Source organism: Ponticaulis profundi (assembly GCF_042659465.1).
GTDB lineage: Bacteria > Pseudomonadota > Alphaproteobacteria > Caulobacterales > Hyphomonadaceae > Ponticaulis > Ponticaulis profundi.
Genome location: NZ_JBHSSW010000009.1, coordinates 163,801 through 219,191, shown reverse-complemented (window position 1 = coordinate 219,191; position 55,391 = coordinate 163,801). Strand labels below are relative to the sequence as shown.

General features: G+C 56.1%; 57 protein-coding genes (1 of these 57 running past the window's edge). 27 read left to right on the top strand and 30 right to left on the bottom strand.

The window, feature by feature from the left end:
- The 5 genes in view from ACFQDM_RS08565 to ACFQDM_RS08545 are tightly spaced (at most 54 nt apart) and all read right to left on the bottom strand, a layout consistent with a single transcriptional unit that may run on beyond the window.
- A protein-coding gene (locus tag ACFQDM_RS08565) for an NUDIX hydrolase (protein ID WP_377378070.1) crosses the window boundary here: on the bottom strand, nt 1-100 show its start. 413 nt of this gene lie to the left of the window's left edge; the window shows 100 of its 513 coding nt (coding positions 1-100); its start codon is at nt 98-100; its stop codon lies beyond the left edge, outside the window.
- Complete coding sequence (locus ACFQDM_RS08560) at nt 97-393, bottom strand: hypothetical protein (protein WP_377378068.1); 297 nt, start codon at nt 391-393, stop codon at nt 97-99. Before ACFQDM_RS08560 ends, ACFQDM_RS08565 begins: the two co-directional genes overlap by 4 nt.
- A 54-nt stretch (nt 394-447) precedes the next feature.
- A complete protein-coding gene (locus ACFQDM_RS08555) occupies nt 448-1,356 on the bottom strand; it encodes a tyrosine recombinase (protein WP_377378065.1) in 909 nt (302 codons plus the stop codon).
- A gap of 15 nt (nt 1,357-1,371) precedes the next feature.
- Entirely contained in the window at nt 1,372-3,045 is a 1,674-nt protein-coding gene (locus tag ACFQDM_RS08550) for a hypothetical protein (RefSeq protein ID WP_377378062.1), read from the bottom strand.
- Nucleotides 3,038-3,172 (bottom strand): hypothetical protein, encoded by a 135-nt coding sequence (locus tag ACFQDM_RS08545; protein WP_377378059.1) that lies wholly within the window; start codon nt 3,170-3,172, stop codon nt 3,038-3,040. Before ACFQDM_RS08545 ends, ACFQDM_RS08550 begins: the two co-directional genes overlap by 8 nt.
- A 97-nt stretch (nt 3,173-3,269) precedes the next feature.
- On the opposite strand from ACFQDM_RS08545, the gene ACFQDM_RS08540 reads away from it, so the two are divergent.
- The 4 genes from ACFQDM_RS08540 (at nt 3,270) to ACFQDM_RS08525 (ending at nt 6,858) form a co-directional block, all read left to right on the top strand.
- Entirely contained in the window at nt 3,270-3,833 is a 564-nt protein-coding gene (locus ACFQDM_RS08540; protein WP_377378058.1) for a shikimate kinase, read from the top strand.
- Nucleotides 3,826-4,947 (top strand): 3-dehydroquinate synthase, encoded by a 1,122-nt coding sequence (gene aroB / locus ACFQDM_RS08535; RefSeq protein ID WP_377378057.1) that lies wholly within the window; start codon nt 3,826-3,828, stop codon nt 4,945-4,947. The genes ACFQDM_RS08540 and aroB overlap by 8 nt, the downstream gene beginning before the upstream one ends.
- On the top strand, nt 4,944-6,206 hold the full coding sequence (locus ACFQDM_RS08530) for an HlyC/CorC family transporter (RefSeq protein WP_377378055.1): 1,263 nt from the start codon (nt 4,944-4,946) through the stop codon (nt 6,204-6,206). The genes aroB and ACFQDM_RS08530 overlap by 4 nt, the downstream gene beginning before the upstream one ends.
- 97 nt (nt 6,207-6,303) lie before the next feature.
- Complete coding sequence (locus tag ACFQDM_RS08525; RefSeq protein ID WP_377378053.1) at nt 6,304-6,858, top strand: DUF2726 domain-containing protein; 555 nt, start codon at nt 6,304-6,306, stop codon at nt 6,856-6,858.
- A 66-nt stretch (nt 6,859-6,924) separates the two neighbouring features.
- Here the strand turns inward: ACFQDM_RS08525 and ACFQDM_RS08520 are convergent, their stop codons facing one another.
- The gene (locus ACFQDM_RS08520) at nt 6,925-9,252 is read right to left on the bottom strand and encodes a TonB-dependent receptor (RefSeq protein WP_377378378.1); all 2,328 of its coding nucleotides are present in this window, start codon (nt 9,250-9,252) and stop codon (nt 6,925-6,927) included.
- Nucleotides 9,253-9,733: 481 nt separating this feature from the next.
- Nucleotides 9,734-10,618 (bottom strand): DUF3108 domain-containing protein, encoded by an 885-nt coding sequence (locus ACFQDM_RS08515; protein WP_377378050.1) that lies wholly within the window; start codon nt 10,616-10,618, stop codon nt 9,734-9,736.
- A gap of 223 nt (nt 10,619-10,841) precedes the next feature.
- On the opposite strand from ACFQDM_RS08515, the gene rpmB reads away from it, so the two are divergent.
- Nucleotides 10,842-11,135, top strand: a complete 294-nt coding sequence (rpmB, locus tag ACFQDM_RS08510) for a 50S ribosomal protein L28 (protein ID WP_377378048.1) — start codon at nt 10,842-10,844, stop codon at nt 11,133-11,135.
- Between the two features lie 89 nt (nt 11,136-11,224).
- Complete coding sequence (locus tag ACFQDM_RS08505) at nt 11,225-12,928, top strand: amidohydrolase (RefSeq protein ID WP_377378046.1); 1,704 nt, start codon at nt 11,225-11,227, stop codon at nt 12,926-12,928.
- 5 nt (nt 12,929-12,933) lie between these two features.
- Here the strand turns inward: ACFQDM_RS08505 and ACFQDM_RS08500 are convergent, their stop codons facing one another.
- Together ACFQDM_RS08500 and cobT are read right to left on the bottom strand one after the other, a co-directional pair.
- Complete coding sequence (locus ACFQDM_RS08500) at nt 12,934-14,013, bottom strand: esterase-like activity of phytase family protein (protein ID WP_377378044.1); 1,080 nt, start codon at nt 14,011-14,013, stop codon at nt 12,934-12,936.
- The gene (gene cobT, locus ACFQDM_RS08495) at nt 14,000-15,964 is read right to left on the bottom strand and encodes a cobaltochelatase subunit CobT (protein ID WP_377378041.1); all 1,965 of its coding nucleotides are present in this window, start codon (nt 15,962-15,964) and stop codon (nt 14,000-14,002) included. Before cobT ends, ACFQDM_RS08500 begins: the two co-directional genes overlap by 14 nt.
- 109 nt (nt 15,965-16,073) lie before the next feature.
- Between cobT and ACFQDM_RS08490 the strand changes: the two genes are divergently transcribed.
- Nucleotides 16,074-17,210, top strand: a complete 1,137-nt coding sequence (locus ACFQDM_RS08490; RefSeq protein ID WP_377378040.1) for an acyltransferase family protein — start codon at nt 16,074-16,076, stop codon at nt 17,208-17,210.
- 69 nt (nt 17,211-17,279) lie between these two features.
- On the opposite strand, the gene cobS is transcribed toward ACFQDM_RS08490, so the two are convergent.
- Nucleotides 17,280-18,263, bottom strand: coding sequence for a cobaltochelatase subunit CobS (gene cobS, locus ACFQDM_RS08485; protein WP_377378037.1), 984 nt, complete (start codon nt 18,261-18,263; stop codon nt 17,280-17,282).
- A gap of 118 nt (nt 18,264-18,381) precedes the next feature.
- Nucleotides 18,382-19,011, bottom strand: coding sequence for a J domain-containing protein (locus tag ACFQDM_RS08480; RefSeq protein ID WP_377378035.1), 630 nt, complete (start codon nt 19,009-19,011; stop codon nt 18,382-18,384).
- 21 nt (nt 19,012-19,032) lie between these two features.
- On the opposite strand from ACFQDM_RS08480, the gene ACFQDM_RS08475 reads away from it, so the two are divergent.
- The 3 genes from ACFQDM_RS08475 (at nt 19,033) to ACFQDM_RS08465 (ending at nt 20,552) form a co-directional block, all read left to right on the top strand.
- Nucleotides 19,033-19,314 carry a BolA family protein gene (locus ACFQDM_RS08475; protein ID WP_377378032.1) on the top strand — a complete coding sequence of 94 codons (282 nt, stop codon included), beginning with the start codon at nt 19,033-19,035 and terminating at the stop codon, nt 19,312-19,314.
- 105 nt (nt 19,315-19,419) lie between these two features.
- Nucleotides 19,420-19,863: a MarR family winged helix-turn-helix transcriptional regulator gene (locus ACFQDM_RS08470; RefSeq protein ID WP_377378029.1), complete on the top strand. Its 444-nt coding sequence runs from the start codon at nt 19,420-19,422 to the stop codon at nt 19,861-19,863.
- On the top strand, nt 19,860-20,552 hold the full coding sequence (locus ACFQDM_RS08465; protein ID WP_377378026.1) for a GNAT family N-acetyltransferase: 693 nt from the start codon (nt 19,860-19,862) through the stop codon (nt 20,550-20,552). Before ACFQDM_RS08470 ends, ACFQDM_RS08465 begins: the two co-directional genes overlap by 4 nt.
- A 148-nt stretch (nt 20,553-20,700) precedes the next feature.
- Here ACFQDM_RS08465 and ACFQDM_RS08460 read toward each other — a convergent pair whose 3' ends face one another.
- Nucleotides 20,701-21,435, bottom strand: a complete 735-nt coding sequence (locus ACFQDM_RS08460; RefSeq protein ID WP_377378023.1) for a VWA domain-containing protein — start codon at nt 21,433-21,435, stop codon at nt 20,701-20,703.
- Between the two features lie 143 nt (nt 21,436-21,578).
- On the opposite strand from ACFQDM_RS08460, the gene ACFQDM_RS08455 reads away from it, so the two are divergent.
- The 6 genes from ACFQDM_RS08455 to mnmC all read left to right on the top strand — a co-directional run bounded on the left by ACFQDM_RS08455 (nt 21,579) and on the right by mnmC (nt 27,499).
- Nucleotides 21,579-22,835 (top strand): argininosuccinate synthase, encoded by a 1,257-nt coding sequence (locus ACFQDM_RS08455; RefSeq protein WP_377378020.1) that lies wholly within the window; start codon nt 21,579-21,581, stop codon nt 22,833-22,835.
- A 152-nt stretch (nt 22,836-22,987) separates the two neighbouring features.
- Nucleotides 22,988-23,521 (top strand): inorganic diphosphatase, encoded by a 534-nt coding sequence (ppa, locus tag ACFQDM_RS08450; protein WP_377378017.1) that lies wholly within the window; start codon nt 22,988-22,990, stop codon nt 23,519-23,521.
- Nucleotides 23,522-23,622: 101 nt separating this feature from the next.
- Nucleotides 23,623-24,138: a hypothetical protein gene (locus tag ACFQDM_RS08445; RefSeq protein ID WP_377378014.1), complete on the top strand. Its 516-nt coding sequence runs from the start codon at nt 23,623-23,625 to the stop codon at nt 24,136-24,138.
- A 92-nt stretch (nt 24,139-24,230) separates the two neighbouring features.
- Nucleotides 24,231-24,887: a LysE family translocator gene (locus tag ACFQDM_RS08440; RefSeq protein WP_377378011.1), complete on the top strand. Its 657-nt coding sequence runs from the start codon at nt 24,231-24,233 to the stop codon at nt 24,885-24,887.
- A gap of 86 nt (nt 24,888-24,973) precedes the next feature.
- Nucleotides 24,974-25,579 carry a TetR/AcrR family transcriptional regulator gene (locus ACFQDM_RS08435; protein WP_377378009.1) on the top strand — a complete coding sequence of 202 codons (606 nt, stop codon included), beginning with the start codon at nt 24,974-24,976 and terminating at the stop codon, nt 25,577-25,579.
- 39 nt (nt 25,580-25,618) lie between these two features.
- Entirely contained in the window at nt 25,619-27,499 is a 1,881-nt protein-coding gene (gene mnmC / locus ACFQDM_RS08430) for a bifunctional tRNA (5-methylaminomethyl-2-thiouridine)(34)-methyltransferase MnmD/FAD-dependent 5-carboxymethylaminomethyl-2-thiouridine(34) oxidoreductase MnmC (protein WP_377378007.1), read from the top strand.
- Between the two features lie 9 nt (nt 27,500-27,508).
- Here mnmC and ACFQDM_RS08425 read toward each other — a convergent pair whose 3' ends face one another.
- From ACFQDM_RS08425 to ACFQDM_RS08400, 6 genes are read right to left on the bottom strand one after another with little or no spacing between them, the layout of a single operon-like run.
- Nucleotides 27,509-27,748 (bottom strand): hypothetical protein, encoded by a 240-nt coding sequence (locus ACFQDM_RS08425; protein ID WP_377378004.1) that lies wholly within the window; start codon nt 27,746-27,748, stop codon nt 27,509-27,511.
- Between the two features lie 38 nt (nt 27,749-27,786).
- On the bottom strand, nt 27,787-28,266 hold the full coding sequence (pspC, locus tag ACFQDM_RS08420; RefSeq protein ID WP_377378002.1) for an envelope stress response membrane protein PspC: 480 nt from the start codon (nt 28,264-28,266) through the stop codon (nt 27,787-27,789).
- Nucleotides 28,266-28,526, bottom strand: coding sequence for an envelope stress response membrane protein PspB (gene pspB / locus ACFQDM_RS08415; protein WP_377377999.1), 261 nt, complete (start codon nt 28,524-28,526; stop codon nt 28,266-28,268). The genes pspC and pspB overlap by 1 nt, the downstream gene beginning before the upstream one ends.
- The gene (locus ACFQDM_RS08410; RefSeq protein ID WP_377377997.1) at nt 28,519-28,653 is read right to left on the bottom strand and encodes a hypothetical protein; all 135 of its coding nucleotides are present in this window, start codon (nt 28,651-28,653) and stop codon (nt 28,519-28,521) included. Before ACFQDM_RS08410 ends, pspB begins: the two co-directional genes overlap by 8 nt.
- A gap of 7 nt (nt 28,654-28,660) precedes the next feature.
- The gene (gene pspA, locus ACFQDM_RS08405) at nt 28,661-29,359 is read right to left on the bottom strand and encodes a phage shock protein PspA (RefSeq protein ID WP_377377995.1); all 699 of its coding nucleotides are present in this window, start codon (nt 29,357-29,359) and stop codon (nt 28,661-28,663) included.
- Nucleotides 29,360-29,383: 24 nt separating this feature from the next.
- On the bottom strand, nt 29,384-29,524 hold the full coding sequence (locus ACFQDM_RS08400; RefSeq protein ID WP_377377993.1) for a hypothetical protein: 141 nt from the start codon (nt 29,522-29,524) through the stop codon (nt 29,384-29,386).
- A gap of 200 nt (nt 29,525-29,724) precedes the next feature.
- Here ACFQDM_RS08400 and pspF point away from each other — a divergent pair, with 200 nt between their 5' ends.
- A complete protein-coding gene (pspF, locus tag ACFQDM_RS08395; RefSeq protein WP_377377991.1) occupies nt 29,725-30,813 on the top strand; it encodes a phage shock protein operon transcriptional activator in 1,089 nt (362 codons plus the stop codon).
- Nucleotides 30,814-30,908: 95 nt separating this feature from the next.
- The gene (locus tag ACFQDM_RS08390; protein WP_377377988.1) at nt 30,909-31,685 is read left to right on the top strand and encodes a WecB/TagA/CpsF family glycosyltransferase; all 777 of its coding nucleotides are present in this window, start codon (nt 30,909-30,911) and stop codon (nt 31,683-31,685) included.
- A gap of 49 nt (nt 31,686-31,734) precedes the next feature.
- On the opposite strand, the gene ACFQDM_RS08385 is transcribed toward ACFQDM_RS08390, so the two are convergent.
- The 3 genes from ACFQDM_RS08385 to hrpB all read right to left on the bottom strand — a co-directional run bounded on the left by ACFQDM_RS08385 (nt 31,735) and on the right by hrpB (nt 35,774).
- A complete protein-coding gene (locus ACFQDM_RS08385) occupies nt 31,735-32,067 on the bottom strand; it encodes a DUF2853 family protein (RefSeq protein ID WP_377377985.1) in 333 nt (110 codons plus the stop codon).
- A 158-nt stretch (nt 32,068-32,225) separates the two neighbouring features.
- A complete protein-coding gene (locus ACFQDM_RS08380; protein WP_377377982.1) occupies nt 32,226-33,272 on the bottom strand; it encodes an aldo/keto reductase in 1,047 nt (348 codons plus the stop codon).
- Between the two features lie 39 nt (nt 33,273-33,311).
- Complete coding sequence (gene hrpB, locus ACFQDM_RS08375) at nt 33,312-35,774, bottom strand: ATP-dependent helicase HrpB (RefSeq protein WP_377377979.1); 2,463 nt, start codon at nt 35,772-35,774, stop codon at nt 33,312-33,314.
- 141 nt (nt 35,775-35,915) lie between these two features.
- Here hrpB and ACFQDM_RS08370 point away from each other — a divergent pair, with 141 nt between their 5' ends.
- A complete protein-coding gene (locus ACFQDM_RS08370; RefSeq protein WP_377377976.1) occupies nt 35,916-37,220 on the top strand; it encodes a dicarboxylate/amino acid:cation symporter in 1,305 nt (434 codons plus the stop codon).
- Nucleotides 37,221-37,274: 54 nt separating this feature from the next.
- Nucleotides 37,275-37,583 carry a hypothetical protein gene (locus ACFQDM_RS08365; protein ID WP_377377973.1) on the top strand — a complete coding sequence of 103 codons (309 nt, stop codon included), beginning with the start codon at nt 37,275-37,277 and terminating at the stop codon, nt 37,581-37,583.
- Nucleotides 37,584-37,586: 3 nt separating this feature from the next.
- Here the strand turns inward: ACFQDM_RS08365 and ACFQDM_RS08360 are convergent, their stop codons facing one another.
- Nucleotides 37,587-38,486, bottom strand: coding sequence for a hydrogen peroxide-inducible genes activator (locus ACFQDM_RS08360; RefSeq protein WP_377377970.1), 900 nt, complete (start codon nt 38,484-38,486; stop codon nt 37,587-37,589).
- 341 nt (nt 38,487-38,827) lie between these two features.
- On the opposite strand from ACFQDM_RS08360, the gene ahpC reads away from it, so the two are divergent.
- From ahpC to ACFQDM_RS08345, 3 genes are all read left to right on the top strand, one after another.
- Nucleotides 38,828-39,391: an alkyl hydroperoxide reductase subunit C gene (ahpC, locus tag ACFQDM_RS08355; RefSeq protein ID WP_377377967.1), complete on the top strand. Its 564-nt coding sequence runs from the start codon at nt 38,828-38,830 to the stop codon at nt 39,389-39,391.
- A 153-nt stretch (nt 39,392-39,544) separates the two neighbouring features.
- The gene (gene ahpF / locus ACFQDM_RS08350; protein ID WP_377377964.1) at nt 39,545-41,140 is read left to right on the top strand and encodes an alkyl hydroperoxide reductase subunit F; all 1,596 of its coding nucleotides are present in this window, start codon (nt 39,545-39,547) and stop codon (nt 41,138-41,140) included.
- A gap of 530 nt (nt 41,141-41,670) precedes the next feature.
- The gene (locus tag ACFQDM_RS08345; protein ID WP_377377962.1) at nt 41,671-43,092 is read left to right on the top strand and encodes a hypothetical protein; all 1,422 of its coding nucleotides are present in this window, start codon (nt 41,671-41,673) and stop codon (nt 43,090-43,092) included.
- A 78-nt stretch (nt 43,093-43,170) separates the two neighbouring features.
- Here ACFQDM_RS08345 and ACFQDM_RS08340 read toward each other — a convergent pair whose 3' ends face one another.
- Nucleotides 43,171-43,455 carry a hypothetical protein gene (locus tag ACFQDM_RS08340; RefSeq protein WP_377377959.1) on the bottom strand — a complete coding sequence of 95 codons (285 nt, stop codon included), beginning with the start codon at nt 43,453-43,455 and terminating at the stop codon, nt 43,171-43,173.
- On the opposite strand from ACFQDM_RS08340, the gene ACFQDM_RS08335 reads away from it, so the two are divergent.
- Nucleotides 43,454-44,377, top strand: coding sequence for a DMT family transporter (locus tag ACFQDM_RS08335; RefSeq protein ID WP_377377956.1), 924 nt, complete (start codon nt 43,454-43,456; stop codon nt 44,375-44,377). The two genes, ACFQDM_RS08340 and ACFQDM_RS08335, sit on opposite strands and share 2 nt — an antisense overlap.
- Here the strand turns inward: ACFQDM_RS08335 and ACFQDM_RS08330 are convergent.
- Nucleotides 44,374-44,799: a hypothetical protein gene (locus tag ACFQDM_RS08330; protein ID WP_377377952.1), complete on the bottom strand. Its 426-nt coding sequence runs from the start codon at nt 44,797-44,799 to the stop codon at nt 44,374-44,376. The two genes, ACFQDM_RS08335 and ACFQDM_RS08330, sit on opposite strands and share 4 nt — an antisense overlap.
- Before the next feature lie 150 nt (nt 44,800-44,949).
- On the opposite strand from ACFQDM_RS08330, the gene ACFQDM_RS08325 reads away from it, so the two are divergent.
- Together ACFQDM_RS08325 and ACFQDM_RS08320 are read left to right on the top strand one after the other, a co-directional pair.
- The gene (locus ACFQDM_RS08325) at nt 44,950-45,981 is read left to right on the top strand and encodes an SDR family oxidoreductase (protein ID WP_377377949.1); all 1,032 of its coding nucleotides are present in this window, start codon (nt 44,950-44,952) and stop codon (nt 45,979-45,981) included.
- Nucleotides 45,982-46,056: 75 nt separating this feature from the next.
- The gene (locus ACFQDM_RS08320) at nt 46,057-46,854 is read left to right on the top strand and encodes a DUF2189 domain-containing protein (protein WP_377377946.1); all 798 of its coding nucleotides are present in this window, start codon (nt 46,057-46,059) and stop codon (nt 46,852-46,854) included.
- On the opposite strand, the gene ACFQDM_RS08315 is transcribed toward ACFQDM_RS08320, so the two are convergent.
- On the bottom strand, nt 46,851-47,258 hold the full coding sequence (locus tag ACFQDM_RS08315) for a YkvA family protein (protein ID WP_377377943.1): 408 nt from the start codon (nt 47,256-47,258) through the stop codon (nt 46,851-46,853). The two genes, ACFQDM_RS08320 and ACFQDM_RS08315, sit on opposite strands and share 4 nt — an antisense overlap.
- Before the next feature lie 60 nt (nt 47,259-47,318).
- Here ACFQDM_RS08315 and ACFQDM_RS08310 point away from each other — a divergent pair, with 60 nt between their 5' ends.
- Nucleotides 47,319-48,098, top strand: a complete 780-nt coding sequence (locus ACFQDM_RS08310; protein WP_377377940.1) for an SDR family NAD(P)-dependent oxidoreductase — start codon at nt 47,319-47,321, stop codon at nt 48,096-48,098.
- 58 nt (nt 48,099-48,156) lie between these two features.
- Here the strand turns inward: ACFQDM_RS08310 and ACFQDM_RS08305 are convergent, their stop codons facing one another.
- The 5 genes from ACFQDM_RS08305 to ACFQDM_RS08285 form a co-directional block, all read right to left on the bottom strand.
- Nucleotides 48,157-49,365 (bottom strand): TadE/TadG family type IV pilus assembly protein, encoded by a 1,209-nt coding sequence (locus ACFQDM_RS08305; protein ID WP_377377937.1) that lies wholly within the window; start codon nt 49,363-49,365, stop codon nt 48,157-48,159.
- Nucleotides 49,366-49,565: 200 nt separating this feature from the next.
- Nucleotides 49,566-50,099, bottom strand: a complete 534-nt coding sequence (locus ACFQDM_RS08300) for a CC0125/CC1285 family lipoprotein (RefSeq protein WP_377377934.1) — start codon at nt 50,097-50,099, stop codon at nt 49,566-49,568.
- A gap of 128 nt (nt 50,100-50,227) precedes the next feature.
- Entirely contained in the window at nt 50,228-51,016 is a 789-nt protein-coding gene (locus tag ACFQDM_RS08295; RefSeq protein ID WP_377377931.1) for a hypothetical protein, read from the bottom strand.
- 100 nt (nt 51,017-51,116) lie between these two features.
- Complete coding sequence (locus ACFQDM_RS08290) at nt 51,117-52,541, bottom strand: aldehyde dehydrogenase family protein (RefSeq protein WP_377377928.1); 1,425 nt, start codon at nt 52,539-52,541, stop codon at nt 51,117-51,119.
- A gap of 183 nt (nt 52,542-52,724) precedes the next feature.
- A complete protein-coding gene (locus tag ACFQDM_RS08285) occupies nt 52,725-55,361 on the bottom strand; it encodes a TonB-dependent receptor (protein ID WP_377377925.1) in 2,637 nt (878 codons plus the stop codon).
- Nucleotides 55,362-55,391: the final 30 nt, after the last annotated feature.

The following is a 55,391-nucleotide window of genomic DNA, read 5'->3' as shown; positions in this document are numbered from 1 at the left end:
TGGCGACGTTTTCGTCATGCATATGGACGAGCAGCAGCCGTCCCTGCGGATCAAAGGGCAAAAGACGCGCGGTCGGACGCGGTTTTATAGCCGGTGTCAAAAAAGCTTTTCCTGTTCCTCGACGACTTCATCAAAGGCGCGCATGGCAACCAGCCCGCCGCCAATCATCAACAGGGATGTGCCAAGCGATTTCATCATGTTCTCTGGCATGAAGAGCTTGGCCACACCATCACGGGCCTGTCGCACCTTGCGGCGACTGCCTTTATCGGCGTGCGGTGTGTCGGCTTTTGGCAGATCCAGCGGTGTTGGCTTCCATTGGCGCAGCAGCAGGCCCGTTCCGACAAGCGCGGCAGCGGCCAACAGGGGTGAATTCTGACCAGGTGTGTTTTTCATCTTCGAAGCCTCCTGTCTGACTTAAGTCTTCGACAGGCATCGAAGTTCCGAACCTTACCCCTGTGCAAGCGGGTGTGCGGCAGCAAGAAGATCGGCCAGATCATCTGTCAGGAGGTGGGTATAGATCTGCGTGGTGGAAATATCGGCATGGCCAAGCAGCATCTGGACGGTGCGAAGATCGGCCCCGCCCTGCAGCATATGGGTCGCGAAGGCATGGCGCAGGCTGTGCGGTGAGATCGCCGTCGGGTCGAGGCCTGCGGCGATGGCGCGCTGGTCGAGCACATTCTGTAAGGTCCGCCGACTGAGATGCCCGTCCTTGCCGCCGGATGGAAACACAAAGGCATCAGCAACGGCCCGGTTCCGCTTTGGCAGCGAAGCCTCACGGACGGCGAGATAGGCATCCAGCGCATGATTGGCATGACGCCCAACCGGGCAAAGCCTTTCCTTATTGCCCTTGCCGATGACGCGAATGAACCCGTCCCTGCGGGTTTTCAGCGCCGACATGGGCAGGGCGCAAATCTCGCTGGCACGCAGCCCGGCGCTGTAGATCAGCTCCAGAAGGCAGAGATCACGCCGGTCCCGCATGCTTTCGCCCTCACAGGCGGCAAGGAGGGTGGTCATGTCTTCGCGAGAGTGCACATCCGGCACGTTACGGCGCAGCGTCGGTGTCACCAGATCACTGGCCGGATTGGTGGTGCGCAGGCCTTCCTCCACCTCGAAACGGTAGAACTGACGAAGGGCGGACAGACGCCGCGCAATCGTGGACGCCGCCATGCCCTGTTTCGAGAGTGATTGCTGATAGCCGGTCAGATCGGCACCAGAGGCCGAAACCAGCCCCGATGGCAGGCTGGCGACAGCATCGTCCAGGTCGCGGCGATAAGCCTGCAGCGTATTGTTAGCCGCGCCGCGCTCGACCGCGAGCATGTCGAGAAAGGCCCCAATCCGCTGACTGTCTTCGCTCATCGCCAAACACCTGTGTCAGCTTTTCGGACGTTGAAAGCCAACCCCTTCAATCGCGAGCGCGCGTGCTGACCCTTCAAAGCCTTCGGCGCGAAGCGTGCGGACCAGAAGCCCCAGATCAAACATATTGAGCTGGGTCGGGTCTTCACCGGCCGCAGCGGCCACGCGGAAGACGCCTTCGCCCAGCGCATCGCTGGTCAGAGCCGTTTCCGTCAGCAATTGCGTCTGCAGGTCGATGCGTTCGCCCGTGTTCAGCACTTTGGCATTGGTGGATGCCAGAAACTCACGCGCATCCGGTGCGATGGAACTGCCCATGACCGAGAACATGTAGAGCATGCGTGCGGCCTTGGCGCGTGTGTCATCGCTGGCATTGCGGGCCAGACGCGAAGACACGACGCGGACCGATTCTGCTGACTCATCAATGCCCGCCAGAATGCGCACGCCATCAATCCAGGCCAGCGCGTATTCGTCTGGCTGCGGGCCGCCTTCGAACACGGTGCCGCTGGTGAAGCGCTGCGAAAGATCGGTATCGCCGGTTGCGATGGCCGCGAGGGCAAAGACCTCACCATATTCGACGATCAGGTTCTGATTGCGAATGTTCTGAAGTTCCGGCATCAGCGCGCCGGCAGTGGCGAGATAGGCTTTCAGGTCCGGCTCTGTAGCTGTCAGCGCGGCGGCGAAGGCTTCGGCGCGGGCGCGTTCATTCATCGTCCGGTCGCGCGTGGCCATCAGGGCGGCATCCAGCGGATTGATCGGCTCAGGGCGCTCAATCTCTTCCGGTTCCGGTGCAGGTTCGCCCTCCAGCGGTGGCGGAGGCGGTTCCGGCATGGCTGGCATGTCGGAGAAATAGGCGTTTCGATAGGTATCGTAGGAGATCACATCTGCGCGCGCGGCGATGTCTGCGGCCACGATGCGAAACCCGCGGGAAATATCCGAGCGCTTGATCAGCTCTGCGGCCACCATTGGCGTCAGGCTGGCATAGCCATCTTCCTTGGCAATGGGCAGATTGCCCGCAATGGACAGGGCGAGTTTCAGGCCTGTGCTGAAATCGGCTGTCGGTTTCCTGCCTTTGAAATTCTCATCGACGGCGCCGACGGCTGCGATCAGCCATGGGTCTTCGGCGCCTTCATTGCGCGCAAATTCCAGCGCCAGTTCGGCAGATCCAAGTTCACCCGACAGCGCAAAACACACCGCGCGGGCATTCAGGAGATAGCCGGTGACCTCTGTGCTTGCGCGCACACGTGAACAGGCCGAGGCGAGATTTCCGCGCGCCAGATCCATGTCGATTTCAAGCTCTACCTGGCTCGGGACGCCTGGCTGGCCGGAAATCTGCCGTACGAAATGATTATAGGCGTCCAGATCGCCCAGCTCACGCACAAGTGAAAGGCGCAGCCCCAGCAAAGAGGCGGCATTCTCGACATCCGGGCGACGTGCAGGCGACAGGAGCGCCCGGCGGACCAGATCGCGCATGGCTGGCGAAAGCGCATGAACATCGGTGGTGACAAAAAGCGTCTCAAGCTGGGTCGCTGAGGAATTGTCCCAGAGGCCCTGCGGCAGGGCTTCCAGCTCGCGCGTCGACAGCGCGCCAACACCCCAGGGGTCGATCTCTCCAAGGCTGGTGCTGCGCAGACCCTGCGCATGTGCACTGATCGCCAGAAGCGAGACGCCCGCAATGGCTAGCGTTCTAATCATCCAGATCAACCTCGAATTCGAGTTGGGTGGATGAAGGTGGGTTTTTCTCTGCCTCACCGGCCAGCCAGAAGATGCCGCCGACCGCCAATACGATCAGAATACCCACGATAATGAGAAATAGTCTCATCGTTTACCTTTCGCCTCGTTCGAACAATTGCCCGATGATTCCTTTATGTATAAGCCTGTTCTTTGTGGAGGCGCAAAGGCAGATGCGCGTTGGAAATGTGACAATAGAAACAGAAACTTCAGCGGGACCGCTCGCAAACGGCAAAACAATCGCACTTGTCGGCCTGATGGGCGCTGGCAAATCATCTGTCGGTCGACGTCTGGCCGACACACTCAAGCTTCCTTTTCACGATAGCGATGACGAAATCGAAAAGGCAGCCGGTCTGTCCGTATCCGACATATTCTCTCTGCATGGCGAAGAGGAATTCCGCCGTGTCGAGCAGCGCGTCATTGAGCGTCTGATCACCGGCAAACAGCAGGTACTGGCCACAGGTGGCGGCGCTTTCATGAATGATCAGACGCGCGCCCTGCTGAAAGAGCATGCTGTCACCATCTGGCTGAGCGCCGATCTTGAAACGCTCTGGCGACGCGTCAGCCGCCGCGATGGCCGCCCTTTGCTGAAGACCGAAAACCCGAAAGATCGGCTGCGCAATCTTCTGGAAACGCGCAAGGCAACCTATGCCACGGCCGATATTGTCGTTGAAAGCCGCGACGGACCGCATATGAATGCCGTGCGTGACATTATTTCTGCCCTGAAGGAAAAGTTTCCCTCCAATGACTGAAGACATTGTCCGGGTCGATCTCGGCAAACGCAGCTATGACATCGTGATTGGCAGCGCGCTGATCGACACGTTCGGCGAGCGTATCAAAGACGCTCTGCCAAAGCCGACTTCGCGCGCCTTTATTCTCAGCGATGACGCGGTCTGGGGCATTCATGGCGAACGCGCCCTGAAAAGCCTGGACGCGAGCGGCATTCCAGCCATCGTGAAGACCGTTCCGTCCGGTGAGGCGTCCAAATCCTTCGCCAATCTGGAAACCGTTCTGGAGCATTTCATTGCCGAGGAAGCCGAGCGCAATGATCTGCTGATTGCTTTTGGCGGCGGCGTTGTCGGTGACCTGTCTGGCCTTGTGGCCGGTCTGATGAAGCGCGGCATGCCGTTTGTGCAGGTGCCAACCACCCTGCTCTCTCAGGTCGATTCCTCTGTCGGCGGCAAAACGGCCATCAATTCACGACATGGCAAAAACCTGATCGGCCTGTTCAATCAGCCGGTTCTGGTGCTGGCTGATATCGACATGCTGTCGACGCTGCCACCGCGCGAATGGCGCGCTGGCTATGCCGAAGTGATCAAATACGGCCTGATCGATCGCCCGGATTTCTTTGATCATCTGGAAACAGCAACGGACGCCATTCTGGCCGGTGACAAGGCCGAGCTGGCAAAGGCTGTCAAAATCTCCTGTGAATCCAAGGCTGCCGTGGTCGCCGCAGATGAAACCGAACAGGGCAAACGCGCCCTGTTGAATCTCGGCCATACCTTCGGACACGCGATTGAACGTGCACGCGGCTTTGATGGCCGGGTCCTGCATGGTGAAGCGGTCGCGACCGGTATGGCCATGGCCTATCGCTATTCCAGGCAATTGGGGATCTGCCCCGGCCAGGATGTTGTGCGGGTCGAGCGCCTGCTGGCAAAATCCGGTCTCGCACCGACGCTGGCGGCTCTGAACACCGGTGATTTTGATGCAAATGAGCTTCTGAGCCATATGTATCAGGACAAGAAGGTTGAATCCGGCGCGCTCACCCTCATTCTAGCAAAAGGCATTGGTAATTCCTTTGTGCAAAAAGGGGTCGATCCTGAGCCCTTACGCGCATTTTTGGAGGTTGAAACGAAACTCGCATGACCACCCTGTGGCCATTCTTTGCAGTCATTGTGCTGCTCGCCTTTTCCGGTTTCTTTTCCGGATCGGAAACCGCCCTGACTGCAGCCTCCCGCGCGCGTATGCACGCAATGGAGAAAGACGGCGATAAACGCGCCGCGCGGGTGAACCGCCTGCTGGCCGATCAGGAGAGCCTGATCGGAGCCATTCTCCTCGGCAACAACCTCGTCAATATTCTCGCATCTGCGCTGGCAACGGCCATGTTCCTCAGCTGGTTCGGCGATGCGGGCGTGCCGATTGCGACCGCCGTGATGACGGTGCTCGTGCTCGTCTTTGCCGAAGTCATGCCGAAAACCTATGCGATTTCGAACTCTGACAATGTGGCCATGGCCGTGTCGCAGCCGATCACCTGGCTGGTGAAAACCTTCGCCTGGATCGTCAACATCATCCAGTTCATCGTGAAGATCACGCTGCGCATTTTCGGCATTCGCGCCGATCAGGGGCTTGTCTCTGCCGAAGAGGAAATTCGCGGCGCGATTGACCTGCACCACTCTGAAGGCGGCGTGGCCGAGCATGACCGTCACATGCTGGTGGGTGCGCTCGACCTGAAGGATCTGACCGTTGCGGACCTGATGATCCACCGCAAGAACATCAACATGATCGATGCGGACCAGCCGGCCCGCGACATTGTGATGACCGCGCTGTCCAGCCCGCATACGCGGCTGCCGCTTTATCGCGGGTCTCAGGACGAGATCATTGGCATTCTGCACGCCAAGGATTTGCTGCGCGCCATTGCGCCGCTGCGCGGCGATCTCAACAAGCTGGATCTCGACAGCATCATCCGTGAACCGTGGTTCGTGCCGGAAACGCTGACCGTACAGGAGCAGCTGAACGCCTTTCTGAAAAAGCGCAATCACTTCGCGCTTGTGGTGGATGAATATGGCGCGCTGGAAGGTCTGATCACACTGGAAGACATTCTGGAAGAGATTGTCGGCGATATCCGCGATGAGCATGACGTCGCTGTTCAGGGTGTGCGCCCGCAACCGGACGGCTCTGTGAATGTCGATGGTGTGGTCACCATTCGCGATCTCAACCGCGCGCTTGGCTGGAATCTGCCAGACGAGGAAGCCGTCACGATTGCAGGCCTCGTCATCCATGAGGCGCAGACCATCCCGGAACCGGGTCAGCGCTTTTCCTTCCATGGATATCGCTTTGATGTGCTGCGCAAATCCCGCAACCAGATCACCGCCCTCCGCGTGAAGCAGGATGAAGGGGTTTCGTGAGCCTCGAAATGCCCGTCATCGTTGAAATTTAATCTGCTCCCGAAGGACTTACCTCACACGTTTCTGGCAGCGTGTGGCAAACCTTCGGAGCAGTGACATGGCGAATGCCTTTTCAGATATTTTGGGATTCGCGATTGCTTTCGGCGTGCTGGCTTTGGCGTTGTCGTCGATTGGCCCGCTCTTCTTCGGAAAAGCCCGCAAAAAAATACGAAAACAACCGACGCTTCACGCTTACCGATCGCGGTCCACCATTTTGAGTGAAGCTGAACGTCTGGCTTTTCGACAACTCTATCGCGCTCTGCGTGGCCGGGCATATCTTTGTCCGAAAGTGCGGATCGCCGATATTCTGGATGTCGAGCGAACCGGCGACTTTAAAAAAGATAACCCCGGCTTTCTCCGGATCGCACAGAAGCACGTCGACTTCCTGGTGACAGACTTTGACGGCCAAATCCTGTTCGCGATTGAGCTGGATGACAGCTCTCATAATCGCGCGAAGACCATCAAACGTGATGAACTCGTCAATCACGCCTTCACCACGGCACGCGTCGATCTGATCCGTGTACAGCCTGGCAAGTTGAGCGAGAGCAGAGCTCTTCGAAAGAAACTTTCTGAGCTGCCCGTTCCAGACCGGGAAAGACAATCAGCCGCTTGAACAGCAGCAGACAAAAAAAGCCCCGGCAGAACCGGGGCTTTTCTTATGGGTGAAGCGCTCTGACGCCTAGAAGCGGGCGGTCAGTGTCATCTGGAAGGTGCGCGGGCTGAGCGGACGGAAATAAGCCGAGCCGGCATACACAAACGCGGTTGGCACTTCCTCATCGAACACATTGTCGAGGTTGAAGCGCAGGCTGAGGTTTTCCGGAATGCCAAAGTCATTCGGGCCGCCCAGATCGAGATAGGCGCTGAAGACGGTATAATCTTCCATCTCATAGCTTTCCGTATAATCGGCATAGCGCGTGCCGGTGTATTTCGCCGAAAGATTGGCAACCGCCCATTCGGTCGGCTCGACCGTGACACCGCCTGTGAACAGCCATTCCGGGCTATCGGCCAGTACGGAGCCTGCCGATCCACCCGGGAAGTCATCCTTCGACTCGGTGTGGTTATAGGTCAGATTGCCATCGAAATAGACCATGTCGTTGAAGAGATCAGGCTGATAAACACCCGACAATTCAAAGCCATAAGCCTCAGTTTCACCCGCATTGATGTAATAGGCTTCCGGCTGACCAGTGGCCGGGTTGATCACGCTGCCAGAAACCAGACGATTATCGAATGTGGTGTAGAACAGCGCCGCCGAGCCATAAAAGCCCGCCCGGTTTGTCCGCATACCAATCTCGAAATTGTCTGACTCCTCACCTTCCGGCGCTGGAAGCGGGTCTGTCTCTGCATCTGTTGATGCGATGGAGAAGATGTCATCGGTGCCACGCGGCAGAGCATAGTTCTGCGAATAGGACGCGAAGATCTGATCGGCATCATTCAGATCATAGACCGCGCCAACCATTGGCAGGAAGTTTTTCGAATACTCCTCACCCACATTCTGTGGCCCGAAGCCTGGCAGATAGGTCCCATCCTCAGCCACGCGATAATAGTCGTTATAATCGCGATAGCCTTCGAGCGAGTAATCGACGCTCAGGCTTTTCACACCGATCTCGACATTCAGACGATCTTCCAGAAGGCTGATCGTATCCTTGATGTAGAACTGCATGGACTCGCGGTAGGACGTGTAATCGCGGCGGTAATACGCCGTCTCATCCCAGATCACGTCGCCATCGGCAGAGCCGTTCGTCTTGTTCAGACGGGCCTGCGTGCGGTTATAGTCCTCGTCTTCATACCAGCCGCCAAATTCGATGAGATGGTTGGCGACCTCCCATTCAAAGCCTGCGACCAGACCGGTACGCGTGCCGCCGACTTCAGAGAGGCCATACTGAACCCCGCGCGGCCAGACGACATCCAGACCGACAGCGGCCTGACCGAGATAACGACCGAGCGTGTTGCTATAGCTATCCGGGGAGACACCAAAGCCATCCTTGTCTTCCTGATAGGCCGTTGCCTTGAACATCAGGCCGTCAACGATATCGGTCTCGAAATTCAGGGAATAGAGGGTGTCATCGCGGATGTTGATGCGGTCTTCATAATACTGGGTACAGGTGCCGCCGGTATAGAGCGGCGTGAAGTCATCATCATCGGCAACGCCATCGCCATTATAGTCATAAACGCCCGGCAGAGGCGCGACACAGCCGGTTTCCGGAATGATCGGCGAATAGCCGTAATAATAGTCGTCTTCGAAGACACTTTCCGGGCCTGATGGCGAGTCATAGTCGAAGAAGTCATTATGGACATAGCCGAACTTGATGAAGGTATCCTCGTCAAACTCGTACTTGATTTTGCCCTCAATATGCTCGCGGTCGATACTGCCCGGACCACGCCACAGATCGCTGTCCGTCTTGGAGCGGCTGATATAGGCCGAGAAGCCATTCCAGTTGCCCGACTCCAGCTTGATGAAGCTACGCTCCAGATTGTCATCGCCCATAGTGTAGGAGATCATGCCGCCCGGATCTTCTTCCGGATCGACCGAATTATAGGAGACGATCGGACCCAGCGAGGCATAGCTCGGCAGGGAGACATCGCCTGCGCCCGGAGAGGCGACAACCGAGCCAAGGTTTTCATTGTCCACATAACGGAAGATCGGAGACCCGCCGAAAGCATCCGAACGGCCCATCGGCACGCCATCCAGCACGAAGCCGATCTGCTGCAGGTTGAAGGCGCGAACCGTGACCGAGTTACCGAACTCATAAAGACCCAGCGCACCATCGGTCTGGACGTTGAAGCCAGGCAGCGATTCCAGCATTTTCAGACCCGAAATGCCGCCCGGTGCAGAGAGCAGCTCCTCACGCGTCACCGCCACGGTGTTCGATGCCTCATTGAGGCCAATGGCTTCGTCTGTCTGAGACACGCGGCGTCCTTCTACGAACACGCGCTCGAGGGTGGCTTCTTCGTCTGTGGAGGTTGTCTCCTGCGCCTGGCCCACCAAAGGCAAAGACGCCGCCAGCATCAAAGCCGCGACACTGGATGACCGACCCAGTAATGATTGTAATCGCATACAGAATTCCCCTCTTCAAACATCGAATGTCTGATCAGGGTTTCGAAGGATTGGCTGTGCGGCAATATTTGCGGAAGTTTTTGCGTATTCACGTGAGAAAAACGGGAAACATGCGAATTGATGCTCGAATTTTGTTCCGTTCCCGGCGTATTCGCCAGTCTCACACATTCGTGATTTCTTTTACGGTGACTATTTGAGGGTGAACACCGTCAAAAATTGTCCAAATCGCACTGTCATCTGTTGTTGAGAACTATTTTCAATACGTTTTCTAATATGTACTTAAATTTTCCTGTCACATGCTGTGGTTTTAAACTTGTGAATTACGGCGCTGGAAAAAGTCGAGACCAATAAATAATCATCGAATTCTACCGGAAATAAATAACCCGCGCATATCTCTATGCACGGGTTACTTGCAATCATTCAGACGGTCCGCCTAGCCAGCCGAAGAGGCTGTCTCATTGGACGCCGACTGCGGCACATCTTCCAGACGGATTTTCTTGGTCGACAATGTAATCTTGCCAACATCCTTGGTGTCGACGACGAATTTCACCATTGGACGGAAGCCTTCCATCGGCTCGCCGAAATAGATCTTCATCGGACCTTCAATGCCGGACAGGTTACCGCCCTTATCGCCCTTTTTATAACCGGCGACGCGGGTCAGATCGACATGGCATTCAACCGCCTTGCCCTTATACCCTTTGGTTTTGACATTCGTCTCACCGATATAACGGAAATCCAGGCGGGTGAGCTGGCGACCATCAAAGGTCTGGATCGCCTGGCCGCACGGATTGTCAGCCGGTTGCGGCTGGAAGGCCGCATTCATCAGCGCCGTGATCGGATCGAGCGCCTGAAGCTTTTGCTCAGGTGTCGCCGGAGGGAAACCAAGATTACCGAATGCCGGTGTCGCGACCATATCCACATCATCAGAACGATACGTCATCTCAACGCGGCGGTTCTTCTTCCCGTCATTGTTCTGACTGATGTAATTATAGGTCTGCAGACCGTTATCCGTGATGTAACCGCTTGCGGCGATCCGCATGTCATAATCGACAAACAGATCTGCAATGCCCGTCGTCTTGACGAGTGTGTTCATCCTGTAAGTGGAATCGTCCATCAGGATTTCGAAATCCGCCTTACCCGTGACCGGGATGAACAGCAGATAGGCCACCGCCTCGACTTCATAGACAAGTCGCTTGGCCGTGCCGTCTTTGACATCCTGAAGAATTGGATTTTCAGAAGCTGTCGCTCCCGATACCGCTGTGCTCAGCCCAAGCGCCGCAATTGCGAGGCCTGCTGATAATTTACGTTTCATACCCATCTGGACCTCTAACTATAAGTGCCCGCCCGATTACCAACGCTAACAAGACCAGACTGTTTCCAGGATGAACAGCCCCATCATAATTTGGTCTTGAAGAAATCCCCGTTTGGTCGGAATCTGGCAGTCATGTGAGATTCTGCAACGAATCACGCTTGACCTTTCCCGGCTAAAGACGTATCAGCCGCCCTTCGAGTTTTAAGAATATCCTGAAAGAGGCGCTGCCATGTCGCGCGAATGTGAACTTTCTGGCAAGTCCCCGATGGTTGGTCACCGGGTGAGCCACTCAAATATCAAGTCTAAGCGCCGGTTCCTTCCGAACCTGGTGAACGTCACGCTGCATTCTGAAGTTCTGTCTCGCAGCTTCAAAATGCGTATCGCGGCCAGCACGCTGCGCACCGTCGACAAGCACGGTGGTCTTGACGGCTATCTTCAGAAAACGAAGAAAACAGCCCTCACAGACGGCGCGCTCAAAATTCTGAGCGATATCGAGAAGAAACAGGCTGAAGCAGCAGCATAGTCTTCCGAAAAACCGGTTTTCGAGAAAAGCGCCTTGATGGCGCTTTTTTTGTGCGCAAGGTATGACCCAACTGGTCTGGGGAGAACCTTATGCGTATCGCTGCTCTTTTAAGTCTTTCACTGCTCACCCTTGTCGGCTGTAACCGCGAAGTGCCCATACGGGCTGACGTGATCTATACCGGCGGCACCATCTATACCGGCGCAGAGGAAGGCCAGACCGTTGAAGCCGTCGCAGTTGGCGATGGCGTGATCGTCTTCACCGGCGATATGGAAACCGCCATCAAGACCACAAAGGACGGCGCACGCATCGTCAATATTGGCGACGCCGTGATGTTTCCCGGCTTTACCGACTCCCACGTCCATCTGAGCGGTGTCGGCCAGCGCGAACTGACGCTCAATCTTGATCAGGTTGCCTCGATTGAAGAACTGAAATCCGTTCTTGCCAGCTATCATGACGAAAACCCCGACCTGACGCAGATTTACGGCCGCGGCTGGATCGAAACCCACTGGCCGGAGGGACGCTTTCCGACCGCAGCCGATATTGATGAAGTCGTTCCGGACATTCCGGTGTTTCTGGTGCGCTCTGATGGCCATGCCGCGCTTGCCAATAGTGCAGCGCTCGAGGCTGCAGGTGTGACGACCGAAACCGAAGACCCGGATGGCGGCGCGATCCTGAAAACAGAAGACGGCGCGCCGAACGGCATGCTGATCGACAATGCCATTGGTCTGGTCAGCGGCCTTTATGCCGAACCCACCACGGAAGATGTGAAACGCGCGCTGGAAGTCGGATATGACGTCTATGCATCACGCGGCTGGACCGGCGTGCACAATGTGTCAGTCGGTCAGCAACAGCTGGACGCGCTCGCGCAGCTTGCGCTTTCAGGAGACATTCCACTGCGCACCTATAACGCCGTGAATGCCGATCTGATTGATGCCGCCATTGATCGCAGTCCGTCCGGCAAACGCCTGACGACACGCGGTGTGAAAATCTTCATGGACGGCGCACTCGGCTCGCGCGGCGCGCTGCTGTTTGATCCTTATAATGACGCACCAGATACCAGAGGCCTTATCCTTGCCGACAAGGACGAGACCCTCGCCCTTTACGAGAAGGCACTGGATGGCAGCGTGCAGATTGCCATTCACGCGATTGGCGACCGCGCCAACAAGCTTGCGCTCGACTGGATGGGAGAAGCCTTTGAAACCTATCAGGCTGAGCATCCACCGGAAGAAACTGACGGCGAGGAGGACGAGCATGTCTTCGATCCGCGCTGGCGCATCGAGCACTCACAAATGGTGCGCCCGGAAGAGCAGTCGCGCTTTGCCGACCTCGCCATTATTGCCAGCATGCAGCCATCGCACGCGATTGGTGACCTGCATTTTGCCCCGGCCCGTGTGGGCCTGAACCGGCTCGGCCGCGCCTATGCCTGGAAAAGTCTGATGGATCAGGGCGTGATCATTGCCGGCGGCTCCGATGCACCGGTTGAAGTGGGCGATCCGATCATTGAGTTTTATGCGGCGAGCGTCCGAAAGGATCTGAAAGGCTTTTCCGCCGAAGGCTGGCACCCGGAAGAAGCGTTATCGCGTTTTGAGGCGCTGCAGCTTTTCACACAGAATGCCGCCTATGCCTCTTTCCAGGAAGATGATCTCGGCACCATCGAAATCGGCAAAAAGGCTGACTTCTCGATCTTTGACCGCGATCTCATGACCATTCCGGATGAGGAAATCCTTCTGACCAAGCCGGTCATGACCATTGTCGGCGGCGATGTTGTCTGGCCGCCGAAAGCGCCCGAATAATAGGATCAGTCCCGATCGTGCTGATACTCATAGACCGCCAGCAGCGTGCGCTGGCGGTTGGAGAAATTATCATCTGAAATCACGAAGATCCGATCGGTTTGCGCCGAGACGGGCTGCACCGCAATGCCTTCGAAATTGTCCACGGTGACGTCCGTGCCAAAGAGCGTCAGGCGTCTGACCGGGCCGATCTCGCCATTGGCATCGACAGGGCTGACCTGAAGCGCAATGCGATTGCCCCGAATGGGATCATAAGAGCGGAAAAGACTGTAAAGATGGCCAGCTTCTGCCTCGTCTGAGATATAATCGAGGCCGGTAAGCAGCATGATCTCCGGTGCGCGAACGCCCTGATCAAAACGAACGCTCCCATCGGGACCGGAGACGCCAATCATGCCGTCTGCACCGTTTCGGGTTTCAATGCCCAAAATCAAACGGTCCGTTCCAAAAGAGGCGAGCCCCTCTATGCCATTGTTTTCCTTGATCGAGCGATCCGGCAGAAAGTCGGTTGGTTCAAAGGCGAGATAAGGAATGCCGCGCGCCATCGCGCCGCACGCTTCAATATCATAGGCCAGAACACGGTGTGTGCGCTCAAAACTGATGAACAGGGTCTCGCCATTCCAGGCAACACCTTCTGCATCCGTCAGGCGTTTGCCATCGAGCGGCTGGCCGTCTTCGTCTTTCAGGAAAGTTGCATAGGCCGTTGTGCCTGGCTGACCATCGTCCCCCACAATATCAATCCAGACGAGCGCGCCCTGATCAGACACGGCAACCAGCGTGTCATCATCGAGAAAATCGAGCCCTGACAAGCCGCCGACCCGGACATCCTTTGAGGTCAGTTCGAACAGGCCAACGGGCTTTAAAGGCTGAAAATAATCGGCCGGGTCCGGCGTGCCCCAGGACACGGGCGACACGCCAAGATCAATCCGTTCCGGCAGCACATAAGGCACATCCGTCGGACAGGAGTCTTCCAGATAGCTGGACCGGTCTGCCGTCGTTTCGGCGGGTTCCGGCGGCGGTTCATTCGATGCACAGGCAGACAGGCCAAGACCTGCAAACAGGAGGGCAAAAGCTGGCCTAGCGAACGGCACGCGCAATATCCTGAATGCTGGTGCGGCGCACATCCCGTCCGCGCTCAACAATCTTGCCAGCCTTACCCGGCAGCGGCTTTCGAGGTCCCGTCGGCGAAGCGGCAGATTCCTTGCTGTCTGCGTCCTCGTCGAACAGGGATGCCAGTTGTTCCGTCATGGCGCCGCCAAGCTGCTCTGCATCCACAATGGTGACGGCGCGCTTGTAATAGCGGGTCACATCATGGCCGATGCCGATGGCGATGAGTTCGACATCCGATTTGGTTTCGACATACTCAATCACTTCGCGCAGATGCCGCTCGAGATAATTGCCTGTGTTAACCGAAAGCGTTGAGTCATCCACCGGCGCACCATCGGAAATCACCATCATGATGCGGCGCTGTTCAGGCCGCCCCTGCAGACGGTCATGCGCCCACATGAGCGCTTCGCCATCAATGTTTTCCTTGAGCAGGCCTTCGCGCATCATCAGGCCCAGATTTCGACGGGCCCGGCGCCACGGCATGTCCGCAGATTTGTAGATGATATGGCGCAGATCATTGAGACGACCGGGTGCTGGCGGTTTTCCGGCGCCAACCCAGTCCTCACGGGAGAGGCCGCCCTTCCACGCACGCGTGGTGAAGCCGAGAATCTCACATTTCACACCGCAGCGTTCCAGCGTCCGCGCGAGAATATCCGCGCAAAGCGCCGCAACCATGATCGGACGTCCGCGCATGGAGCCTGAATTGTCCATCAGCAGCGTCACAACGGTATCGCGGAAATTGGAATCATCTTCCTGTTTGAACGACAGAGGCGATGTCGGGTCTGTGATCACACGGGTCAGGCGGGCAGTATCGAGCACGCCTTCTTCCAGATCAAAGGTCCAGGACCGGTTCTGCTGTGCCATCAGGCGGCGCTGCAACTTGTTTGCGAGGCGCGAAACTGCGCCCTGAAGGCCCGACAATTGCTGATCCAGATAGGACCGCAGACGTGTCAGTTCTTCGGAGTCACACAACATTTCCGCATTGACGATCTCGTCATGCTTGGTGGTGAAGACCTTGTAGCGCTTTTCGTCATCCTCAGCGCCGGTGAAGTTCGGACGCAGAGGCTTGGAGCCATCATCGACCTCTTCGGTCTCTTCGCCGGCTTCCATTTCAGCGTCTGTTTCAACCGTGACATTGGCTTCGGAATCATCGTCGGTATCCATGTCGGAGGCATCAATCTCCTCCATGGACGAGCCCATGCTCTCTTCGCCGGTCTGACCGTCATCCTCGCCCTGTTCGGCGCTGGAGTTTTCTTCTTCGAGGCTGTCTTCGTCCTGTTCCTCGCGTTCGTCGCCTTCCTGCGGCTCGCCAACCGTGAGGTCGCGGATCAGATCTTTCATCAGTTTCGCAAACGCGTCCTGATCCTGCATGCTATCTGCGATGTTATCGAGGCGATCACCGGCGCGCGTTTCGATTTCGCTGCGCCAGAGGCCTGCAATATTTTCGGCAATCGCTGGCAGTGGCCGCCCGGACAGCTTTTCGCGCAGGACAAATTCCAGCGCATCAGAAAGCGGCGCATCCTGACGGTCTTCCATCCGGCCATAGCCCGCTTTCTCGCAGCGTTCGATCAGGGCCGCTTCCAGATTCGTCGCAACGCCCTGCATATGGGCCGCGCCAATGGATTCCACGCGCGCACGCTCAGCCGCTTCAAACACCTCGCGCGCCTCAACGGTTCTTGGCTGGTTTTTCTGGTGGGCAACCGGATCATGGTGGGCAAGACGGAGCGCAGCCGCATCTGCCTCACCGCGCAGCCGGGCTGCGATATCAGCCTCAATCTTTCGTGGCGGATTGCGAATGATGATCTGCTTGCCTGAACTGGCCGGACCATCGGGAGAAAAACTGATTTCTACGTCTTCGTCTGCAGAAAGCGCCTTCGTCGCAACGCCGAGTGCGTGCCGAAAAACTTCATCCTGCTGTGCATCATTCTTAGCCATAGCCAAGATATAGACAGTTCGCAGGCGAATGCGAAGCGGTAGTTACCAATCTGTCCCGGTAAAATGGTAATTCTTTCAGCGAGCCGGGTTTTCTCAGCGGGACCACAAAGTGAGCACTTTCCCATTCGATACAGACTATGTAGTCAAACGAGGGATGCCAGCGGCGCAGATGCAGGAACCGATGACCGAACAAATCCGACAGAACCGGTTCGACCTGTTGCGTCTGATCTTCGCGACAACCGTTTTCATCGGTCACGCGTATATCCTGCCTCAGGCGCTCACTCTTCCTCAGGCCGAACAGGTCTTTGCGATTACCAGTGAGCTGGCCATTGAAGGCTTCTTCATCATTTCCGGCGGTCTGGTTTATGGCTCTTATCTGAGGTCCAGAACCCTCGCCGGTTTTAGCGGAAAACGCGTCCGACGGCTCTATCCGGCTTATGCTGCCATCATTCTGATCCCGGCCATTCTTGCTATGGCATTGGTACCCGAAGCGCGAGAAAACCTCACAGAAACAGGGAAATACATTCTCGCCAATCTGGTCTTCCTGAACTTTCTGCAGCCCGATCTTCCGGGCGTTTTTCAGGATCATCGCTTTTCAGCGGTGAATGGCGCTCTTTGGACCATCAAGATTGAAGTGATGTATTATCTTGGCGTGCCGATTCTCGTCTGGCTGATGACATTGTTCGGGCGTTACAAACTCGGATTGCTGGTCTTTATTTATATTGCCGCTGAAGCCTGGCGGCTCGGCTTTACGCATCTGGGCCTGGAAACCAGCACGGCGCTCTGGCACGAGCTGAGCCGGCAATTGCCGGGCCAGATGAGCTTCTTCATTTCGGGGGTCGTCCTGTGGGACCAACGCGATCTCGTTCGCCGCCACTGGCTCCCCGTCGGCGCCATCGGCATGGCGGTGTTGCTGGCATCCTATCTTCCCGGTTGCGAGCCGGTTCGCGCCATTGGACTTTGCGCGCTTGTGGGGTCGATTGCCTTTTCGCCGGGCCCGGCCCTGAATGCGGCCCGATTTGGCGACTTTTCCTATGGCATCTACATTACGCATTTTCCGATCACACAGACCGCAATTGCGCTTGGTCTGTTCGCAACATCAGCATCGGTCTGGATCGGGTATGGGGTCGTGGCCGCCATGACGCTGATAAGTGCGGTGGCGCTATGGCATCTGATCGAAAAGCCGTTCCTGCACAAGAAGAACTGGTATCGCCAGCGCGAAGCCATTCACAAAGGCACGGCCTGATACAGAAAAGCCAGCAAACGGCGTTGCTGGCTTCATCCATTTGAAAATCCTGATTGGCTGGCTGGCGCCCTAAGCGACCTGCATCATGACAGCGCTTTCCGGCAATTCCTCACCGAAGCAACGCTGATAGAATTCGGCCACGATCGGGCGTTCCAGCTCATCACACTTGTTGAGGAAGCTCATGCGGAAGGCCTGACCGATATCGCCAAAGATCGACGCATTTTCCGCCCAGGTGATAACCGTCCGCGGGCTCATGACCGTCGACAGATCGCCATTCATGAAGGCGTTGCGGGTCATGTCTGCAAGGCGCACCATCTTGTCGATGTTTTCCTTGTCGAAATCCGGCAGCTTGGAGCCGACGATTTCCACTTCGGCGTCATGCTCAAGATAGTTGAGCGTCGTCACAATCGACCAGCGGTCCATCTGGCCCTGGTTGAGCTGTTGTGTGCCGTGGTAAAGACCCGTCGTATCACCGAGGCCAACCGTGTTGGTCGTCGCAAACAGACGGAAATAATTGTTCGGCGCAATGACGCGGTTCTGGTCAAGCAGGGTCAGACGGCCTGAAGCTTCCAGAATACGCTGAATTACGAACATCACGTCCGGGCGGCCCGCATCATACTCGTCAAACACGATGGCAACGCAGCGCTGAAGCGCCCAAGGCAGAATGCCTTCACGGAATTCGGTGACCTGCTGGCCGTCTTTCAGGACAATTGCGTCCTTGCCGACCAGATCGATCCGCGACACGTGGCTGTCGAGGTTCACACGGATAAGCGGCCAGTTCAGGCGCGCGGCAACCTGCTCAATGTGGGTCGACTTACCCGTACCGTGATAGCCCTGAACCATGACGCGGCGATTGTGCTGAAAGCCAGCCAGGATCGCCATGGTTGTCTGAGGATCAAACCGGTAGGACGGGTCCACTTCCGGGACGTATTCGGTTTTCGTCGAGAACGCGTCGACTTCCAGATCAGAGTCGATCCCAAAAACTTCGCGCACATTGACTTTCCGGTCCGGGATCAGGGTCTCAAGATCGACAGAATCAGAAATAATGGACATACGAGGTTTCCTCAAAAAATCTTTAGCACTGTTCTAACTTGGCTTCTCACGAAGTCCAACAAAGTCTTCAAATAGGAGAAAAACTGTCGCAGAACGCGCATCAGGGTTTCAGCAATGCTTACTGCTCTTGCGTCAGACCGGCGGCTTTCAATGTCTTGAAGGCTTTGATCACGCTGGCGAGTTTCTGCTCAGATGAGCGGTCGCCACCGTTCACGTCCGGGTGGAAGCGCTTCACATATTCTGAATAGCGTTCGCGGATTTCCAGAGCCGTTGCCGTTTCCGGCAGATCGAGATCTGCCAGCGCACGAACCTGAAGGCGTGTGCGGCCGGATTTTTTCTGAGCCGATTTGATCGCAGCTGCATCAGCGCCGTGAATACCGGCCCACATGCGCGGATCACCAGAGCGAAGCTTGCTCTTTTCATTGACGGGTCCGGTGCCGAACTTCCAGGTCTTGCGATGCCCATAAGCCGCTGACTTCGAGAAAGCCTTGGCTTCTGAATCGGTCATGCCGTCAAAGAAGTTCCAGCTCTTGTTGTACTCAGCTGCGTGCCGCTGGCAGAAATTGTGAAATCCACCACCATGCTTCGGGGACTTGAAATCGCCCGGTGCGTCACAACCTTTGTGCTCGCAAGTTATCGTATCAGTCTCCGGTTCGGAGGCTGCACCCTTCCCGCCGCGACGCTTCTTCTTAGATGCGCCGATCGAGATGTCCTTAAACTTGACCCGATAGTCGTACTCAGATGTCATAGTGCAATAATTATCCGTTCCGTGGAAAAGAGACAAGAATTGACAAGCAGGGCAAAACGCATAGAGGCGCGACTCGCGGCCGTATTTTCACCAGATTTTTTGTCGGTTGTCGATGAATCTCATCTTCATGCCGGTCATATGGGTGCCAGCGATGCAGGTGAAACGCACTTTTTTGTCGAAATTGCCTCTGCCATGTTCACTGGAAAGTCGCGCGTCGACGCGCAGAGGCTAGTAAATGAGGCTCTGGACGAGGAGTTCAAGTCCGGCCTGCACGCTTTGCGGATGAAAACACGCACCAGCTGAGCCTTTTTGTTCAAAAGCGCTTCCCCAACCTCCGGTTTGTTGACTTTATCAACCATTTCTCATTAGTTGATAAAGTCAACTTGATGATCGGATGGGGGAAAGCCATTGCCCGGACTGAACCAGCACATTGACGCGGTTCGCCACTTCAACCGTTTTTACACGCGCGAAGTCGGCCTGCTGCGCAAAACCTTTCTCGATACGCCCTGGACGCTTGGCGAAATGCGGGTGCTGTATGAGATCCACACCGCGCCCGGCATTCTGGCCAAGGAGATATGCGCAAAGCTCGGGCTCGACCCGGCCTATCTCTCGCGGATGATTTCATCCTTCATCAAACAGGGGCTGTTGCGACGTGAACCGTCCACCGACGATGCCCGGCAATTGCATCTGTTCCTGACCGACATTGGTGAGGCCCGCGTCGAGGTCACCTCAAAGCGCCAGTATGAGCAGACGCGCCAGTCGCTCAGTCATCTGAGCGACGAAGAGCAGGATACGCTGACAACCGCCATGCGAACGATTGAGCAGCTTCTGACGAAAGGTCGGGAGGCATGAGCGTTGTCGAGGATGATCTGCGCCTGACGCGCCCAGTCTGGCATGCCCTGCATGCAGACCATCAGACCTATTGTGAGCGCCGCGGCCGCGCCATCGGATATGCCCGTGCTTTCGGTCAGTTTCGCGCTGCCGACATCTATGACGCAGCCGCGCTGGAAGACATTGCCAGCCTTTCGGAAAACGAGCCTCAGATTTCACTGGTCGAGCCAGAGCCTATCGAGCCACCAGACGGCTGGCGCGCCCGCCATGTTCAGATCGTACAGTTCACGGCGACCCGGTTTCCACAAAAACCGAGCCTCTTGCCGGTTGTCCCTTTGGACGCGGACCATGCCGATCAGATGCTGGATCTGACGGACCGCACAAGGCCCGGCCCTTTTCGCCAGCGCACGCATGAATTTGGCGGCTATGTCGGCGCATTTGAAGACGGCAGGCTGATCGCCATGGGCGGCACCCGGATGTCGATCGCGCCTTTCACCGAAATCAGCGCTGTCTGTACCGATCCGCACTATCAGGGGCGCGGGTTTGGCGGTGCATTGATCTGTCTGATCGGACGTGCGCTGCAAGAAAAAGGGCGGACACCCTTTCTGCATGCGAATGCCGACAATGAGATCGCAAAAGGGCTCTACCGGTCGCTTGGTTTCGTGGAAACAAAAACGCTCTGGCATTCCATCTGGGAGCGCAAAGCCTGAAATTCGAAACAGGCCGGAGGAGGCGAACTCCGGCCTGTTTCCAGTGCGTCAGGTTGGTGCGGGTCCCCCCACACCTGATCCTTGAGCGTGTGAGCCTCTGGGGCTTTTAACAGCAACGGGTCGCTGACAGCTCACACGATATCTCAGATCAGTTCCCACCCTTGCGCTGTTTCACATCTTCTTCTTCGGCCAGGGATCGGTCTGCATCGTTAAACTCGACGCTTTCTTCGAGCTCCTGCGCGTAACCGCGATTTTTCTTCGCCAGATTTTCCATGGTGACACCCAGCTGATCGCGGGAGACCGCCATTTGTTTTGAGCCACTCACGCCAACGGCGTCTGCATCCGCGAAATTGGCAAATTCTGCCCCCAGGAAGACAACCTGCCAGCCCTTCTTCTCGGCCCGGTCCAATGCCGCGCGGGCGCTCGCTTTGGTAAATTCGCGGCTGGCGTTTTCCTTGCCGTCGGTCATGATGACGATGACGGCTTTTTCCGGCGCATCGGTTTCCGCGGTCGCGATGATTTTGCCGATCGCGTCAAAAAGCGGGGTCATGCCGCGCGGAGAAACTTCATCCGTGGTGATATCTGACCAGGCCTCACCCTTCACATTCTTTCGAAGTTCCTCGAACTGGAGCCCTTCCTGCGCGTCAAAGACGGCAAGGGTCAGCGTGTTGTTCACTTGCGGGCCATCATCCGGCTCCACCACGCTCGCGGCATAGGCATTCACCGAACCGAGCGCCTCCTCCCAGATCGAATTCATCGATCCGGTCCGGTCGAGCAAAATGTAAGAGCTCAGCTCCACCGGCTCTGTCTTGGCATTGGCACTTGTTGCGCATGCAGCCAGCCCGATTGCCAGCCCGGCGCCCAACAGGGTCTTCATGTTCATAATCGCGTCCTTTCCACCCAGGAATTCGTCTTGCGAACAAAACTCGACTGGAAATGTGGCCAATGACGGGCGTGGGCGGGGCATTTCTCTTGCGTGTTTGTGGCGGATGGATATTGTGCGCGCCAATTTCCAAGAGGATTGCAATGCCTGAAACGCCTGAGATCGTTCCGTCTCTTCCAAGCCGCCCAACACCGAAAAAGGTTGTGCTCGCCTATTCCGGTGGCCTGGATACGTCCATCATTCTGAAATGGCTGCAGACTGAGTTTGGCTGTGAAGTTGTCACCTTCACGGCAGACCTCGGCCAGGGGGAAGAACTTGGCCCGGCACGCGAAAAGGCCAAGCTGCTCGGCATTAAAGACGAGAACATCTATATCGATGATCTGCGCGAGGAATTTGTCCGCGACTTCGTCTTCCCGATGTTCCGCGCCAATGCGCTGTATGAAGGCACCTATCTGCTCGGCACCTCGATTGCGCGCCCTCTGATCACAAAACGTCTGATCGAGATCGCCAAAGAGACCGGCGCAGACGCCATTGCACACGGCGCGACCGGCAAGGGCAATGATCAGGTCCGTTTCGAACTTTCCGCCTACGCTCTGAACCCGAATATCCGCGTGATCGCGCCATGGCGTGAGTGGAGCTTCAAGAGCCGTGAGCACCTTCTGGAATTTGCAGAACAGCACCAGATCCCGATTTCCAAGGACAAGCGCGGCGAAGCGCCGTTCTCTGTCGATGCAAACCTTCTGCACTCGTCTTCTGAAGGCAAGGTTCTGGAAGATCCGTGGGAAAGCGCGCCGGAATATGTCTATCAGCGCACCATCAGCCCGATGGACGCACCGGACACGCCAACGGAGATCACCATTGGTTTCGAAGCCGGCGATCCCGTCAGCCTGAACGGCGAAAAGCTGTCAGCAGCCGACATGCTCACCGCGCTGAACAAATACGGTCATGACAATGGCATTGGCCGGATCGACATTGTCGAGAACCGCTTTGTCGGCATGAAGTCCCGCGGCGTTTATGAAACACCAGGCGGCACGATACTGATTGCCGCGCACCGCGCCATTGAGTCCATCACGCTGGACCGCGGCGCAGCGCACCTGAAAGACGATCTCATGCCGAAATATGCTGAGCTCATCTATAACGGCTTCTGGTTCTCACCTGACCGCGAGATGATTCAGGCGCTCGTCGACAAGAGCCAGGAGAAAGTCACCGGCGAAGTCCGTCTGACGCTCTATAAAGGCAATGTGATGATCGCTGGCCGCCAGTCTCCATACTCGCTTTACAGCGATCAGCTGGTGACCTTCGAAGATGACCGCGGCGCTTATGACCAGAAAGATGCTGAAGGCTTTATCCGCCTGAACGCACTGCGTCTGCGCACGCTTGCTGCGCGCGACAAGCAATAGAGGCAACGCGACATTTTCCAGCAATTATTCGGCAATTGGCCGAATTTTTAATGAGGGGTAGGAACACGCCGGACTTCTGCTTTCGTTGTGGTTGCGCATGAGCAGCCACGCGGCTAGAGGAAGATTATCCGGCGTGTATAGAGGGACGAGTAATGGATATTTCGAAAATTTCTTCCGGGGAAAACCCACCTTCCGATCTGAATGCGATCATTGAAGTGCCGCTGGGTGGCGAACCAATCAAATACGAAATCGACAAGAAATCCGGCGCGATGTTTGTCGACCGCTATCTTTACACCAGCATGCGCTATCCGGTGAATTACGGCTTTGTGCCTCACACGCTGAGCCTGGATGGTGACCCGATCGACGTCATGGTTGTCGGTCAGCGCGCGCTTTTCCCTGGTTCTGTCGTCCGCTGCCGTCCGGTTGGCGTTCTGATGATGGAAGACGATGGCGGCAAGGATGAGAAAATCCTCGCAGTTCCACACCAGAAGCTGACCCGCTTCTATGATAAAATTAAAGAAAAAGAAGATCTTCCAGACATCATGCTGGAGCGCATCACGCACTTTTTCGAGCACTATAAAGACCTCGAGCCAAACAAATGGGTGAAGGTCGAAGGCTGGCATGACCGCGACAAGGCGGAAGAGCTGATCATGGAAGCCGTGAAGCGTCACGCTGACTCGAAATAAGCGACCAACGCGATTTCATTGAAGAAGAGGCATGCTCAACGGCATGCCTTTTTTTATAGTGTGCTTTTGTGCTATTTTCCCGGGAAACGGGAGGAAACGCCTTGAGTCTGTTTCCAAAAATCACAAATCCATGCCCTTACAAGGGCAAACTCTCCGACATTCTCGATGGCGATGTCTGCCGGTTATGCAAGCGCGAAGTCCACAGCCTGGACGATTTGTCGACCGAAGAACGGATCGCGCTGATCGAGTCCTGTGTGGATGATGAGATCTGTGTGTCTTACAGACTGCCTGCCGCAGCGCTGCTCTCTGCGACCGTGCTTATGGGTGGGCACGCTGCGGCAGAACCGGGAAATGTCACGACCGCATCGACGTCAGAAGCCTCTTATGACAATGGCGCCGTGACGGAACTAAAGTTTGGCGGTCTGCGGATCGAGCGTCGCTACAGGGCAACGTCATATCTGGACGGATCAACAAAGCGCCGAAAGCTTGATCTCAATGACTGGATCTCCGTGGATGAGGCTGGAAATACGTTGGCGCTGCAAAGCGGCGCAAAGCGCGGGCGTCCCGGAACAAGCGCACGACGCTTCCAATGCGATCCGGGCGACTCTGAGGACTAAATTCCGGGCATAAAAGCCACCGGAACGGCCAGGCCTCAATGGAAAGCCAGATGGCGCTTGTCCAGTTTTGCGTTTGCTTCTAAGCCGCGCAAATGGAACTTGAGCTCTGGATCTCTCTGGTCACTTTGTTTGCGGCGGGCGGGCTGACGCCCGGACCGGCTGTGATGCTGGTGATTGCCTCATCCCTTCGTTATGGCATGGCGCTTTCCATGGCCGCTGCCATCGGGATTTGTGTCGCCAACATGATCTGGATCACGCTCGCTGCCTCTGGCGCAGGGGTGCTCGCCAACCAGTTTCCAACCGTCTTTCTGGGCCTGAAAGTGGCCGGGCTGATCTTCATATGCTGGCTCGCCTGGAAAACAGCAACGCAGCCCGTGTCGCGTCATTTCGAAGAAGATGTGGTCAGCGTGCTGGGCGTGAATGCGCGAAAGCCGCCGAAATATGGCCGCGTCGTCACGCTGTTTTTCAAGGGCTTCGGCCTTCAGCTCGCCAATCCGAATGCACTGGTCTTTTTCGGAGGGCTTTTGCCTGCATTTTTTGACGTCTCAACGCCGATTTTTGCTCAGGCCGTGGTCATGATCCTCACAGTGACCATGACCGAGCTGTTTGGTCTGACGGTCTATGCGGGCGGCGCACGCGCACTGGCTCATCAGTTTGATAACCCCCGGTTCGCGCGGATCTTCTATGTCTGTGCCGGATTGGTGATGGCCTTGTCCGTTGCATGGGCACTCATCGCACAACTGCTCTGATCACAAAGCAGATTTGTCGCATTCTGTCGAAATCCTGTCGCTCGCACCGCGTTCATCTGATATGATTTTGCCGAAGGGGAATGAAGATGGATACGCATGAGAAATCGGCGAAAGCCGAACCGCGTCGGCAGGGACCGAAACGGAGCGAGGCCTCGCGTATGGCCATTCTCAGTGCTGCGCGAGAAGAGCTGAAGGAACAGGGCTGGCGCAATTTCAGCCCGGATCGGCTTTCCAAACGCGCCAAAGCCTCCAAACAGACCATTTATCGCTGGTGGCCGAGCGTCGCGTCCATCGCCGTCGAGGCAGCGCTCGAAGACATTGATCTGCCGGCAATCGACCCCAAGCTGGACCTTGCCGAGCAGCTTCAGGCCTTTGTGGAGCCGATTGTCGACATTGCCCGCGTGGGCGACGGCGCTCATTTGCTGCGAAGCGCCCTTCTGGCAGCGGCTGATGACCCGCAAGGGGGTGAAATCTTTCGAAACTGGTTCAACACAAACTTTCGCCGCCCGCTGAAGACCGTGCTCGCCGAAGCCGCCATCAGAGGCAAAATCCGCAAGGACTGGGACATCGATTCGGCCACTGAAATGCTGTTTGGTCCGGTCTGGCACCGTATGGTCATGATGCGCGGCCCACTGACCGAAGTGGTTGCCATTCGCGCCTCATCCAGCCTGATATCGGCGCTGCGGCTCTAATTCACTACCCAAGCGAGATACCTTCGGATAAGGCAGGGCATGGCCCGCTTACCTGAACCTGCAAAGCTTGAATGGAAAGAAGACGGCACGCCCGTCGCGACCTCGTTCGACGATGTCTATTTCTCCTTATCTGATGGTCTGGAGGAAACCCGGGCGGTTTTTCTGAAAGCCTGCGGTCTGCCGGAAGGCTGGCAAAGTGTGCCGTCCTACACGATTGCAGAACTCGGCTTCGGAACCGGGCTCAATTTCCTGGCGACGGTGGAAGCCTGGCTTAAAAGCACGACGGGCCAGAACAACTGGCTGCATTTCACCAGCGTTGAAAAACATCCCATGTCACCGCAGGACGCCGCCCGCGCGCTCGCCCGCTGGCCGGACCTGGAAATACTGGCCGCCGAACTGATCGCACAATGGCCGGTTCCGGCACTTGGTCCACACCGGCTGGTGTTTCCGGACTGGCGCGTCACGCTCACGCTTTTCATCGGCGATGCCGAAGACTGGCTGAACACCATGGATTTTCAGGCTGATGCCTGGTTTCTCGATGGCTTTGCGCCCGCCAAGAACGACACCATGTGGGCCGAAGCGCTCTATCCGCTGATGGCGCGCCACTCAAAAAAGGGAACGCGGATCGGCACCTATACCGTTGCTGGCGCTGTTCGGCGCGGACTGGCAGCGGCCGGTTTCACCGTTGCCAAGGCGCCAGGCTTTGGCCGCAAGCGTGAACGGCTCGAAGCGAGTTGGCCCGGAACAGAGGAAACGGGCGCCCCCGACCTGCCATTGATGCGTCCGACCCCGAAAAAGATTGATCGTCTTGTCGTGATCGGTGCCGGAATTGCAGGGGCCAGCGTTGCCCGCAGCTTTGCGCTGCGCGGTCTTCCGGTCGACGTGCTGGATCAGGCGCAAGCCCCTGCACAAGGCGCCAGCGGGAACCCGATCGGTCTGGTCATGCCACGGCTCGATGCCGCCGATACGCCGCAAGCAAGGCTGCTGTTGCACACCTATCTCTTTGCGCGCCGCTTCTACACACAGCACGGCGGCGGCCTGGCGATGCGCGTTGATGTTGAACAGGCCGCGCAGTCTGAAAAGGACGTTCAGCGATTTGAGAAGCTGCTCGCAGATCCACCCCTGCCGGATACAACCCTCACCGGCTCAAAGACGGGAACGGATGTCGTCCTCACCCATCATGATGCCATGATGGTCCGCCCGAACCTTCTGGTCAGCGAGCTTCTCGATCATCCGAACATCAGCTTTCACGGCGGTGCGCAGATTGATGACCTTGCGGATCTGACGGGCAGATATCCTGAAAATACGTTGTTTATTGTCACGAGCGGGCTCGCCAGCCAGTCCCTGCTCTCTGACATGGACATTCAGATGGCCGGGCGACTTGGACAGGTCGACTGGTCAGATCAGCTGCCTGAAGCGGATGAAAATCGCGCCCTCGCATCCGGGCATTATGCGCTTCGTACCGGAACCAGCCTGCTGTTCGGCGCAACCTTCGAAGCCATCGCGGCCGATCAGATGCCCGAGACCTCTGAAAAAGCACGTGCAGAAAATCTCGACGCGCTGAAAGCCATGTCGCCGGACCTTTTTGAAGCGCTCCGGTCAGCAGAGCTTCAATCGCGCGCTTCTGTTCGCGCGACAACGCCCGACCGTATGCCAATCGCCGGGCCCGTCTTCCATGCGGACACGTTGCGGGAAACCCTGGCCCCGATAACAAAAGGGGCGCCTGTTACAGACGCCCTTTCATACAATACGCAACAATGTGTTCTGACGGGTTTGGGTGCGCGAGGCTTTACGTTTGCGCCGCTGCTTGCCGAAACCCTGGCAGCTCAAGCCTTTGGCGAGCCGCTGCCGCTGTCCCGGAAGGAATATGAGCAGGTGTCTCCAACTCGGTTCCTGATCCGGGCTTTGCGGAAGGGATGACCGGTTCGCTTACCCCTGACGGGCGAGCTTCCAGTCAAAAGCGAAGGCTGGGCAGCCCGCGCCCGGACATTCTGCACCATCAATCATAACGACAAATCCCCGTTCTGTCTGATTGGATACATTCACCTGAATGCCTGCGAATTGCAGATTCAGATCGCCCGTTAATACTGATGCAGCAGCAATCGCGACCAACGCACATGAGGCAATGCTTCCAATCATAAGCCCCATTCCCCTGCTTGCCTGTGCCATTTTTCCGTCCTTCCTGAAGTCTTGAGAGACTTGGAGCGTCAGCCGCGCTCCAGATCCCGAAATTGTTTGCGAAGCCGCCATTCGTTTGAGGTCACAGAGCTTTCCAGCCCTTGCAGCCGATCTTCCAGGTCCATGAATTTGTACCGGAGGTTCGAAAAGGTGACTTGTGGTCTGTCTGATACGCCGCGCCAGAATGTTTCTTCATCCTTGCTCAGCGGACGCGCACTCCGTGGCCGTTTTGGTGTGATGATCCACATCAGAATGTAGGCGAGGATCATCAGCGGACCGGCGAAGAAGAAGAATGCTGCGACTGTGAAAACCCGAACCAGGGTCGGTTCCCAGCCAAAGCGTTCTGCGATCCCGCCACACACACCGGCAATGACCCGGTCACTTGTGGAGCGGTAAAGGCGCTTTGGGTTCGGAGAGCCGACATAATCGTACGGCTCCTCTTCCCCCGGACGATTGAAGCGGTTTTTCCACCCTTCATAATCGTCCTGTCTGTGTCTGCGGTGTGGCATTAGTTCTTCCTGTAAACGTCGTCGCGGAGGTTTGGATCGGGGCCGTCGGAACGGGCCCCTTCTCCGTCAATAATGGACTCGAGGCTTTCAATACGGCGCTCCATGGCGCGTGCTGATCGCCAGAGGTCTTCCAGCATCCGTTCATCATCCGGCTGGAGCGTCTTCTGTTTCCGCCACATGGTGATGTAGTGGAAAATGGTCGCCGGAAAGCCGATGAAGATGATGCCAAGGACCGCCAGAATAAAGAATTCCTCAGGCATTGACCGTTCCGTCCTCTGTCAGATTTTCAGCTTTGCGCGCACGGCGCTCCGCTCTTGATTGTGCGATCAGGCCAGGAGCCGTCAGCGCACCCATGATGGCGACAAGAATTGCGATAGGCATCAACATTTGTGTCTTACGCTCCCTGATCTTCGTCCGGACGTGCCGGTGTTGTTGTTGAGACACCTTTGCGGCGCTTCAGTTCTTCGAGTTCTTTCTCGACCGATTCAGACCGGGCAAGTTCAGCGAACTCAGCTTCCAGGCTTGGCTCCTGGCCTTTGATCGTGTCGGCATAGGCTTCCATCTCGTCGACCTTGCGCTCGACAGCGGAATAGCGAGCCAGAGCATCATCGACGCGAGAGTCGTATGTGCGCGTGCGCGCCATGATACGGTGCTCGGCTGTCTGACGACGCATCATCAAAGAGCGATGCTTGGCTTTGGCTTCGTCCAGCTTGGCCTGAAGCTTTTCAAGATCTTCAGAACGTTTGGCGAAAGCATCTTCAGCAGCGGCCAGACCAGCCTTGCGGGCTTCAATCTCGGTTGCGGCTTTCTGTTTTGCCTGCAGCGCGCCACGAGCCAGATCTTCGCGACCTTTATCGATGGCCAGTTCTGCCTTGGCATCCCAGTCAGACACGACTTTTTCGAAATGCGCGATTTCGCGTTCCATTTCCTTTTTGTCAGCCATAGCGCGTGCAGCGCCTGTGCGGACTTCAATCAGCGTGTCTTCCATTTCCTGGATCATGAGGCGGGCGATCTTTTCCGGATCCTCAGCCTTGTCCAGCATGGCGTTGATGTTTGAGTTTACGATGTCTCCGAAGCGGGAAAACAGTCCCATGGTCGGTACTCCTTAATCTGGTTCTTAGAAGAGAATGCGTGCGATGATCAGGCCCGCGATGAAGAAGCCCCAGCTTTCCATCGGGCGACGAGACAACCAGCGAGAAAAGCGCGAAAAGCGATCGCCCATCGTCTCTCCTCTGTTTTGGGTCTCATACTCAGTCATTTGCGTTCTCCTTTATGTGCGGCCCCCTAAGCCGCTGAGCTGATCTTTGTTTTGCAAAGGGTGTGCCAACTCCGAATTAATGACGAAGTGCATTGTTTTTCATTAAGAAAAAACTTTCTGGTCAATTTGTACAAACTAAAATTGGTATATTTGACGAAATGTAATGGTATTTTTCACCGTTTTATTTTATCTTTCTCGCCATGATTGAGCCCGTTTCACCGATTGGCGAAAGCCCGGAATGGCTGGAAGCTTTGGAAAAGGCGTCCAGCATTGCTGAACTCGACCGATCCGTCCTCGTCATTGGCGAGCGCGGTACGGGTAAGGAACTCATTGGAGAGCGCCTGCACTTTCTGTCGAAGCGGTGGAATGGGCCGTTTATCAAGGTGAACTGCGCAGCTCTGAACGAGGAATTGCTGGATTCAGAACTCTTCGGTCATGAGCAGGGCGCGTTTACGGGCGCCACCAAGCGCCGGATCGGTCGGTTTGAACAAGCCGATGGCGGAACGATCTTTCTGGATGAGATTGCGACCGCCAGCCAGCGCGTTCAGGAGAAACTGCTTCGCGTCATTGAATATGGCGAGTTTCAAAGACTTGGCGGTGAGGATGTGCAGCGCTGCGATGTCCGCGTCACGGCGGCAACGAATATCGATCTGCCAACAGCCGTTGAGAACGGGAAATTTCGCGCCGACCTTCTGGATCGACTGGCCTTTGATGTTGTCACCCTGCCGCCCTTGCGCGCGCGGATCGAGGATATTGCGCTTCTGGCCGACCATTTCGCGAGCCGCATGGCGCGCGAACTCGGATATGGGTTTCCAGGTTTTTCGGCCTCTGCGATCCTGGCGCTGGAAGCACATGACTGGCCAGGCAATGTGCGTGAACTCAAGAATGTTGCCGAGCGGCTCACCCATGCCAGCCTGCAGCGCTCCATGCTGGACCCGATTGAGTTTACACCAGAAGCCATCGACCCGTTCGCTTCGCCCTATCGGCCCAGATCGCCCGCTCAAAAGCCTGTCCGGACAACCGGGGAAGACACTGATCCGCGTCTGACACCGCCGCCACTGGAAGGCATTGGCATTGATTTCGAAGCCGAAATGAAATTCTACGAGACTCGTTTGATTGAAGCCGCGCTGAAAGAAGCGGATGGTCATCAGGGCAAGGCCGCTGATTATCTCAAACTGACCTATCACCAGTTTCGCGGTCTTTTGCGCAAGCATGGCATGGACAGCAAGCGGAAACGCACGCGCGAGGAAGACGACACGCAGGCGCCCCGCCCTCGCCCCAGCATGTAGGCTTCGGTTTATGCTTAACAGAACCTTACCGCCAATGGCCGGTTTGCAGGGCGCGCGGAAATCCAAGATTTGGGATGTTCTGCGATAGTCCCGCCATGGGATATACCAGCCTCTCCTTTCCGCTTCAGACGCCGGACACCGCCGGGCGTATGCGCTTTATGGGCCTCGACTTTGATGCGCTGACGACGCCCGAAGTCGTTCAGGCGCTGACAACCTATGCGCATACCGGTCAGCCCCTGTCTTATGTGGTGACGCCGAATGTCGATCACATGGTGCGCCTTGAGGCAGAGCCGGACCTTCGTCCGCTCTATACCGGCGCGGGCATGACGATTTGCGACAGCCGCATTCTGGAATTGCTGGCGAAATTTGAAGGCCGAACCCTGCCCGTTACGGCCGGCTCCGACCTGACAGAGCTTTTGCTACGCGACCACATCAAGCCGAACGACCGGATCGTGATCATTGGTGCGGACGGAGATGTCGTCGAGCGCCTGATCCAGGACTTTGGTTTTTCGAACATTGCCTGGCATGAGCCGCCCATGGGCATGCGCACCAAGCCGGAAGCCATTGAGGCGGCGGCGCAATTCCTCATCGACCATAATGAATATTTCGCCTTTATCTGCGTCGGATCTCCGCAGCAGGAGCTGGTGGCGCAGAAAGCGGTCGAGATCGGCGGCGGGCGCGGCATTGCCCTGTGTTGCGGGGCGAGCCTCGACTTTCTCGTCGGCAAGGTTGATCGCGCACCGCTCTGGATGCGTCGCAACCGGCTGGAATGGCTTCATCGCCTGCTCAGCCAGCCCGGTCGACTGTGGCGACGTTATCTGATCGATGGCCCACGGATTTTCCGCATCTGGTGGAAATATAAAGGGCAATAAAAAACCCGGCCATATGACCGGGTTTTTCGAAACATCTGTCTGTCCGGGCCTAGCCCGCCAGCATACCGATCTTGTCGAATTTCTCTGCCAGCAGATAGTAGAAGGTCACGCGTGACTTGTTGGACTTTTCGTCCTTCATGATCTCGCAGACTTCCTGAATCGCTGCGTCCAGATCATCGTCAGACGCGGTCAGTTCAAACTTCTTTTTCAGCCATTTCTCACGAACGCGCTCGAGTTCAGACGGATCAGAACACGAAACGAGTGAAGAATCGCGGTTCTTCAGAGCGATGCCGAGGTGGTTCACCACTTTCTGCAATGCCGCTTCGTTGTAGGAAGACGCATATTTCTTCACGTTCTCAACATAAGGTGCGATATCGGCCATTGGATCCTCTCCCCTTCAGCCCAACTCCAAGTGCGCGCAACTGGCGCTGGGGAAACCTTAACGGGCGTTTTTCAACTCGCAAGGTCTTAATGCAGATCAAAGTTAAGCCCTTTGTCGCAGTCTTTACGGGGAAAGTCCGCGACGCCGGGCCGATCAGATCAGGGGCAAGGATTGGGCTGACGCGCGTGTAACGCGTTTACATCTGCCTCAAATGCATCATTCCATTCCATATCGAACGCATCGATGCAGACCTTCAGCTGCTCCATGCTGGTCGCACCGATAATTGTTGAGGTCACGAATGGGCGTGTGTCGCAGAATTTGATCGCCATCTGAGAGGGATCAAGGTCCAGCTCTGCCGCAAGGTCTAGATAGGCATTGATCGCCGATTCCGCATGCAGCTTCTCATAACGCTGCAAACGATCAAACAACTGCTTTCGCGAGCCTTTCGGCAGCGCGCCATTTCGGTATTTGCCGGTCAGATAGCCCTGCGCCAGTGGCGAATAAGCCAAGAGGCTGAACTGTTCGCGATAGGTGATCTCTGCCAGACCGTCCTCATAGGTGCGGTTCACAAGATTATAGGCGTTCTGAATCGACTCCATGCGCGGCAGCCCGCGCTTTTCGGACTCGGCCAGGAACCGCATCACGCCATAAGGCGTCTCGTTCGACACACCGATATGGCGAATGTTTCCCTTCTCGATATGAGCGTTCAGATGCTCCAGAATGGCTTCAAACGGTTCGAACTCGGTCTTGTAGTCTTCCACCGTCATCGTGCCGCCGAAATTCGCAGCCGGACGATCAGGCCAGTGGATCTGGTAGAGGTCGATATAATCTGTCTGAAGGCGTTTCAGGCTTTTTTCGACGGCCTCATCGACCTGCTCTTTCACCACGCGCGTCAGCGGGACCTTGTTGTCACGTGTCCAGATCTGCTTTGAGCGACCCGCAATCTTGCTGGCGAGGATGACCTTGTCGCGACTGCCGCGCGCTTTGAACCAGCTGCCGATTATGCGTTCGGTATTGCCCTGCGTTTCCGGCTTGGGCGGGATGGAATACATCTCAGCCGTATCAAAAAAGTTGATCCCACGGTCGAGCGCGTAATCCATCTGCTCATGACCTTCGGCTTCCGTGTTCTGATCACCCCAGGTCATTGTGCCCAGACAGCAGGTGGTCACCTGAATGCCGGTTTTGCCAAGTTCTCGCTTTTCCATGTCTGGTCTCCCTCCAGGTGTGTTTTAAATCTTGTCCAATCAGCGACGGCGCGTCCCGCCCGGCTGCGCCGAGGCCGGATCTTCCGGCCAGTCATGCTTGGGATAGCGCCCCTTCATATCCTTGCGCATGTCGCGATACCCGCCTTTCCAGAACCCCGGCAGATCACGGGTCAGGGCGACAGGCCTCTGCGCCGGTGAAAGCAGAGAAAAGGTCAGGGGTATCTGTCCATCGCAGATGGCGGGGTGGTGTGTCATCCCATAGACGTCCTGCACCCGCAGAGCGATAAGCGGTGCCTGATCGCTTTCATAGTCGATGAGAATGCTCCGTCCCGTCGGGCTTTTCCAGTTTCGCGGTGCCAGCTCATCAAGTCGGGAAGCGTGTTCCCAGCCAAGCCGGACCTGCAAAGCTTCCTCCAGCCCCGATTTTTCAATGGCCTGGAGGCCTTTCGCCTCGAGAATTGGCAACAGCCAGGCATCCAGATCGTCGACCAGCGCCTCGTCTGAAAAATCCGGCAGAGCGTCCGGCATCTGATCACGCACACACATGGCCCGCGCCTGAATGCGGCGCAGCGCCTCCGCGCCGGGCAGAATACCAAGCCCCTTGTCCCGAATGGCGCGCAGCACCGCGTCTGCTGTTACATGCACATCCGGTTTCTGAAGCGGCGTTTCAGACAGGACAATCTCGCCGAGACATTTCTGACGCCGTGCCACCACCTTGCCGGATTTCGGGTCATAATCCGCAAAGGCCCGCTCGGTGACCGAAAGTATTTTCAATGCCCCCGCCTCAGAAACGGGCTCTGCAAGGCGGATGATCGGATCACCACCGCTCTGACCAGCCGTTTCGGCAATGACGAGCCAGTCCTGCCCCTCGAGTGGAGACGCGTCCGGAAGTCGCGCACCGCCCCCGCCTGCGAGCTGAAAGCGTTTGCGATCGCCCGGTCGCACCCGCGCCAGCTGATCGGGCCAGGCTTTCGCCAGAACCTCACCAATCTGATGAGACGGCTCTGCCTTTGTGCCGGCCCATTGCCGGGCACGCTGTTTCAAAGCGGATGCGCGCGCACTTCTGTCCCGTTCAAAGCCAGCCAGCCGCCCGGACACATCAATCTGGCGCCCGCCAAGACCCACCTCCGACATCATCGCAGCCAGAAGCGCTGCAAGGGCGCGATCGGCATCGCTCTGCGCGCCAATGACAAGCCTTGCAAGACGCGGATGGATCGGCATGCGAACCGCGGTCTGGCCATCCTTCGTCAATTGCCCGCCTTCCGTGAGCAAGCCCATCTGATGTAAACTGCGCTCAGCCGCTTTGACCTGCCCTTTGGCAGGCGGATCGAGCCATTGCAGCGCAAACGGGTTCGCATCACCCCAATCAGCAAGTCTCAGCAACATGGACGACAAATCCGTTGCGAGAATTTCCGGTGGCGGCGCTTTTGGAAGGCCCCGGTTTTCTTCTTCATGCCAGAGCCGGTAGCACACACCCGGCTCGGTTCGGCCGGCACGTCCGCGTCGCTGGTCCACATTCGCGATCGACGCGCGCACAGTGCGCAGCCCCGCCCCCAGACTGCCCGGCGTGAAAACAGGAATACGAGCAAGACCTGCATCAATGACGACGCGCACGCCCTCAATTGTCAGTGAGCTTTCCGCAATATCTGTCGCGAGCACGACTTTGCGCGTGCCGTTCCTGGCGGGGCGAATGGCCTCGTCCTGCGCTTTCGGCGACAATGCGCCATAGAGCGGACAGATGTGAATGTCATCGCTGAGGCCAGATAATCTGTCAGCGGTTCGGTTGATTTCAGCCGCGCCCGGCAGAAAGGCGAGCACAGATCCGGTCTGACCGGCGAGCGCCTTGCGGATCGCCTGTGCCATCTGATCTTCCAGACGGTCCTGTGATTTGCCGAGATAGATGGTCTCAACAGGAAACGCCCAGCCTTCACTCTGGACCAGCGGCGCGCCGAGCATATCGGTCAGCCGCCCCGTTTCGAGGGTCGCTGACATGACCAGAATGCGCAGATCCTCATTCAGAGCGCCTTGGGTTTCCAGCGCCAGGGCGAGCCCCAGATCTGCATCCAGCGAACGTTCGTGAAATTCATCAAAGAGAACTGCCGCATAACCCGGCAGGTCTGGCTCGCGCGTGATGAGATTGGTGAACACACCCTCTGTCACGACTTCAATCTGGGTTTTCGGGCCAACGCGGGTATCGAGCCTTGAGCGAAGGCCAACGGTTTCACCGACTTTTTCGCTCAGCATGTCCGCCATGCGTTCAGCTGCGCGGCGGGCGGCAATCCGCCTTGGCTCCAGCATGATGATTTTCTGATCGGCCCGCCAGTCTGCGGCCAGAAGGTGCAAGGGCACGCGCGTGGTTTTACCCGCACCCGGCGGCGCAGACAGCACAGCGCGATTTCCAGCCGCGAGCACGTCGCTCAATTCATCGAGAACATCGTCAATAGGAAGCACGAGCGGCATCTGCATAAACGCCCGATACCAGACATTCTGGCGCAAAACCAATGCCTTTCACCCGCCAGTGCCAAAAGAATGGTCGCCTGCGTTCACACCCTATGGTTCAAACCAGTTTTGCAAGCGGCATCTGTTGCATTCGCAACAGGACGAACTAGGCTCGCCATCTTAGTCGGCATTGAGGGGTAGAGCATGAAAGCCTGGACGGAAATTACGCTGTGGAAGCGCGTTATGGGAGGTCTGGCGCTCGGCCTGATTGTGGGTCTGATCATGCGCTATGGTCTCGGCCTGGAAACAAGCGCCCCCATCGCAGACACCTGGCTGAAGCCCTTCGGTGATAGCTTTGTCCGACTGATCAAAATGCTGGTCGTACCGCTGATTTTCACAACGCTCGTGGCAGGCGTCACGGCGATGGGCGATCCGAAGAAGCTCGGCAGTCTCGGCGCACGCGCCATCGGGCTTTATCTGGCCACCACCTTTGTGGCGGTGACGCTCGGCCTCATCATGGGCACGATTTTTCAGCCTGGAAATGGCGTTGAAATTGCCGCAGATGCGGGCGCACAGACAGAAGTTGGATCGAAAATCTCCGCCGCTCAGTCGGCTGATGCGAGCATTGCTGACAAATTGCTGGCCATTATCCCGACCAACCCGGCTGAAGCGCTCGCCCAACAGGACGTGCTGGGCATCATCTTCTTCTCCATCATTTTCGGTGTTGGCTGCCTGATGGCGAAAGACAAGGCTGCGCCAATTCAGAGCGCGATTGAATCTGCCGCCGAAGTGATGATGAAAGTCACCATTCTGGTGATGGAACTGGCACCGTTCGGCGTCTTCTTCCTGATGAGCTGGGTCATGGCGACCAAAGGCATCGACATTCTGTTCAGCCTCGGCCTTCTTACCATCGCGCTTTATCTTGCCTGCGCCGTTCACATGTTCCTGGTCTATGGCCTCGGCATCGTCAAAGGCATTCTGGGTCTGCCGCTGGTCCGCTTCTTTGGCGGCATTCGCGATGCGCAGGCGGTTGCCTATTCCACCGCATCCAGTGCCGGCACATTGCCGGTCACCATTGAAAACGTTTCGGAAAACCTCGGCGTCCGCAAATCTGTCGCCGCATCAGTTCTGCCGGTCGGCGCGACCGTCAACATGGATGGAACAGCGATCTATCTGGGGCTTGTCGCGCTGTTTGCGGCACAGGCGCTTGGCATTGAGATGACCATGGCGATGTATCTCTCCGTGGCCCTCGGCGCGACGCTGACGTCCATTGGTGCGGCGGCCATCCCGAGTGCAGGTCTGCTGCTCGCGGCTGCGGTTCTCTCATCCATCGGCGTGACCGAGGAACAATCCCTTCTGATCATTGCCATGATCTTCCCGTTCGACCGTCTGCTCGACATGATGCGGACCATGACAAACGTCACAGGCGACGCCGCCGTTGCCTCGGCTGTTGCCAAATGGGAAGGTGAACTGGATGAAGAGGTGTTCCGTAAAGAGCCTACGATCTAACCCGTCACCATGGGCCTGATGTCATGGTGCTCCTGAAACACAGAGAACCATGACATGACCTTTCTTCGCGGCCTGCTTCTTGCCCTTGGCATTGCCTTTATCGCCTCTTGCGTCTGGGCCGCCGCGACCGGTCATTTCTCAGATGAATTCAAAGCCGTGCTCGATATGGCCTGGGGCAAGATCAGCCTGGCTGATCTTGTGCTCGGCTTCATCGTGATTTCGGTCATTATTCTGGCTTTCGAGCCGGTCTGGATCGGTTTGCCGATCGTGATCCTGCTCTTCATTTTCGGCAATTGGGTCAGCGCATTCTGGCTGGCACTTCGTTTGCCAAAAATCATCCGGAAAATGCGCGGCGTCGCCTGAGCGTCAGGTGTTGAAAACCTTGCGAAGTTCTTCCGCCACAAGCCTTGCATCATCTTCACGCGAAGACCCGGTCCGCCATGCCACACCGATCGACCGCCCAATGGCCGGAGGATTGAATGGGCGAATGGTGAGATCGAGCCCATTTCCGATGCCAGCATCGGCCGCGATCTTCGGAATAAGCGACACACCCAGTCCGCCAGCGACCATCTGAACCAGCGTATGAAGGCTGGTCGCGCTCACCTCGCCGCCATCGCGCACACTCGGCATCTGGCAGACCGACAGCGCGTGATCACGCAGACAATGGCCATCTTCCAGAAGCAGCACATCATGTGGTGCCAGATCTTCGGGTTGAAGCGCACCCTCCTTGCTGAGCGGATGTCCTGTCGGCGCAGCGAGCAGAAATTCATCCTCAAAAACTGAGACAGTTTCAATGCCATCCGTCTTGTACGGCAGGGCGATCAGCGCGGCGTCCAGACGACGCGCACGCAGATCATCCAGCAGGCGTGCGGTCTGATCCTCACGCAGGAACAGCGAGAGATTCGGATAAGCCTTTTTCAGATGCTTCATGATTTTCGGCAGCATGAAGGGCGCAATCGTCGGAATCGCCCCCAATCGGAACGTGCCGTGGAGCGGCTCGCTTGCGCCTTTTGCCGCCAGCACAAGGTCTTCGGCATCTGAGAGCAGTGCGCGGGCGCGGGTCACAACCTCCACGCCGATCGGCGTCAGGGTCGCACCGCGCGCTTCACGTTCCACAAGCTGCACGCCCAGAAGCCCCTCCAGTTCGCGGATGGCGGTGGAGAGTGTGGGCTGGGTCACGAACATGCTCTCGGCCGCACGCGAGAAGGATCGTTCGCGCGCCAGAGCATCAAGGAATTGCAATTGTCGAAGGGATGGCAGGTTCATAAGCAAAATTTATCGCAGATTAGAAAATTATCAATTTCAATCTTCATCCATGCTTGACTTTGACGCGTTTCGTGCGCGCTGACCGGTGAGAACGCGGATTCTTTCGAAACCAATCGCGTTGAATCCCATTCTTTTCGCAAAGGCAGGCGAGATTGACCTGTCTGAACACCGGAATCGGCCTGATGGTGGGCAAAAAGCCGTTCTGAGCAGACGAGCTCACGCGCTTTCGCACGTTCAGGATGAATAAATCTGATCTATTGATACTATAAAAAATATAGATTTGTTTTCTGGTGTTTTAGCCTCGATATAAAAGCTGTCCAATTCAAGAAAGGATATTCTCAATGGCGCTTATCAACACAGAGATCAAACCATTCTCCGCAACGGCTTTCAAAGAAGGCAAGTTCGTGGACATCAGCGAAGCTGACGTCAAAGGCAAATGGGCGATCTTCTTCTTCTATCCGGCTGACTTCACATTCGTCTGCCCAACAGAGCTCGAAGACCTGGCTGACCTCTATGGTGACTTCCAGAAGCTCGGCGTTGAGATCTTCTCTGTCTCTACGGACACACACTTCTCTCACAAAGCATGGCACGACACGTCACCAGCGATTGGCAAAATCAACTATTACATGGTTGGCGACCAGTCCGGTACGATCACGAACAATTTCGACGTCATGCGCCCAGGCGTAGGCCTTGCTGACCGCGCAACCTTCCTCGTCGATCCAGACGGTGTCATCCAGTTCATGGAAATCACGTCTGAAGGCGTTGGCCGTAACGCAACTGAGCTTCTGCGCAAAACGAAAGCTGCTCAGTACGTTCGCAACAACCCAGGCGAAGTTTGCCCGGCGAAATGGGAAGAAGGCGAAAAAACACTCGCTCCTTCTCTCGACCTAGTCGGCAAAATCTAAGCTGTCCAACCGTCATTGGCGCTGGTGTGAGCCTCACACCAGCTGCCATTGGCAAGACATCGGGCCGGAAGGCTGGCCTGATCTCTCGCCAATGGTTTCATGAAGCGCGTGCCTGCTTCTCAATAGTACAAGATATTCATAAGGAGATTCATCATGCTCGACGCTGGAATGAAGTCGCAGTTGAAGACCTATCTCGAAAATCTGCGTACGCCGATCGAACTCGTCGCTTACGTAGATGATCAGCCAAAGTCCAAAGAACTGATTGGCCTTCTGGAAGATATTGCAGACGTCTCGGACAAGGTATCCATGAGCCTGTCGCAGTCAAATGCTGACAAGCGCGTGCCGTCTTTTGATATTGTTCGCTCTGACGACGCCAGCAAAGCCGTGACCTTTGCCGGCCTGCCAATGGGACATGAGTTTACCTCACTGGTCCTCGCCCTTCTGCAGGTTGGTGGTCACCCGCCACGCGTCGAACAGGACGTGCTCGACCAGATTGCAGCCCTCGAATTTGATAAGGAAATGCAGTTCGAGACGTATTTCTCTCTGTCCTGTCAGAACTGCCCGGACGTGGTGCAGGCGCTGAACCTGATTGCCATTTTCAATCCGAAGGTCAGCCATGTCGCCATTGACGGCGCGCTGTTCAAGGAAGAGGTCGAGAACCGCAAGGTCATGGCTGTGCCAACCGTGCTGCTGAATGGTGAGGCCTTCTCTCAGGGCCGTATGGGTCTGGAAGAAATCCTCGCCAAGATCGACACCGGCGCTGCGGCCCGTGATGCTGAAAAGCTCGGCGCAAAATCTGCCTTTGACGTGCTTGTCGTGGGCGGTGGTCCTGCCGGTGCATCGGCTGCAATCTATGCCGCACGCAAGGGTATCAATACCGGCGTTGTTGCTGAACGCTTTGGCGGTCAGGTGCTCGACACGATGGGCATTGAGAACTTCATCTCGGTGCAGCACACCGAAGGTCCGAAACTCGCCGCTCAGCTTGAGCAGCATGTGAAAGACTATGATGTCGACATCATGAATGTGCAGAAAGCCAAGGAACTTGTTCCGGCATCTGCGCCAGGTGGCCTGATTGAAGTAAAACTCGAAAATGGCGCGTCCCTGAAAAGCCGGACGGTTGTGCTCGCAACAGGCGCGCGCTGGCGTCAGATGGGCGTGCCCGGCGAAGAAGAGTATCGCAACAAAGGCGTTGCCTATTGCCCGCACTGTGACGGTCCATTGTTCAAGGGCAAACCCGTTGCCGTCATCGGTGGTGGTAACTCAGGTGTCGAAGCTGCGATCGACCTTGCCGGTATCGTGTCTCATGTGACGCTGATTGAGTTCGCTCCGGAAATGCGCGCAGACGAAGTTCTGCAACGCAAGCTGCGCAGCCTGTCAAATGTGAAGATCATCACCAATGCACAGACAACCGAAGTGCTTGGCGATGGCTCCAAGGTGACCGGCCTGATCTACAAGGATCGCTCGAACGACACCGACCATGAAGTGAAGCTGGACGGCATTTTCGTTCAGATTGGCCTGGTGCCGAACACGGAATGGCTAAAAGGCACGCTCGACATGACCCGCTACGGCGAAATCGAAGTGAATGCCAAAGGCGAAACCAGCCTGCCAGGTGTCATGGCCGCCGGTGACTGTACCACCGTGCCATACAAGCAGATCGTGATCGCCATGGGCGAAGGATCGAAGGCTGCCCTGTCTGCCTTTGACTATATGATCCGCTCTTCTGCACCGGCTGACGTCGCAGCCGCCTAAATCAGTGTCGATCCGGAGCGCCCCAAGCGCCAATGCTCCGGATCTGCATCCTCGCTGGCAACATCGTCCCCTTCTCGATGCCAGACGAGATGGGTCGACCGGCTCTGTCCCCCCACCTAACAGAACCGCCGGTCGACCCGATTTCGTTCTAAACCGGGCGTTCCATTTTTGAACGATGCCGCTCCCGCGCGAAGTAAAATGTATTACTTAGGTGTTAAGCTGAGCAGATGAGCCCAGTCTTGATCGCGTTTTAAGCCCCAAAACGAAACCATAGAACTTTCGCTCAATCCATATTGATTGGGTGTCATAATAGTCATCTATAGAAATTCGACGATTTTACCGTCGGATGGGGGACATATTCAAAGAAAACTCTCGTTTCAGGGGAAACACTTTGGCGGGATACAGCTTATCCCCTAAATTTTTTTGCGAGGGGCATAAGACCTGCATGTCCAAGCCATGTCTGGGCCATTCTGGCACAGTTGGTCTATCGAAGTGTTGGAAGGGCCTGCAAAGGTCAAAGGGGTAGCAAAATGAAATATGCAAAGGGTCTGATGATCGCAGGCATGGTCGCCATGACCGCGATCCCTGCTTGGGCCGGTAATGACGGCGGCACAGGCGGCGTCGACTATCAGGCAATGTCAGGAGATGCACGCGTTCTCACAGAGCAGGAAATTCTCGATCTGCTCGCACGGACTGGCAAAGCCAGCGAAATCAATGCATCCGACGTTGATGTTCAGTATCTTGGTGCTGAGAGCGACATCGCAGTCGATTCCGAAATCTGCTGTGAAAACATCAATGAAGTCGTAACGGAAGAAACCCAGGTTGAAGAAACCACCACATATGTGGATGCGGTGACCGAGCGCGAAATCATTCAGCCAATCGAGCGCACACTCATTCAGCCGGTCGAACGCCGTCTGATCGAAGGCCGCACCGAAACGGTGACCGAGCCAACGCAATATGAAGAAGAAGTTCTTCCGCTCATCGTTGAAGAAGACGATGTCCCGCCGGTGGTCGAAAACATCATCGAGCAGGAAACGGTCGAAACACGTGAAGACGTAACCGAGACCTATATCGACGCCGTCACAGAGCGTGAAGTTATCCAGCCAATCGTTCGCACAACGGTTGTTCCGGTTCAGCGTCGTATCGATCGCCCGCAACTCGTCGAAGAAACAGCGCCAACGCGTTATGAGACGATCAATGCACCAAAGCAGGTCATTGCGGCTGACATTCCACCGGTCAATGAATACGTCACAGAGCGTGTGTCTGAAACCGTTCAGGAAGACATCACCGAAACTTACGTGGATGTTGTCACCCAGCGCGACGTGATCCAGCCGGTCGAGCGTACAGTTGTTCAACCGATTGAGCGCCGCATCCTGCGTGGCACAACAGAAACCATCACGGCGCCTACTCAGTACCGTGAAGAAGTTCTGCCAACGGTTGTTCGTGAAGCTGCTGCGCCGCGCGTCGTTGAGACCGTGACACCGCAATATGTCGACAAAACGGTTCTGGAAGTTTCCGACGTTTATGTTGATCGCGTCACACGTAACATCACGCAGCCGGTTCTGATCACAACGGTTCAGCCTGTTGAGCGTCAGCTTATCAACCCACGCAGCGAAACGATCACGGCGCCTGTGAAATACGAAACCGAGTATCTGCCAGCGCGTGTCGACGCTCAGCCGATCCCGGAAACGCAGGTCAACTACATTCCACGCGTGAATGTCGTGAACCGCGAAGACTATCGCGAATCCTATTTCGAGGCCGTCACACGCCGCGACATCATCCAGCCTGTTGTCCGCACACGCGTTCAGCCGGTCACTGTTGAGCGTATCAATGGTGTGAAGGAAACCATCACAGCTCCGGTTCAGTATGAAACGGTTCGCGCTGACATGGTTGTCGTAAATGTTGGTGGCGGTTGCGTCTGCGGACCAGCTTACACTTCAGGCGGCTACTAATTCCGACCTGACAACACAGACCCGGAAAGGGCGACCCGAAAGGGGCGCCTTTTTTGGTTTTATCCGAAGATTTGTCGGCTACCAGTCGACCGATTCATGAATGCCGGGAATGCCTTCGACCCGATCAAGCAAGTCCGACAGGCGACGAGCAACGGCAACCACTCTTCCTTTTTCATCGAGCAATCGATAAGTGAGTCGTGTACGTATCAGCGAAAACCGTCGCCAATTGTTTCGCCGACGAAAGATCCAGACCTCGTCGTTTCTTCCGCCTGGCTTTGCCCAGCCCGCCCAGGGGTGGTCAGTCGAGCATTGACGCCAGAGCGCGTCGATTTCATCGATATCAGAGGAGGAAAATTCGAACATGGTGGGCACATCTTCTCCTCAGTCATCCAATCCATCAAGCCAAATCGAAGCCGCGCTCTGGATGATCGGTTCCGGCGTGCTGTTTACGATGCATGTTGCGCTCGGAAAACTGCTCAGTGAGGATTATAACCCTGGCCTTCTGGCGTTTTTCCGGTCCGCCATCTCACTTCTCTGGGCAATGCCGTTCATCCTTCGCGGATCCCTGCGCCAGTTCAAGACAGACAAATTCGGCCTGATCGTGCTGCGTAGCGTGTTTGGCACGATTGGTTTCCTGCTCAGCTTCTATTCCATCTCAAAAGACATGGGCATTCCGCTCGCCCAGTTTAATGCGATCTCATTCTCGCGCTCACTCTTCATCGTCGTGCTGGCGGCGCTGCTTTTGAAAGAGACAGTGGGAATCCGCAGATGGGTCGCCACGGGCATTGGTTTTGTCGGCGTGATCGTCATGGTTCGACCGGAAACCGGTCTGGATCTTGGAAGCCTGATGGCACTTGGCTCTGCGGTCGGATTTGCCGGAGCCATTATTCTTGTCAAATCGCTATCGAAGGACCATTCTCCCCTGGTGCTTCTGACCTATGCCAACCTTCTGTCAGCGATCTTCACCCTGCCCTTTGCCTTCATCTACTGGAAAACGCCATCGACGCTGATGGATATCTCACTGATTGGCGGCATGGCGCTCGCGGGCGTGCTGGCGCAGGTGTGCTACATCACCGGCATGAGCAAGGGCGATGCATCCTTCCTGTCAACGGTCGACTATCTGCGCCTGCCAATGACAGCGACAGCGGACTGGCTGCTGTTTCAGGAATTTCCGGGCCCGCTGGTCTGGCTGGGCGCCGCGATCATCGTGATTTCAACGCTCTACATCACATTTCGTGAAGCAAGGATCGCCCGCAAGCGCAGCCCGCAAATGGATCACCACTAATCTGCAGAACAGACATAATCGGCCAGAATATGCAAATGCACATCATAAGGATCGTCGGTCATCGGCGTGAAGGTCGTCCCGCTGAGATTTGTTGTCAGAATGAGATCTGACTGCTGGCCAAGAATATCCAGCGCGGCAGGTGTCACAGGCAGATCAGGGCTATAATCCATCGCCAGATAGGCATAACGGCGCTGGTCACAGTCGAACACGGTTTCCATAAGCATGGATGATCCGCTTTGCCGCTTGATCAGCATTGCTGCGATCGGGCGACCAGCCCGCATATCACCACGCGTTCGCACCACCTCATAGACCGAACCCGTTGGCCCGGTGATCGAGAATGACGGCGCGGCTATCTCATCTGCATGGCTCAGTCCCGCGAATGCCAGCGCGGTGATCGCACTGGCGACATATTTCCTGTTCATAGATCTTCATGCGTCCCTTGTTCCCACGCAAGAATTACTACCTTTGTGCGCCCGGGTCGCAACCGGCAAAAGCAGTATCACTGGTTTTGTTTCGGTTTTGCCCCAAATCAGGGTAAACATTGGGTAAATCCACGTAAGCGGGAGGATGGCATGACGAAACAGGTTCTTGTAACCGGCGCGACGGGCTTCATCGCCATGCAGACGATTCTGGATCTCCTTGAAGGCGATTACCGCGTTCGCGGGACGGTTCGATCTCTCAACAAGGCAGACACTTTGCGCGAGGCCTTGCGTCCACACACGCCCATGGCCGACATGCTGGAGCTCGTTGAGGCAGATCTCTCCTCAGACAAGGGATGGGATCAGGCTGTCGAAGGGTGCGACGCTGTTCTGCACCTTGCATCACCCTTCCCGGCCGCGCAGCCCAAAAACCCGGACGAGTTGATCAAACCGGCACGCGATGGCGCGCTGCGGGTGCTTCGCGCCGCAAAGGCTGCCGGCGTCAAACGGGTGGTAATGACATCCTCCATGGCTGCCATTGCGTATGGCTGGGGCGATAGCCGCCCCGACTTGCTGACCGAGGCGCACTGGTCCAATCCTGACAATCTGAAAGACAATACGGCCTATACCCGGTCCAAGACGATTGCCGAACGCGCGGCCTGGGATTTCGTGAACAGTCCCGAAGGCGAAGGCCTGGAACTGGCGACGATCAACCCGGCCGCTGTGCTTGGCCCGGCGCTATGCGCAGAGGTTTCGACCTCTCTCGAGATCGTCAGCCGCCTGATTGCAGTCAAAATGCCGGCCCTGCCAAATGTGTCATTCGGCATTATCGACGTCCGCGATGTCAGCCAGGCTCATATTCAGGCAATGGAAACACCGGAAGCGGCTGGTCAGCGCTTCATTCTGACAGACCGGACACTCTGGTTTACCGACATAGCCGATACACTTCGTACAGCCTTCCCGGACCGGGCTGAAAAAATACCGACGCGCAAGATTCCGAATTGGGTGCTGAAGCTCATGGCCGTGTTCGACCCGGCCCTGAAACAGATCGTCCCGGAACTCGGGCGCTTTCGGAATGCCTCGAATACACAGTTAAAGACTGTGCTGGGGATCACACCAAGACCAGCTGAAGAGGCGATCATTGCGAGCGCCACATCTCTTCTGGAACACAAAGTGGTATCGTAAAAAGCGATCAGCTTTTTAATCTGAATGTTTTGAAGTATTCTTCCCAGAAAACACGATAAGACTGGGGAGTATTCAATGCAGACAGCCACGACGACACCGCCGTCTGGACTACCGGACGTTCGCGAGGTGAGCTTTTCCGCCCCGTTCAGATGGCTGGCACTTGGCTGGTCTGATCTCCTTCAGGTGAAAGTTCAGGCACTGACCTATGGTGTTGTCCTTGCCGCCATCAGCGCAGGTCTGGGTCTCGCGCTTTTATTCTCCGGCGCTGCAAGCTGGATCATGGTGCTCGCAGGCGGCTTTCTGTTTGTCGCACCGATGCTAGCCATGGGGCTCTATGAAGCCGGTCGCCAGCTGGAAAGCGGAAAACGCGCCAAACTCTCCGAAATGCTGTTTGTCAAAACGACGTCCACGCTGGACCTAGCATATCTCGGGCTGGCCTTGCTGCTGATCTATTTCTTCTGGACCCGCATGGCGCAGGTCGTTTACGGGCTCTCCACCTATCAGGTTCATCGCACGGTCTGGGAGTTCCTGAACTTCATGTTCACCGATCCGGATGGTCATTCCATGGCCATGACGGGCACAGTGATCGGCGGCATTATTGCGTTTCTGGCCTACTGCCTTGTTGTCGTGTCTGCCCCGATGCTTCTGGAACGCCATGCGCACATCTTTTCGGCTACGATCACAAGCTTTCGGGTGGTTGCAAAGAACACCGGCGCGATGATGCTCTGGGCCGTTCTGATCACAGCTCTGACCATAGCCGGCATTGTCACCGGTTTTCTGGGCCTGATCGTCATTTTCCCATGGATTGGTCTGGCCAGCTGGCGTGCCTATCGGGACCTGGTGATCAGCCCATCGGCCAGCGATACATTCTAGCTGTCCTCGTCGATCGGCGGTTCCGGAATTTTCAGAAGTCGGCGTGCCTGGCGACGGTGTTTGGGCTTGATATAGGTTCCGACCATGCCGAGCGCCGTTGCCAGCACGGTTGCGTCATCAGTAAAGCCCAGCGTCACGATCACATCCGGCAGCAAATCGGCCGGCATGACAAAATATGCCAGCGCCGCAAGCAGGATGCCCTTGGCGCGGCGCGGTGTTGCCGGGTCCATCGCGCAATACCAGGACGCCGCCAGATCATCGGCAAAGGGGATCTTGCCCGCAAACTTCAGAAGTTTCGGGATGAAGCGGGATTTTGTGCGTCTTTCATTGCGTTCAATCACCATTGGGAGGCTCGAATCCTTCGAACCTTCAGCCATCTTCATAAGTGACGTTGCGTCAGACATTGGCACTCTCGTCAATTCGTTTATGTGTCTTTGTCATGGAGCTAGAAGGGAGTTACGCCCATGAAACTTGATTCAAATATTACGGCCGTCATTACTGGCGGCGCATCCGGCCTCGGCGAAGCAACAGCGCGCGCACTCGCAGCAAAAGGTGTCAAAGTCGGCATCTTCGATCTGAACGAAGAACGCGGCGAAGCTGTTGCTAAAGAGCTGGGTGGCGCATTCGCAAAAGTCAATGTGACGTCTGAAGAAGACGTTGACGCAGGTTTCGCAAAAATCCGCGAAGCGCTCGGCCAGGAACGCATTCTGGTAAACTGCGCCGGTACGGGTAACGCGATCAAGACAGCGTCTCGCGACAAGAACTCTGGCGAGATCAAGCATTTCCCACTCGACGCTTTCAACATGATCATCCAGATCAACCTGGTTGGCACATTCCGCTGCATCGCGAAGTCTGCTGCTGGCATGATGAGCCTCGATCCGATCGACGGCGAGCGCGGCGCAATCGTCAACACTGCGTCTGTTGCTGCGGAAGATGGTCAGATCGGCCAGGCGGCTTACTCAGCCTCTAAAGGCGGCGTTGTCGGCATGACCCTGCCAATCGCGCGTGACCTCTCCAAAGAGTTCATCCGCGTCAACACCATCCTGCCAGGCATTTTCAACACGCCGCTTCTGGCTGCTGCACCTGAGAATGTAAAAGCAGCGCTCGGCGCTCAGGTTCCGAACCCGGCTCGCCTCGGCAATCCACCTGAATATGCATCTCTCGCTCTGCAAATGATCGAGAACGGCTATTTCAACGGTGAAGACGTTCGTCTGGACGGCGCGATCCGCATGGCGCCGCGCTAAGTTCCGGCAATTGCCCGATCAAAAAGAAACCCGGCTGTGTCTGCAGCCGGGTTTTTTGTTATTTGGAAATTCGCAGATCTGCGACCAGGCCTTTTCCACCCGTGGCACCATCGGCGCCCACAAGATTCCAACGCGTGTGGTTCAGCGTCATCGTATTCACCACCATGGTCAGTTTGCGGGAATACATGGTGGAACCGGAGTTGTAGGTCACATTCCGCGAAGGCAGATACATGATCCCTTCGACGTCAAAGTCTTTGGAATCATTGAGGATAAAATCTGACTTGTTCAGACCTTCGGTCTCCGCGAAGAGGAATTTTGCGAATGGTCCGGATGTCGGCGCGCGGAGACTGGCCGAAATCGCAGAGTTGAACTGGATCTTTGACGTGTCCTTGAAGAAGAAGGTCACACCTTCACCTTCCCAATGGCCGCCATTTACGTTCCAGCCGCCATTCCGCAGAACATAAACGCCCGGCTCAAAGGTCACATTCGTTCCGCTGTTGAAATTGGTCCAGCCGCAATAGGTGCCTGGCGTCAGCGTGATATCGCCGCCATTGAAGTTCAGGTTCGAAAAATCGCAGGACGTTGTATTCGGCGCAGTGAGTTTGCCGACATAGGGATCGTCTGCGGCATCGCACTTCAGCTCGACATTCTCAAGCTTGCCATAGTTATCCAGCGTGCTCTCGCCTCGGATACAGATGCGCTTGAAATTCAGATTGATGCCCGCATTGAAGTTCGCCGCCCAGTTCGCTTCAGAGCGCACATGCACTTCACAATCCGGTGCCTCAATGTCTGCGCCCGAGTTCACACGCAGCGCATAATTGGCATAGCGATCAAGGACATAGATGCAGGGCTGAGCGCTCTCTTCATACACAGCCATAGCTTCAGAGTCGGCCGCAACGGACAGGTTGGCCTCGCCGCTGAGCGCGCTCACCGTTCTTGGTACATCAAGGCTCGCTTCACCTTTATAGATAACGCCGTCATCTGTTTGCTGAAGGGTAAAGGTCGCATCGCTCTGCTTTTTGCCAAAGGATTGCGTATTCAGCGCAAAGTATTTCTGAGCTTCAGCTTCATAGCCGTCTTCGCCCTTACGGGCGGCAGCCAGAACAGCGGAATCGAGCGCGATCTGAAGCTGTTCCTTGAAATTATTGGCGCGGTGATAGTCGACAGCAAAGCCGCTCACGATCAGGATTGGCAGGATCGCAATCGCAAAATAGGGCGCAATGGCACCCTCGGCAGATTTGAGAAATTTTGACGTCGTAGAAAGCATTCGAAACCCGGATGACTGGTGATCGCCCAGGGGCGTCCAAGCTTCGCTTTTAGCCGAACAATACTTCCCGCTATCTTTATGAATCTTCGAAATTTTAACGAATTCCCTGAAATATCCAGACAAATTCAGCAAACTGAAGGTGCAAAAAAACGCGCCTCTACTTGCGAGGCGCGTTTCCGTGTTCAGTATTCAATCCGCGATTAGTACGGCGCAGGCGCACGCATAACCTTACCTGACAAGTTCATCAGAACATCTTCGGCATCATATACACGCGGATTGCCGGCAGGCTTCGGCCCCTGCCCCATAATGATTTCAGCAATACCTTCATAGCGCGTCACTTCACGCAGCGTAATATCGTTGAAATAAGGGTCAAAGGTCGAACGCCAACCCCAACGCGGAGAGTAATACCGGAAGGCAAAGGCGGGTGAATAAGGGCTTGGCCCGACCGACCGCAATTCCTTGTCTTCATCGACTTTGCGATCAATCATCTCGAAATAATCATAGCCATTCTGCACCGTCAGCTCAGCTGCGCGATACAACAGATAGGTCTCAACGGTTTTCAGATCTGTCAGGCTGTTGCCCGAAAAGCTGACCGTCCAGCGATCCTGTTCGATCTGGGTTTCAGAAAAACCATATCGGGAATCGACAGCCGGACCGTAAGGCGTCGACGTGGAACACGCAGCGAGACCGGCAAGCGCGACAGCCGAAAAAAGCGCGGTTTTTACTCTGGACATGAAAACCTCCATTACACCTGAGGATGTGCGGCTTAATCCCCTATAGTGCAACCCTTCCAGCCTGAACGCGGCATGAATAAGACAGTTCCTGTGCTTTGATGTCACAGAGTTTTGATCTCTGACGCGACCTATTTTCCCTTTGGTTTCAGAAGTTGCTCCGGGCGCATGCGCTGGGCTTCTGAAAACAGCGAATAGGTCTGGTTCACATAGTTCGACACGTCGAGAATGCCGGAGATATAGCTATCGAGCTCTTCGGTTCGCTCCTGCTCGACCAGACGCACCCGCCCGGCGGGATTTTCCGTCTCAAAGGACACATAGAACCAGGGCTCGCCCCGTTTCAGCACCAATGGCTTGGTGATGTCATACCACTCAAAACCCCAGCTGAGCGGGCGCGGCCAGACATGCACCGGAAACCGGCCGCCCATTTGCAGGCCGGGACGCGGGTTTGGAAAATAATGCAGATAAGGCGGCGTCTGAACGACAAAGCATGGCTCATCAGCAACAAACACATAAGGCGCAATCATCTGCAGAATGGGCCGGTCCGGGTGACGCCACTCATTCTGTGGGTGCAGCACCATCATCTCGCGCAGACCCGTCTGACGCATTGCCGACTGATCACCGTCCGCATCAATGAGCTGCAATTGTCCATTCGGCTGGCGCTGAAACGCGAGCGTTACGTCCACCGGACAGGGAATGACAAAGTGGCGCCGATCGAAATCAACCGCCGCCGGACAGACCTGTACGGATTTGGAAGACCGGGGCTTTGGGTCCTGGCGGGAAAATGCCTGCGGTGCGCCCCATATGGCTTCCGCCTTTTGCGTCCGCACAGTCCATCCGACTGTAACTGTTCGCTTTTTTCCGCGTGTCGCACCTTCGTCTGCGGCGCGTTCCTCCGCAAAATAATCGTCCCAACTCATACACCACTCCCGTTTCCAGAGCTGATGAAGAGCCGGTCAGACCAAAAAGAAAAGGCCGCATGGCAAGATGCGGCCTTCTACACGTCAAATTGTATGATGCTTAGGCAGACTTGAGGCCTGTAATGCCTTTGATCTCAAGGAATTCCTCGAAACCATACTCGCCCCATTCGCGGCCAATACCAGACATTTTGTAGCCACCGAATGGCGCAGAGAAGTCTGGGCCGGAACCGTTAACCAAGATCTGACCTGCACGGATCTTGCTGCCGACTTCGTACGCTTTTTCGTCCGTCGCCGCCTGAACATAACCCGCCAGACCGTATTCCGTGTCATTCGCCATCTCGATGGCTTCTTCCTCGGTTTCGTATGGGATCATGACCAGAACCGGGCCGAAGATTTCTTCGCGCGCGATAGTCATGTCATTGGTCACATCAGAGAAAACCGTCGGACGTGTGAAATAGCCCTTGTTGAAGCCTTCCGGACGACCCAGGCCACCAGCGAGCAGCGTTGCGCCCTCATCAATGCCTTTCTGGATCAGGTCCTGAACTTTCTGATACTGGTTGCCATTGGAGATCGGGCCGATTGCGCCCTTCTCATCCATGCCAACTTTCACAGATTCAGCTGTTGCCTTCGCAATCTGCTCAGCTTCGCCTTTGACGGATTTCGGAATGAACATACGCGATGGTGCGTTACAGGATTGTCCTGTGTTCATCATCATGTTCATGACGCCGCCGCCAATCGCTTTGGTCAGGTCTGCCCCTTCCAGAACGATGTTTGGAGACTTACCGCCGAGTTCCAGTGCAACGCGTTTCACGGTTGGTGCAGACGCTTGCTGAACCAGAACACCAGCGCGTGTCGAGCCGGTGAAGGACATCATGTCGACGTCTTTGTGCTCAGACAGAGCCTGACCAACACCTGGACCGTCGCCATTGACGAGGTTGAACACACCTGCCGGGACACCGGCTTCGTGCATGACTTCGGCAATAATCATCGCATCGATTGGCGCGATTTCGGATGGTTTCAGAACCATGGTGCAGCCTGCCGCCAGTGCTGGCGCAATTTTACAGGCGATCTGGTTGGCCGGCCAGTTCCACGGCGTGATGAAACCACACACACCAATTGGTTCTTTGCGGATCAGCGTTTTGCCACGCTGCTCTTCGAATTTGTATTCGCGCAGAACCTGAGCGGTTGTTGTGAAGTGTGCGAGCGGCGCTGTCGCCTGAGCCGCATCAGCGAGCCATTTTGGCGCGCCCATTTCCGACGTGATCGCTTCAGATACATCGCCCATGCGCTTCTGATAAGCAGCGACAAATTTGTCGAGCAGATCAGCGCGATATTCAACAGATGTCTGAGAGAAGGTTTTGAACGCTTCTTTCGCGGCAGCAACAGCCTTGTCGACGTCTGCTTTCGAACCGAGAGAAATACGCGCAAAGTTCTCTTCCGTCGCTGGGTTTTCGACTTCCAGCGTACGTGGCTCAACCGGGTCGACCCACTCACCATTGATATAGAATTTCAGATAATCTTTCATCGTTACGTACCTCCCGTAAGAACCTCGTGGCGGCAATATAGGAAAGCTTTTTGGCTTTGTCGCGGGGTAACGCTTGGGAAAGGGAACAATAGCTACCGCTAAATTTCGCAGGCACGGGCGCACAAAACGAAAAAGCCGACCCGGAAATCGGATCGGCTTTTCAAATCAATTGGTCAGGCGCGACTAGTAGGTGTAGCGCAGGCCAAACTTCGCTGTGTAGGAATATTCTTCATACTGCAGCAGGCGCGAACGGTCCGGACCTTTTTGATAAGCCAGATAGTTCGCATCGTTCAGGTTCACGAGATCTGCAAAGACCTGGAAGTTGTCGTTTATCCGGTATTTCGCGGACGCATCGATTTGCAGGTGTTCGTCGATATAACGGTCTTCACCAGCGCTGCCGCCAGCCTCATCAAGATACTCATCACGATAAGAAGCGGTCAGACGCAGCTCGAGGCCGCCTTTGTCATAACCGATCATCGCATTGTAGGTGTTCTTCGCAGATGCCGGCAGAGGAATGCTGCGCATGCCGCCGTCACCATTTGGAATCTCACCTTCTGCGTCGGTGTAAGTATAGTTGAAGCCAACCAGCGTGCCATTAAGCAGGCCCGGCAGGAATGTCAGAGGCTGCTGATAGTTGAACTCGAGGCCGGTCACGGTCGCCGTGTCACCATTGATCGAGTAAGCCACCACATCATCTTCACCCGTGAAGACATAGCCCGCAAAGGTTTGTGGGCCTTCAACTTCAACATCGACCAGGAAGTCACGAATGCGCTTGTGGAAGGCACCGAGCTGGATCACGCCGCCATTGTCGAAATAGTATTCCGCTGACGCATCGAAGTTCCACGCACGGTATGGATCGAGATTCGGGTTACCGAATTCTGCTTCGACCTCATCATCGTCATTCTTCTCGATCAGCTGGTTCGGTGCGATCCGGCTCATTTTCGGACGAACAACAGATTTGAAGATACCGCCGCGCAGGACGAGCTTGTCCGTTGCATCAAACTTCAGGTTCAGGCTTGGCAGAACGTCCGTATAGTCTTTCGAGTACTCAACCGGGGTGACGAAAACCATATCGTCGTCAAGCACTTCGCCGTTATAGGTCGCGCCTTCTTCGATCAGCTCAGCATAATTGCCGCGCATATCGGTTTTCGTATCCTCGACACGGATACCGCCAACAAGGGTCAGTTTCTCGGTCTTGTACTTGCCCTGAACAAAGGCCGCCAGAACGTCTTCATCCACTTCGAAGAACGCAGCTGCAGATTCGAAATCAGCATCCAGTTCTTCCAGCTCGAGTTCGCCATTTGCAAAAGCAGCAGCGTTGGCAGCGCGCGTTGCACCGAGTGCCGGAACGAAGCCAATGTCGAACAGGCCGTAAGACGGTGAGCCAGCAACATCGCCAAGGTTGTACTCAGCGCCTTCATATGGCGACTCGTTCAGAGAATAGCTCTTGGTTTTCAGACGGGCTTTGACACCGGTCTTGAATTCAAACTCATCACCGTTCTGAAGATCGTAGTCGCGGGCGATATCGAACTGACCAGACCATTCTTCTTCTTCAGCAAGGCCATCGACCAGCGTGACTTTGTCGTATTCGTATTGCGAAGGATCATTGAAGAGATCACCGCCGGATACGACGTCGAAAGTGGTTGTTTCGATGTTTGAATAGTCAAACACGACACCAAAACCTTCATCATCAAACTCGCGAACGAATTCGGTCTGGTCCTGCGTATCGAATTCATGCTCTTCCGCTTTGGAATAAGCGAGCTTGTATTCGAATTTCCATGTGTCGAGGTCAGTTTCGCCACCAACCTGGTAAGATTCGATTTTCTGGCTTTCAAAGCGGTCCTTGAGGTCACGAACGACTTCAATTTCTTCTTCCTGATCGGAGAATGTCACTGTGTCACCGGATGCATCGACAATCGAATCCGCATCCAGAGCGAAGATCAGGCGGCCGCGCTGTTCGAAATCATCAAACTGGCTGACAACGGCGCGGGCATACAGTTCTGTGTGCTCGGCAGGGCGCCAGTCGAAAGACAGCGTGCCGCTGACACGCTCGCGTTCAACATCATAGTCGCGATATTCAACGTCTTCGGCGAAAACGATACCGTCTTCGTTTTCCCAGCCGTCCATCTCCATGTTATCGGTCGATGTCTTGCGCTTATAGTAAGACAGACCGCCGGAAATACCGAAATTGTCGGTCACCGGATAGACGAAGTCAAACGCGCCTTTCGGAGACGTTTCGCTGTTCAGATCATTGTAAGAGCCTTCAACCGTCGCAGAGAAGTATGGATCTTCGCGGTCAAAGCCTTTTGTGGTTTCGATTTCGATGCTGGCACCGATCGTGTCAGCATCCATGTCCGGGGTCAGCGTTTTCTTGACCGAGACAGAGCTGATCAGTTCAGACGCGATGACGTCCAGCGCAACGGCGCGGCTGTCTGACTCCGGCGATGGAACGCGGACACCGTTCAGAGACGACGCGTTCAGTTCCGGATCGAGACCACGAACAGACACGAAACGGCCTTCGCCCTGGTCATCCAGAACGTTGATGCCCGACAGACGACGGACAGATTCAGCAACGTTCTGATCCGGGAACTGGCCGATATCGTCACGGGTGAGAACGCTTTCGACTGTATCGGAATTGCGTTGTTGCGCGATCGCAGCCTGCATGGCTTCGCGCATACCAACGACTTCAATCGTGTCGAGGCGTTGTTCTTCTTCAGCCGTTTGCGCAATGGCAGGCATGGCAAGGACAGCTGACAGTGATGTGAGCGCGGAGGTCAGCAAGAGCGCGCGCGAGCGGAAGGATGCCCGGGTCTTGTTCATGGAATTTCCCCTGTTTCATACGAACCCGGA

Excerpts from the sequence above, each read along its gene's own strand:
- ACFQDM_RS08560 (WP_377378068.1), bottom strand. The coding sequence starts at position 393 with ATGAAAAACACACCTGGTCAGAATTCACCCCTGTTGGCCGCTGCCGCG.
- ACFQDM_RS08555 (WP_377378065.1), bottom strand. The coding sequence starts at position 1,356 with ATGAGCGAAGACAGTCAGCGGATTGGGGCCTTTCTCGACATGCTCGCG.
- ACFQDM_RS08550 (WP_377378062.1), bottom strand. The coding sequence starts at position 3,045 with ATGATTAGAACGCTAGCCATTGCGGGCGTCTCGCTTCTGGCGATCAGT.
- ACFQDM_RS08545 (WP_377378059.1), bottom strand. The coding sequence starts at position 3,172 with ATGAGACTATTTCTCATTATCGTGGGTATTCTGATCGTATTGGCGGTC.
- aroB (WP_377378057.1), top strand. The coding sequence starts at position 3,826 with ATGACTGAAGACATTGTCCGGGTCGATCTCGGCAAACGCAGCTATGAC.
- ACFQDM_RS08530 (WP_377378055.1), top strand. The coding sequence starts at position 4,944 with ATGACCACCCTGTGGCCATTCTTTGCAGTCATTGTGCTGCTCGCCTTT.
- ACFQDM_RS08525 (WP_377378053.1), top strand. The coding sequence starts at position 6,304 with ATGGCGAATGCCTTTTCAGATATTTTGGGATTCGCGATTGCTTTCGGC.
- ACFQDM_RS08520 (WP_377378378.1), bottom strand. The coding sequence starts at position 9,252 with ATGCTGGCGGCGTCTTTGCCTTTGGTGGGCCAGGCGCAGGAGACAACC.
- ACFQDM_RS08515 (WP_377378050.1), bottom strand. The coding sequence starts at position 10,618 with ATGGGTATGAAACGTAAATTATCAGCAGGCCTCGCAATTGCGGCGCTT.
- rpmB (WP_377378048.1), top strand. The coding sequence starts at position 10,842 with ATGTCGCGCGAATGTGAACTTTCTGGCAAGTCCCCGATGGTTGGTCAC.
- ACFQDM_RS08505 (WP_377378046.1), top strand. The coding sequence starts at position 11,225 with ATGCGTATCGCTGCTCTTTTAAGTCTTTCACTGCTCACCCTTGTCGGC.
- cobT (WP_377378041.1), bottom strand. The coding sequence starts at position 15,964 with ATGGCTAAGAATGATGCACAGCAGGATGAAGTTTTTCGGCACGCACTC.
- cobS (WP_377378037.1), bottom strand. The coding sequence starts at position 18,263 with ATGTCCATTATTTCTGATTCTGTCGATCTTGAGACCCTGATCCCGGAC.
- ACFQDM_RS08480 (WP_377378035.1), bottom strand. The coding sequence starts at position 19,011 with ATGACATCTGAGTACGACTATCGGGTCAAGTTTAAGGACATCTCGATC.
- ACFQDM_RS08465 (WP_377378026.1), top strand. The coding sequence starts at position 19,860 with ATGAGCGTTGTCGAGGATGATCTGCGCCTGACGCGCCCAGTCTGGCAT.
- ACFQDM_RS08460 (WP_377378023.1), bottom strand. The coding sequence starts at position 21,435 with ATGAACATGAAGACCCTGTTGGGCGCCGGGCTGGCAATCGGGCTGGCT.
- ACFQDM_RS08455 (WP_377378020.1), top strand. The coding sequence starts at position 21,579 with ATGCCTGAAACGCCTGAGATCGTTCCGTCTCTTCCAAGCCGCCCAACA.
- ppa (WP_377378017.1), top strand. The coding sequence starts at position 22,988 with ATGGATATTTCGAAAATTTCTTCCGGGGAAAACCCACCTTCCGATCTG.
- ACFQDM_RS08440 (WP_377378011.1), top strand. The coding sequence starts at position 24,231 with ATGGAACTTGAGCTCTGGATCTCTCTGGTCACTTTGTTTGCGGCGGGC.
- ACFQDM_RS08435 (WP_377378009.1), top strand. The coding sequence starts at position 24,974 with ATGGATACGCATGAGAAATCGGCGAAAGCCGAACCGCGTCGGCAGGGA.
- mnmC (WP_377378007.1), top strand. The coding sequence starts at position 25,619 with ATGGCCCGCTTACCTGAACCTGCAAAGCTTGAATGGAAAGAAGACGGC.
- ACFQDM_RS08425 (WP_377378004.1), bottom strand. The coding sequence starts at position 27,748 with ATGGCACAGGCAAGCAGGGGAATGGGGCTTATGATTGGAAGCATTGCC.
- pspC (WP_377378002.1), bottom strand. The coding sequence starts at position 28,266 with ATGCCACACCGCAGACACAGACAGGACGATTATGAAGGGTGGAAAAAC.
- pspB (WP_377377999.1), bottom strand. The coding sequence starts at position 28,526 with ATGCCTGAGGAATTCTTTATTCTGGCGGTCCTTGGCATCATCTTCATC.
- ACFQDM_RS08410 (WP_377377997.1), bottom strand. The coding sequence starts at position 28,653 with ATGTTGATGCCTATCGCAATTCTTGTCGCCATCATGGGTGCGCTGACG.
- pspA (WP_377377995.1), bottom strand. The coding sequence starts at position 29,359 with ATGGGACTGTTTTCCCGCTTCGGAGACATCGTAAACTCAAACATCAAC.
- ACFQDM_RS08400 (WP_377377993.1), bottom strand. The coding sequence starts at position 29,524 with ATGACTGAGTATGAGACCCAAAACAGAGGAGAGACGATGGGCGATCGC.
- pspF (WP_377377991.1), top strand. The coding sequence starts at position 29,725 with ATGATTGAGCCCGTTTCACCGATTGGCGAAAGCCCGGAATGGCTGGAA.
- ACFQDM_RS08390 (WP_377377988.1), top strand. The coding sequence starts at position 30,909 with ATGGGATATACCAGCCTCTCCTTTCCGCTTCAGACGCCGGACACCGCC.
- ACFQDM_RS08385 (WP_377377985.1), bottom strand. The coding sequence starts at position 32,067 with ATGGCCGATATCGCACCTTATGTTGAGAACGTGAAGAAATATGCGTCT.
- ACFQDM_RS08380 (WP_377377982.1), bottom strand. The coding sequence starts at position 33,272 with ATGGAAAAGCGAGAACTTGGCAAAACCGGCATTCAGGTGACCACCTGC.
- ACFQDM_RS08370 (WP_377377976.1), top strand. The coding sequence starts at position 35,916 with ATGAAAGCCTGGACGGAAATTACGCTGTGGAAGCGCGTTATGGGAGGT.
- ACFQDM_RS08365 (WP_377377973.1), top strand. The coding sequence starts at position 37,275 with ATGACCTTTCTTCGCGGCCTGCTTCTTGCCCTTGGCATTGCCTTTATC.
- ACFQDM_RS08360 (WP_377377970.1), bottom strand. The coding sequence starts at position 38,486 with ATGAACCTGCCATCCCTTCGACAATTGCAATTCCTTGATGCTCTGGCG.
- ahpC (WP_377377967.1), top strand. The coding sequence starts at position 38,828 with ATGGCGCTTATCAACACAGAGATCAAACCATTCTCCGCAACGGCTTTC.
- ahpF (WP_377377964.1), top strand. The coding sequence starts at position 39,545 with ATGCTCGACGCTGGAATGAAGTCGCAGTTGAAGACCTATCTCGAAAAT.
- ACFQDM_RS08345 (WP_377377962.1), top strand. The coding sequence starts at position 41,671 with ATGAAATATGCAAAGGGTCTGATGATCGCAGGCATGGTCGCCATGACC.
- ACFQDM_RS08335 (WP_377377956.1), top strand. The coding sequence starts at position 43,454 with ATGGTGGGCACATCTTCTCCTCAGTCATCCAATCCATCAAGCCAAATC.
- ACFQDM_RS08340 (WP_377377959.1), bottom strand. The coding sequence starts at position 43,455 with ATGTTCGAATTTTCCTCCTCTGATATCGATGAAATCGACGCGCTCTGG.
- ACFQDM_RS08330 (WP_377377952.1), bottom strand. The coding sequence starts at position 44,799 with ATGAACAGGAAATATGTCGCCAGTGCGATCACCGCGCTGGCATTCGCG.
- ACFQDM_RS08325 (WP_377377949.1), top strand. The coding sequence starts at position 44,950 with ATGACGAAACAGGTTCTTGTAACCGGCGCGACGGGCTTCATCGCCATG.
- ACFQDM_RS08320 (WP_377377946.1), top strand. The coding sequence starts at position 46,057 with ATGCAGACAGCCACGACGACACCGCCGTCTGGACTACCGGACGTTCGC.
- ACFQDM_RS08315 (WP_377377943.1), bottom strand. The coding sequence starts at position 47,258 with ATGTCTGACGCAACGTCACTTATGAAGATGGCTGAAGGTTCGAAGGAT.
- ACFQDM_RS08310 (WP_377377940.1), top strand. The coding sequence starts at position 47,319 with ATGAAACTTGATTCAAATATTACGGCCGTCATTACTGGCGGCGCATCC.
- ACFQDM_RS08305 (WP_377377937.1), bottom strand. The coding sequence starts at position 49,365 with ATGCTTTCTACGACGTCAAAATTTCTCAAATCTGCCGAGGGTGCCATT.
- ACFQDM_RS08300 (WP_377377934.1), bottom strand. The coding sequence starts at position 50,099 with ATGTCCAGAGTAAAAACCGCGCTTTTTTCGGCTGTCGCGCTTGCCGGT.
- ACFQDM_RS08295 (WP_377377931.1), bottom strand. The coding sequence starts at position 51,016 with ATGAGTTGGGACGATTATTTTGCGGAGGAACGCGCCGCAGACGAAGGT.
- ACFQDM_RS08290 (WP_377377928.1), bottom strand. The coding sequence starts at position 52,541 with ATGAAAGATTATCTGAAATTCTATATCAATGGTGAGTGGGTCGACCCG.
- ACFQDM_RS08285 (WP_377377925.1), bottom strand. The coding sequence starts at position 55,361 with ATGAACAAGACCCGGGCATCCTTCCGCTCGCGCGCGCTCTTGCTGACC.